The sequence below is a fragment of the Serratia oryzae genome, assembly GCF_001976145.1.
Lineage (GTDB): Bacteria > Pseudomonadota > Gammaproteobacteria > Enterobacterales > Enterobacteriaceae > Chania > Chania oryzae.
This window is the reverse complement of the sequence record NZ_MOXD01000003.1, coordinates 460,493-517,804: the sequence shown is the minus strand read 5'-3', so window position 1 is coordinate 517,804 and position 57,312 is coordinate 460,493. Positions and strand designations below refer to the sequence as shown.

The window sequence follows — 57,312 nt, the reverse complement described above, 5'->3', positions numbered from 1 at the left end:
CGTATGGGAGCTCATATGGTGTTGACCAAGGGGCAAAAACTGATCCGGCCGATGATCGTGGTGGTTTCGCTGCTCATGAGCTGCAAGCTGCTGTACGATAATCATGGTGCAGAAATCCAGCAGTGGCTGGCGTTGCATTTTTAACAGGGCAAAAGGGCGGCGCGCAGCAAGATATCAGGTATAATTGCCGCCTTAATTTTGTGGTTATTTGAGTTTTTTTATGCCAGACACCCATCAATATTCACAACTGATTGAAATTTTTAACCAGTGCTTCAGTGATGATTACAATACGCGCCTGGTCAAAGGCGATGATGAACCGATCTATCTGCCAGCCGACGAAGAACTGCCGTACAACCGCATCGTCTTTGCCCACGGTTACTATGCCAGCGGTATGCATGAAATTTCTCACTGGTGCATTGCCGGGGCTGAGCGCCGCAAGCGGGTGGATTTTGGCTACTGGTATTGCCCGGACGGGCGCGATGCCCAGACGCAGAGCGAATTCGAACAGGTAGAAATCAAGCCGCAAGCGCTGGAGTGGATGTTCTGCGTTGCCGCAGGCTTCCCGTTCAACGTCAGTTGCGACAATCTCAATGGGGATTGCGAACCAGATCGCATCACGTTCCAACGCAAAGTCCGCACTCGGGTACTGGAACTGCTGGAGCAGGGAATACCCACACGCCCTGCGCGGTTTATTCAGGCGCTACAATCGTTCTACAATACGCCTCCGCTGGCGGCTGAGCATTTCCCTTACCCGGAAGATCTTAACTGACCCTATTTAACTGTATACCCTAAATAATTCGAGCTGCGGGAAGGCGGCGACGCAGTGAATCTTCAGGAGCTTACTCAAGTAAGTGACTGGGGTGAGCGAGGAAAGCCAACGTACCGGCAGCTTGAAGTATGACAGGTATAATGAGGACGTTTGATGATCGAAGAATTCGAAGCGCGCATTCTGGCGCTGATTGATGACATGGTAGAACACGCCAGCGATGATGAACTGTTTGCCGGTGGCTACCTACGCGGTCACCTCACGCTGGCGGTGGCAGAGGCCGAAGCGCACCACGAGCAGAGCGCCGAGCAGCTTAACGTTTGGGTACAAAGCAGCCTGGATAAAGCCATCGCTGCCGGTGAGCTTTCCCCTCCCGACCAGATACTGGTGCTGGGCATGTGGGAAAGGCTGTATCAGGCGGCACTCGCCACGGCATAATTACCAGGGTTCAGCTCGGCAGGCTGAACCCGTTTTCCCTGTCGTTAAACCGCACGCCCCTTCAGCAGTTTTCTCACCCACAGACGATTCGGATTCAACGCTGCCAGCATCTCGGCATCGCCCGGTAAGGGTTCGCCAAACAGTTGCGCTGCCAGGATTTCTGCCGCCAGCGGCGCTGAACACAGGCCGCGTGAGCCCAGTGCGCCAAGCACAAACAGCCCCGGATAGACAGGCGCGTCGGCAATGGCCGCCCCGCGCAGGCGTTGTTGTTGTAAATCCGCGTATTGCGTCAGCGTGGCTGCATAATCCGGCAGCGCTCCCACCATTGGCATATGGTCACGAGCGGCGCTGCGCACGCCACAGCGCGCCTGCTGGCCACTGACGTCCACCTGCTGTGGCCAGGCTTGTTCTGGCAGGCAGCGCAGCAGACGTGCGCGGTTTGCCTGCTGTTCGGCTTCACGATATTCCGTATCAATCTCCCCGCGCTGATAGCTGGCACCAATGCAGTGCTGCTGGTTGGTTGGGTTGACCGGGGTCAGATAGCCGTCGTAGCACAGCACCTGTTGCAACTTGCTCAGCGTTGGCGTGGTAGGAATATGTGACACCTGGCCGCGCACCGCCGTCACCGGCAGCGCGCTGCTTTGGGCCAGAGCCGCTAGCTGATGGCCGTTGGCCAAGATCACCGTGGCGTGTTCGCTGATGTGCCCGGTGGCAAATTGCAGTTGCCAGCCTTCACCCATACGCTGCAGGCCAGTGAGCCGATGTTGATAATGGCACATCAACCCTTGCTGCTGAGCAAGGGTTAACGCGGCGCGAGTCAGTTCGGCAGGGCACAACCAACCGCCCATCGGGTAACAGATGCCGTCAAAACCGGTGTCGATAGCGCATAACTCACTGAGGGTGGTGCGATCGGCCGCTTGCGCCAGCGCCGCTGGCCAACTGACGGCCAGGATCTTGGCAATCTTAGCGGTGCTTTTTTCGTCATAAGCCAGTTGGCTGACGCCACACCACTGATGATCGAACTCAACCCCTTGTTGCAGCAGGGCATCGTACTGGCGACGGGCAAAAGGGAAGGCGGCGCTGAAGAAATTTTCCAGCGCATCACCCCGGCCATTCAGCAGAGGATAAAGCGCCCCTTGGCGGTTGCCGGAGGCCCCTTCTGCCGGTTGTGCATCGGCGCAATACAGCGTGACCTTGGCCCCGCGCCGCAATAGGGCCAGCGCAGTGAGCGCGCTGGCAATGCCGCCGCCGATAATGGCCACGTCATCGGTATGTTGGGCCGCCGGGCGCAGAAACCACGGCTGTGGATTAGCGGCGAGCGGCGTATCGGCAGGCAATGTTCCGCTCAGCATTTCGCGTTTCTGGCCAAAGCCCTTGCATTTGGCAACGCTAAAACCGGCCTGCTGCAGGCCACGGCGCACAAATCCTGCGGCGGTGAAGGTGGCAAAACTGCCTTCCGGGCGGGCAAAGCGTGCCATCGCAGCAAACAGCGACTCGCTCCACATATCAGGGTTTTTCGACGGCGCAAAGCCATCAAGGAACCAGGCGTCGACCTGGTTGTTGATGCTAGCATCGAAGTGCGGCAACAACGCGTTGACGTCACCGAACCACAGGTCGAGCGTGACGCGCCCTGCGGCCAGCAGCAGGCGGTGGCAGCCCGGTAAGGGCAGCGGCCACTGGGCGCGCAGTTCGCTGGCATAGTCTGCCAACTCCGGCCACTGCGCGTGCGCCGCCGTCAGATCCGCTAACTGTAACGGGAATTTTTCGAAGCTGATAAAGTGCAGGCGCTGTAACGCCGCATCGGGGGACTGTGTGCGAAAACGGGCGAAAGCCTGCCACAGGGTGAGAAAATTCAGCCCGGTGCCAAAGCCGGTTTCCGCCACAATAAACAGTGGGCGCGGATGCTGATTAAAACGCTGCGGCAGCCGGTTACCGTTCAGAAATACATAACGGGTTTCCTCCAGCCCATCCTGATTAGAAAAATAGACGTCATCAAACTGTTTCGAAACAGGTGTACCCTGTTCATTCCAGCTTAACGCTGCGGTTTGGATGGGGGCATGGCTCACGGTGTATGGCTCGTAATTCAAGAGGTAGCACGATTTTAACGGCGCGGCTCTTGCGGTGCAAACCGGATAGATATAATACGGAATCATTCTGATCGGACTTGTTCGGCGTACATCTGTACGCTAAAGTGCGATGCAAAATCCCGAATGTAAAATTGTGGAAGAGGTATTGAATGAAACGTGCAGTGATTACTGGCCTGGGAATCGTCTCCAGCATTGGTAACAACCAGCAGGAGGTCCTGGCAAGCCTGCAGGAAGGACGCTCAGGGATCACCTTCTCTCAGGAGCTGAAAGATTCCGGCATGCGTAGTCACGTATGGGGCGATGTTAAGCTGGACACCACCGGTCTGATCGACCGCAAAGTGATGCGCTTTATGAGCGATGCGTCTGTTTATGCCTTCCTTTCCATGGAGCAGGCGATCAAAGACTCCGGTCTGGCCGCTGATCAGGTTTCCAACGATCGCACCGGCCTGGTGGTCGGTTCCGGCGGTGGTTCTCCGCGTAACCAGGTCGCGGGCTCCGACGGTATGCGTGCCAAAGGCCTGCGCGGCGTTGGCCCTTATATGGTGACCAAGGCAATGGCTTCCGGCGTTTCTGCCTGCTTGGCCACGCCATTCAAAATCCGCGGTGTGAACTATTCCATCAGCTCCGCCTGCGCCACTTCCGCACACTGTATCGGCCACGCGGTTGAACTGATCCAACTGGGCAAGCAGGACGTAGTATTTGCCGGTGGCGGTGAAGAACTGTGCTGGGAAATGGCCTGTGAGTTCGACGCCATGGGCGCGCTGTCTACCAGCTACAACGACACGCCAGAAAAAGCTTCCCGTACTTACGACGCAGCGCGTGACGGCTTCGTTATCGCCGGCGGCGGCGGTATGGTAGTCGTTGAAGAACTGGAGCATGCGCTGGCGCGCGGTGCCCATATCTATGCGGAAATCATCGGTTACGGCGCAACGTCCGACGGTGCCGACATGGTGGCACCATCAGGCGAAGGCGCAGTGCGCTGCATGAAAATGGCGCTGCAGGGTGTTGATACCCCTATCGATTACATGAACGTGCACGGTACTTCTACGCCGGTTGGCGATGTGAAGGAACTGTGGGCTATCCGCGAAGTGTTTGGCGACAACACCCCGGCGATCTCCTCTACCAAAGCCATGACTGGCCACTCACTGGGGGCGGCGGGTGTGCAGGAAGCGATCTACAGCCTGCTGATGGTTGAGCACGGTTTTATTGCGCCAAGCATCAACATCGAAAACCTCGATGAGAAGGCGGCGGGCATGAATATCGTGACCGAGCCGACCAAACGCGAATTGACCACCGTGATGTCCAACAGCTTCGGCTTTGGTGGCACTAACGCGACGCTGGTGATGCGTAAACTGCAGAAATAAGTTTTTCTGCCAAGAAGTTTCAACGGTCGGGCACGCTAAAAACGTGCCCGATTTTTTTATCTCTATCATGCTGCCAGTTGACTGAAATCAAAGTATTTTCAGTTTGCAGGAATGTTGTTAGTCGGCTTTGTCAGCGGGTGTAAATTTTATTCCTGAGGTGATTTTCTGCCGATATACTCGGCGAAGCTTATCCATTTGGAATCACAGCATGTCGGCTTTGGCGTCCATCTCTTTATCCATGCATCGGCTGCGCTTCGCGAAGAAGCGCGCAGGCGTATGGCTATTGGCCGTCTGCTGGCTGCTGCTAAACAGCCAATTGGCGATCGCCAACCATGGCTGCCATCTGCAATTCACCGCGCAAGCCCCCGCAGAGCAGCATATGATGCACATGCAGGTGGCCGAACCGGCGATGGACAGCATGCAGGCTGCCGGGCCGCTGTGTGAAAAGCACTGCATTCCCGATCCGATGCAGCAGGATCACAGTAGTTTAGCCTTGGCAGCGATCTTGCCTGCCAGCGGTGAACTGTTGGTGGCAGCACCCGCCCAGCAGGTGCAATTCTCCCATGCTGATTGGCAAACGCCCCCGATAGCAGGCCCTCCGGCAGAGATTGCGTTCTGCCGATTCCGTGAATAGCCAAAACATCCGCTTTGCCGTCCAGGAGGGCGATTTCTGTTGTTTATTGACTATATTACGGAGCTATCCTTATGCGTTTAATCACTGCAATTCTCATCTCTCTGTTTTTCTCTTCCGCCGCCCAGACAGCGGAAATGCAACACCACCAACATGCCGCACCAGCGGAAGATGCCGTCTATCACTCTACCGGGACTGTTAAAGCCTGGAGTGACAAAAAGGTATTGCTCGCTCATCCGGCGATCCCAGCCCTGAACTGGCCGCCCATGACCATGAACTTTCTTCAGCCCCAACCGCCATTGCCAGCGTTGGTTGCCGGAGCCCAGGTTGATTTCAGCTTCCGTCAGGTTGACGGTGGTTATCAACTGACGGCCATCAGCGCCAGCCAACAATAGCGGGGGCACCATGTCCACATTACTTTCTCACCCGTTGCGGGTGGGCTGGTTGCTGCTTGCCTGTTATACGGCGAGTACGCAGGCTGCCGTACTGACGCTGGAGCAATCGCTGGCCGCGGCCGAGCGTTACTCTGCTGAGCTTTCTGCCAATCAGCATCAGGTAAATGCCTTGCAGAATATGGCCGATTCGGCGATGCAACTGCCCGATCCCAAGTTAAAAGTCGGTATTGAAAACGTGCCGGTGCAAGGCAACAACGCCCGGCGTTTGACCCGGGAGGGCATGACCATGGAACGGGTTGGCATCATGCAGGATTACGTCAGCAGCAGTAAACGCCAGCGCAAGGCGGATACGCTGCGCGCCGAGGCGAGTAAAACCGCAGCGGGCAGCGCCACCATCCGCGCTCGCCTGCAGCAGCAAACTGCCCAGGCGTGGCTGGAGCTGGCGTTGAGCCAGCAAACGCTGAAGGACGCCCAGGCGTTGCTCAACGAGAGTGAACGCCAGATCGCCGCACAGCATACCGGCGTTGCCAGCGGCAGCTCACCGGCCACTAACGTGATCGACGCGCGCTTAACCTTGCTGGCGATGCAGGATAGGCTTAGTGAGGCACAGCGTGATGCCGCCATCGCCCAGGCACGGTTGACGCAGTTAACCGGCCAGCCTGAAGCCAGCACAGGTGGCACGTTGCCGCCTTTTGAACGCTTACCTGCGGAAAGTCACCTGTTGCAACAGGCGATCAAACAGCACCCGGAAGTGGTGCAGGCCAGCCGCGAAGCCGACGTGGCGAAAGCCCGTTCGGCCCAGTCGGAAATTGCCGCGATCCCAGACGTGGGGGTTGAGGTGTATTACGGCAAACGGGCCGATGGTTACGAAGATCTGGCTGGCGTGATGTTCACCGTCGATCTGCCGGTGTTCCGCTCACAGCGGCAAGACAAAGACCATGCCGCCGATCTCTCCCGCTCCATGGAAGCCAACGACCAGCTGACGCTACTGATTCGCGATCATCAGGCGCAGCTCGATACGCTGTTGGCCCAATATCAGGCGGCGCAAACCCAATGGCAGCGCCAGCAGCAACAGGCCATCCCGTTGCAACAACAGCGGGTGGCGCTGCAACTGGCGCAATATCGCAGTGGCAAAAGCGATCTTTCTTCGCTGCTGGAAGCACGCCGGGCATTGCTAGACAGCCGTCTTGCCGCCGGTAAAGCGGCGCGCGAACTGGCGCAACTGTGGGCCGCGATCCGCTACCTTACCCCGCAGGAGATAGCACAATGAAAATGCGTTTTAGCTTGGCGCTGCTGGCAGCGTTGGTGGCAGGCGGAGTGGCCGGTTATTGGTTTGCCACCCAGCAGACTGCGGTCGCGAAGCCTACCGACGGCGCAGCCGAACGGCAGGTCCTGTATTGGTACGATCCGATGGTGCCCGGTCAGCGGTTTGATAAACCGGGCAAATCTCCCTTTATGGACATGGAACTGGTGCCGCGCTATGCCGATGAGCAGGAACAGGACGGCGGCGTCACCATCAGCGCGCGCCAGCAGCAAAATCTGGGGGTACGCACCGCAGCGGCACAGTTACGCGAACTGAATGTGCAGATTAGCGCCTATGGCAGCGTGGCGATCGACGAGCGCAGCGTGCAGGTAATCGCCGCACGCGCCAGCGGCCTGGTTGAAAAGCTTTACGTGCGCGCCAGCCAGCAGCAGGTGAAAAAGGGCGAAGCGCTGGCGCAACTGTGGATCCCGGATTGGAGTGCGGCGCAGCAGGAGTATCTGGCGATCCGCACGTTGGGGGACGGTGCGCTGACCGCCGCCGCTCGCCAGCGTTTAGCGCTGCAATTTATGCCGGAAGCAATTATCCGCCAGGTGGAACGCAGCGGCAAACCGCAGACGCGTATTACCGTCAGCGCGCCGGAAAGCGGGTTTATCAACAAACTGGACGTGCGTGAAGGTGCGCAGGTCGTGGCGACGCAAGGGTTGTTTGAACTGGCGAGCCTCGATCCGGTGTGGGTAGTGATCGATTATCCGCAGGCGCAGGCTGGCTTGCTACGGGTCGGGGACGCAGTACAGGCCAGTTCCGCCAGTTGGCCGGGGGAACGCTTTAGCGGCGAGGTGAGCGAATTGCTGCCGAACGTTGATCCGCTGACGCGCACCTTCAAGGCGCGCATCGTGCTGCAAAACCCGCAGCAGCGGCTCAAGCCGGGCATGTATCTGCACGTGTCGCTGGCGGCAAACGCCGCAGCCAAGCCGGTGCTGGCGATCCCGCAGGAAGCGCTGATCGGCAACGGCGATCGTAACCGAGTGCTGGTGGCGGCGGGTAATGGCCATTTCACCCCGGTTGAGGTGGTGGCCGGATTAGCGCAAAGCGGCTGGGTAGAAATCAAACAGGGGCTGCAAGCCGGGCAGCAGGTGGTGACTTCTGGCCAGTTCCTGATCGATTCAGAAGCCAGCATGCGCAGCGCCCTGCCGCAGTTGGCCGGGGAGCAAACGGTGAAACAGTACCAGACGCAGGCGGTGGTTGAGGCGCTGGACGGCAATGAGATTACGCTGTCGCACGCACCGGTACCGGAATTGCAGTGGCCAGCGATGACCATGGATTTCACCCTGCCGAAAGGCGGGTTACCTGCCGGGATCGGCATCGGCAGTAACGTGACGATCCACTTCAGCGTGGATGAAAACGGCTCGCACATCAGCCAAATCCTGCCGCAAGCCGCAGCGCACGGAGGCCACCCATGATTGCCTCGGTGATCCGTTGGTCGATACGCAATCGTCTGCTGGTGCTGCTGGCGTCAATACTGCTGGCCGCGTGGGGGATTTGGGCGTTGCAGAAGGCACCGCTGGATGCACTGCCCGATCTTTCCGATGTACAGGTGATCGTGCGCGTTACTTATCCGGGGAAAGCACCGCAGGTGATTGAGGATCAGGTGACTTACCCGTTGACCACCACCATGCTGACGGTGCCGGGAGCTACCACGGTACGCGGTTTTTCGATGTTTGGTGATGCTTACATTTATATTCTGTTTGAAGATGGCACCGATCCTTACTGGGCGCGCTCGCGGGTGCTGGAGTCGTTGAGCCAGGTGCAGTCTTCGTTGCCTGCGCAGGCAAAAGTGGCGCTGGGGCCGGATGCCACCGGCGTGGGTTGGATCTATGAATATGCGCTGGTGGACAAAAGCGGCAAGCATAGTCTGGCGGACCTGCGCGCCTTGCAGGATTGGACGCTGAAGTTCGAACTGAAAACTGTCCCTAATGTGGCCGAAGTGGCCAGCGTCGGCGGTATGGTGCGTCAGTATCAGGTGGTGCTGAATCCAGAGAGTATGCGCGCGTTGAACGTTACGCATCAGCAGGTGGTCAGTGCGATTCAGGATGCCAACCAGGAGGGCGGTGGGGCGCTGCTGGAGATGGGGGAAGCGGAATATATGGTGCGCACCTCCGGTTACCTGAAACGGCTCGATGACTTCAATAACGTGGTGATCAGCGCGCGCGACGGCGTGCCGATCCTGCTCGCACAGGTTGCAACGGTGCGTGAAGGGCCGGAAATGCGCCGTGGCATCACGGAACTGAACGGTGAAGGCGAAGTGGCTGGTGGCATCGTGGTGATGCGCTACGGCAAGAACGCGCTGGAAACCATCAAGGCGCTGAAGGTGAAGTTGCAGCAGATCCAGCAGACGTTGCCGCCGGGCGTGGAGATTGTGCCGGTTTATGACCGTTCCCAACTGATCGAGAATGCTATCGATACGCTGTCGTTCAAACTGCTGGAAGAGTTCCTGGTGGTGGCGGTGGTCTGCACGCTGTTCCTGTCGCACTTCCGTTCGGCGCTGGTGGCGATGGTCACCTTGCCGCTGGGGATCCTCGGGGCGTTTGTGGTGATGCACTATCAGGGCGTCAACGCCAACATCATGTCGCTGGGAGGGATTGCCATCGCCATCGGCGCGATGGTGGATGCGGCGATTGTGATGATCGAGAACATGCACAAAGTGCTGGAGCAGTGGCGACAGCGCCACCCTGGGCAGCAGCCAACCCCACAGGATTACTGGCGTATCTCCGAGCAGGCGGCAGTGGAGGTTGGCCCAGCGCTATTTTGCAGTTTGCTGATCATTACGCTGTCATTTATCCCGGTGTTCTCGCTGCAGGCGCAGGAAGGGCGGATGTTTGCGCCGTTAGCCTTCACCAAAACCTATGCCATGGCGGTCTCCGCCGGGTTGGGGATCACCCTGGTGCCGGTACTGATGGGGTATTTTATCCGTGGCCGCATTCCAGACGAACATGCCAACCCGCTTAATCGCTGGCTGATCCGTATCTACCAACCACTGTTGGCGGCGGTGCTGGCGCGGCCCAAAACCACGCTGGGGGTTTCCGCCGCGCTGCTGGTGCTGACGCTGTACCCGCTCAGCCGCTTGGGCAGTGAATTCATGCCGCCGTTGGACGAAGGCGATCTGTTGTATATGCCCTCCACGTTGCCGGGTATTTCTGCCCGCGAAGCGGCGCGCTTGCTGCAGTTGACCGATCGCTTGATCAAAACCGTACCGGAAGTGGATACGGTGTTCGGCAAAGCTGGCCGGGCGGAAACCGCCACCGATCCGGCACCGTTGACCATGCTGGAAACCACCATTCGTTTTAAGCCGCGCGAGCAGTGGCGGCCCGGCATGACCATGGACAAGCTGGTGGCTGAACTGGACAGCGTGGTGAAGGTGCCGGGCATTGCCAACGTCTGGGTGCCGCCGATCCGCAACCGGCTGGATATGCTGGCGACCGGGATCAAAAGCCCGGTGGGGATCAAGGTTAACGGCAGCAATATTGCCGATATCGAACGCGCCTCCAACCAGATCGAACAGGTGGTGAAACAGGTTCCGGGGGTGACGTCGGCGCTGGCGGAGCGCATTGTCGGTGGGCGCTATGTGGATATTGATATCGATCGCCAGCGCGCGGCGCGTTACGGCGTTTCGGTTAAAGAGTTGCAATCGATCGTGGCAACGCTGGTGGGCGGTGAGAACATCGGTGAAACCATTGAAGGGCGTGCGCGTTATCCGATCAACGTGCGTTATCCGCGTGAGATCCGCGATTCGTTGCAGGCCTTGCGTGAGCTGCCGGTGGTGACAGCGGCGGGCAGCCAGGTGCCGCTGGCCGAATTGGCGGATATCCGGCTGAGCGAAGGCCCGCCGATGCTGAAAAGTGAGAACGCTCGGCTTTCTGACTGGATCTATGTCGATCTGCGCGGGCGTGACCTGAAATCGGCGGTGGAAGAGATGCAGCGTGCGGTAGCACAGCAGGTAACGCTGCCTGCCGGGGTTTCTGTCAGTTGGTCTGGGCAGTTCGAGTATTTGGAACGTGCCAGCGCCCAGTTGAAGATCGTGCTGCCGGTAACGCTCGGGATTATCTTCGTGCTGCTGTTTGTCACCTTCAACAGCGTGCGTGATGCGTTGTTGATCATGGCAACGCTGCCGTTTGCGCTGATCGGTGGGGTATGGCTGCTGTTCCTGCTCAATTACAACCTGTCGGTGGCGGGGGCGGTGGGGTTTATCGCTCTGGCGGGCGTCGCGGCGGAGTTTGGCGTGATTATGGTGCTGTATCTTAACCAAGCACTGGCAAAGCATCGTCAGCCCGGCGAGCCGTTAAGCCAGCAGCAACTGATGGCGGCTATCAGCGAAGGGGCAGTGTTACGCGTCCGGCCAAAGGTGATGACGGTAGCCACCATTATGGCCGGTTTGCTGCCGATCATGTGGGGCGGCGGCGCGGGTTCGGAGGTGATGCAGCGGATCGCCGCACCGATGATCGGCGGGATGGTGAGCGCGCCGCTGTTGTCGATGCTGGTGATCCCGGCGGTGTATTTGCTGTTGCACAGGAAGCGGTAGGGGGACTCATACTCTATGTTTTCGTCTATTTAAGCTAGGTGTAATGGGAATTGCCGTAACTAATGGAGTGATATGCTCAAACGTCAACACCAGAACCTGTTATCACGAGGCAACCTTTCCATTCGCATTGTTAGTTGAAATTGCCATTGGCGAGGTGAGCTCCGGTGTTGACGCCATTGAAGGCGCCGAATGGAGACGCGGCGCATAGGCGAACGCGCCATGGACGGCGCGTTCAGGCGAGACAGGCAGGGACTCCTGTCGTAGCCGGCCGTGATGCGCCGTGGCGCAGTGAGGGTAGCCGCGCAGCGGCCGCCTGATATGGCAAGGGGCCGGGGTGCAGGGGGCTGGCTCTTGAGCCCCCTGCTCGGTCGCGTTCACTTTGAGTTAGGGTGAATATAAAGCGTCTAGCGACCGAAAATGATAACTATCCCAGTATGTAAACGAAAAACAGTTCGTAATAACCTTCACTATTTATGCCTAATGAGATTACTGCACCAAAAACGCCTTAAACTGCGGTGTCATTACCGCGCTGAAACCGTCGTCGGTCTTGCTGATCAGATACACCGCCAGCCCTTGCTCTTCCGCTAGCTTCAGCGCTTTTTCCGTGCCCAAGACCATCAGCCCGGTATCCCAGCCGTCGGCTTCCAGCGCCGTGGGGGCGATCACCGTGGCGGAAACCAGCCGGTGGTTAATCGGGCGGCCGGTGGCGGGATCGATCACATGGGAATAACGCTGCCCGTCCTGTTCGAAATAGTTACGGTAACTGCCCGAGGTGCTGATGCTATAACCCTGTAGATCGACCATGGCCTGTACCGCGTTTTCACGGTCGGTAGGTTTCTGAATCGCCACACGCCAAGGCTTGCCCTGGCCGTTGACGCCGCGTGAGGAGACGGCACCGCCCACCGACACCAGATAGTTGGTAATGCCCTTACGCGCCATCAGGCGCACCAACTGATCCACGCCATAACCTTCGCCCAGCGTGGAGAGATCGACATACATCTGCGGCAAATCTTTCTGCAGCCATTCGCCGCGGTTATCGCTGAGCAGTTTCAGGTGCTGCAGGCCGGTATTGCGCTTGGCTGCGTCGATTTGTGGTTGCTGTGGGGCCTTCACCACCCGCTTATCCGGCCCGAAGCCCCACAGGTTCACCAACGGGCCGACGGTGATATCCATCGCACCATGGGTATCGCGGCCAATGCGCTGGGCCATCAGGATAATATCGGCCATGCCGCGCGGAATGGGCTGCGGTTCGCTGCTGTGCGTCTGATTGAAGCGGGATAACACCGAATTCGGGCGATAGGTGGAAATATCGTCGTTGGCCTGTTCCAGCAGGGCATCGATCTCCTGCTGCAACTGCTGTTTATTCTGCTCAATCTCACCGCTGATCTTCACGCTGTAGAAGGTGCCCATGGTTTTGCCTTCAATGTCGATTTGCGGGCGGGTTGTGGTGTCGTTACAGGCGACAAGCAGGGTGAGTGCTGCGGCCAGCAGTAACCTCTTGGCAAAGGTGTGAACCATGGGAGGATCCTTAAAAGTAAACGAAAGATGATGGATATAGAGCAAAGTGCGGCAAATGAAAAGCTTTTTCAGTGGCGTAATCTGCGCGCTTCGGCTAACGTCTTTGGCCTGCATTCTGGCTGTTTTGCGAAGCGAAAAATATGAGTTCACATGCTGTAACCCGCCTGTTGAGGCCGTTTCTTCACGACCGTTTTTTGCACGCGCTGCTGCTGATCGGCGTGCTGCTGTTTGCGCTTGAGCCGCAGCCGCTGGCCCAGTTTATCGACTGGCGTACCATTATTACCCTGCTGGGGCTGATGCTGCTGACCAAGGGTGTTGAGGTCAGCGGCTATTTCGATTTTATTGGCCGCCAGATCGTCAACAGGCTGCGCAGCGAGCGCTGGCTGGCGCTGTTTCTGGTGTTTTCCGCCGCGCTGCTGTCGTCATTCCTGACCAACGATGTGGCGCTGTTTATCGTCATTCCCCTGACCATTACGCTGAAAAAGCTTTCTGCGTTGCCGGTTAATCGGCTGATTATCTTCCAGGCGCTGGCGGTGAACGCCGGTTCGCTGCTGACGCCGATCGGTAACCCGCAAAATATTTTGCTGTGGAGCAAGTCGTCGCTGTCATTCCTCGGGTTTATCGGCCAGATGGCCCCTTTCGGCGTGGTGATGATGCTCAGCCTGTTGGCGGTGACCTGGTTCAGCTTTCCGGCGCGCGATATTGTGAAAAAGGCTCAAGCTCAGAGTTACCCTTATCAGAAACCCTTGCTGATCGGCTGTTTGGTGCTGTACGGGGTGTTCCTGATCTGCCTGGATTTTGCGCTGCCGCTTTACGGGCTATTGGCGGTGTTCGTCGGTTTTCTGCTGTTGGCGCGGCGGGTATTGCTGCAAATCGACTGGAGCCTGATTTTTGTGTTTATCGCCATGTTTATCGATGTCGGACTGTTCACCCGCTTGCCAGCGATGCAGCCATGGTTTAGCCATATCGCTGCGCTGCCAGAGGGAGCGGTGTATGCCTTGGGCATCGGCCTGTCGCAGATTATCAGTAATGTGCCCGCCACCATTTTGCTGCTCAACTATGTCCCTTCCAGCGCCTTGGTGGCCTACGCGGTGAACGCCGGGGGCTTTGGCTTGGCGATCGGCTCCTTGGCTAACCTGATTGCGCTGCGGATGGCGGGGGATCGGCGGATATGGCTGCGCTTCCATTACTATTCGCTGCCGTTTTTAGCATGGGCGGCGTTGGTTGGCTGGTGGCTGTTATAACGCCGCGGGGTGCCCCGCGGCGTGAAGGTTAACCGCGTGCGGCCAGCAGGCAGATGCTGCGGGTAACCTGATAGGACTTCACGAAGGAACTGATCGGCAGAAACTCGAAGCGTGAATGGAAGTTGTGCGCGCCGGTGAAGTAGTTTGGGGTGATCAGGCCACGGCTGGAAAGCGCTGCGCCGTCGGTACCGCCGCGCATCGGGATCACTTTCGGCGTAATGCCGTGTGCGGCCAGTGCACCGAAAATCAGCTCGATGGCGCGTTTATCCTCGCCGATGGAGTTGCTGATATTGCTGTAAATATCCTGCACCGTACAGCTGACCTTGGCGCGTGGATAGTTGGCAGCAACCTGCTGTACGACTTCCTGCAAACGCGCCTTACGGCGGTTGAAAGCTGCCAGATCAAAATCGCGGATCGACACTTTCAGCATGGCGTTATTAGAGTTGGCCACCATATCGTTGAACCAGAAATACCCCTCGCGCCCTTCGGTGTGCTCCGGCGTATCCTGAATATCGAACTGATTGATGATATCGGTAGCGATGCGGATTGGGTTAATCAGTACGTTTTTTGCCGACATCGGGTGCGCTGTCACGCCTTCAATACGGATTTCCGCTCCGGCAGCGTTAAAGTTTTCATACACCACCTCGCCCAGTTCGCAGCAGTCGATGGTATAGGCGAAATCAACGTCAAAACGCGCCAGATCCAGCGCTTTGGCTCCGCGCAGGCCAACCTCTTCGTCCGGTACAAAGGCCACCACGATATCGCCGTGGCGATCGGTCGCGCTCAGGTTTGCCAGCAGCGTCATCACCACGGTTACCGCCGCTTTATTGTCGGCACCCAGCACGCTGGTGCCATCGCTGAAAATAATTTCTTCGTTGGGATAAGCCAGAATTTCCGGGTGCTCGGCAGTGCGCAGCCAGATATCCTGCTCGGCGTTCAGGCACAGGTCTTCGCCGGTAAAGCGCAGGCGCTGCGGGTGGATCTCGGCGGCCAGGCCCACGTCGACGGTATCGATATGGGTGATAAAACCGATGCGCGGCGCGCCGGGCTGATTGCCGGGCTTGCGTGCGGTAACGGTGGCGTGTTCATCAACCAACACGTCCTCCAGCCCAAGCTGACGCAGCTCAGCGGCTAACAGCTGCGCCATATCATGTTGACCCGCGGTGGTGGGCAGCGTGCTGGCCGCAGCATCACTCTGGCTGGTGACCGCCAGGTAGCGGAAAAAACGTTCGGTAAGTTGTTCGGCAATAGCGTTACTCATCAAGGTTCCTTGTAATCAAGATCGCAGGCAAGATAATGGTTTTAAAGCCAAATCAGTCCTTTGTCCAATGCAATAACGGGTTAACCAGATGTAATTTTACTCAGTTGCTCAACGGCTGCGCTGATTTCCCCCGGCGTCAGGGCCGAGAAGCCCAGCAGCCAGCCGTCGCGCCTTGCCTGCGGCGTCATATACTGTGCCGCCAGGCCGGGGGTGATCACCCCCAATTGCTGTGCTTGCCGGGTTAAGCGGGCTTCCTGGCCGGGGGGCAACCAAACGGCCAGTTGCAAGCCACCGCTTGCCGGTTGCGCTGTGGCAAAGGCCTTCAGCCGCTGTTCCACCTGCAGCAGCAGCCCGTCGCGGCGGCTGCGATACAGCTGGCGCATGTAACGGATATGCGCGGCAAAATGCCCTTGCTGGATAAACTCTGCCGTCACCGCCTGCATCAGTTGCGCGCTGTGGCCGTCGTACAGCGTGCGGGCGGTGGTGAACGCGGCGGCCCGTTCCGCGGGCACAATCAGATAGGCCAACCGCAGCGAAGGGAACAGCGTTTTGGAAAAGGTGCCGAGATACAGCACATTGCCATGGCGATCCTGGCTCTGCATGGCGGGCATCGGCTGGCCGTCGTAGTGAAACTCGCTGTCGTAATCATCTTCAATGATCCAACTCTGCTCACGCCGTGCTATCTCCAGCAACGTTACACGTCGTTCCAGGCTGAGGGCTACCCCGGTGGGGTAATGATGAGCAGGGGTCAGATACATCAGGCGCGGTGCGGGCAAGGTACTGCTGGGCTGCAGACCCGCCTCATCGACATTAACGGGGATCAGGTTAGCCCCGGCGCTGATAAAAGCGTTTCTGGCCCCGAGGTAGCCGGGTTCCTCCATCCACACATTGTCCCCTTGATCGAGCAACAGGGTGGCGATCAACTGCAATGCCTGCTGTGAACTGGTCAGCACGATGACCTGTTGGGCCGTACACTGCACTCCGCGAGTCTGGCCAACGTAACCGGCTATGGCTTCACGCAGTGGCAGATAACCCTGCGGATCGCCATAGCGCAACAGTGCTTCGCCGCGCAAGCGCAGCTGCTGAGCGGTGAGCTGTTGCCACAGTTTCAACGGGAACGCCCGCAGGTCTGGGGAGCCTGCGGCAAAGGGCAAGGGTTGCAGCGGATCGCGGCAGCCACCGGTGTGCAGAATCGCCTCACCGCGCTGCGACAGCCGCAACTGACCGGCCATTTTTCGCACCGGGAGCGGTTTATTGATGCGGATGGCGACAAAGGTGCCTTGGCCTACTCGGCGTTGCAGATAACCTTCGGCTTCCAGTTGCCGATACGCCGCTTCGGCGGTAACGCGCGAGACTTGCAGATCTGCGGCTAACAGGCGCGAAGAGGGCAGCCGCTGGCCTAGGGGCAGGGCCCCGCTGTGAATCGCGCGGCGCAAGGTATTGCAAACCCGTTCGCGTAGAGTGGTGGCGGCGTGTTCTGGCTGTTGAAACAGGGTCAGCAACACTTGCTGCATAATCGGTCTTATCATGGTGGGGAAATGGGTATCAACCATAAGACCAAAACCGGGCATGATTGTCACTCGTCTTTATGTAGAGGAACCGACACTATGAGCACAGCATCACTCGTTCTGGCATTTCCGCCCGCCAGCGCCGCACAAAGCCTGGACTATCTGGCGGCAAAGCTTAGCTACTACGCTGATTCATATGATGTGGCAGAGGATTTACGCAACGGCGTTGGCGGCATAGTGGTGATCGATACCCGCGCCGAAACGCAGTATGCCGCCGGGCATATTCCGGGGGCGATCAGCTTGCCGCACCGCCTGATGAATGAACAGAGCACCGCCGCATTGGATCGGCATAAGGTCTATGTCACTTATTGCGATGGCATCGGTTGCAACGGCTCCACCAAAGGCGCGTATCAACTGGCCAAGCTCGGGTTTCGGGTGAAAGAGCTGATCGGCGGGCTGGATTTTTGGCTGCGGGACGGGCATCCGCTGGCTACCGGTGATGAAACCGGAACCCTGCAGGGCCAGAGCGCGGCAGCGCAGTGTGGTTGTTAAAACAGCCAGATCAGCAACAGGGCCAGCACCGCAAGGAGCGTCACCAGCACCAAGGGTTTGCTGAGAGGGGATTGCAGCGACGGTGGCAGCACGGCAATCAACGCGTGGAGCAACGGCTGCGGCTGCATGGGTTCACTATGCGCAGGGTGATTATGGCCGGTTTTCTCCAGACGGCGCGTGAACAACTGCTGGATGACGTCATTGATCTGCGTATGAGTCAGCGGTGTATGCGGGCCGCTGTTGAAACGCGTGTGGCAATAGTCGCTGAGCTGTTGCTGTTCCTGCCGATCTGCGGGCTGTTTCAGGACGGCTAACAGATGGTGCAAGGTGGGGGCGCTTTGCGGGCTGAGCGCCACTTTCACCTGCAGAAATTGGCTGAGCAGTTGGAAATGGCGCGCGGGCAGGGGATCGTTAGTCTTTACCCCTACCAGATCGAACAGCGTCTGCCATATTTTGAGCGGTACTTCGCCAGTGGCAGCACTGAGCTTGGTCACCTGCTGTTGCAGATGCTGGTGTTCCGCAGGCAGCAGTGGACGATCGCTGGTGGTGGTTTGCTGCGGATGAGGAATCGTCAGGCCGCCGGTTTGCAGCAGGTTGAGCACCTGTTGTAACTGCGAAGGGCTTAACTGGCTCAATACCGTATGGCCAAACTGCTGGCGGATAAAATCGCTGACGGCCAAGCGGTTATTGCCCTGCGGCAGCAGATCGGTCAGCTGTTGCAGCAATTGGCGGCTGGCATGGCTTTGCTGCGCTAGGGTAAGACGGTTTTGCAACAGCTGTTCTGCCGGTTGGAAATGGCGCGCCAGCAGTTCGTTGCTGTTGTCTGCCCCCAGTTCATGACGCAGGGTGGCCCAGATCTCTGCCGATTTGGCCGGGCTGAGCGCCATGATTTTCACGATCAGCTTTTCAAGCTGGGTACGCTGTGCCGGAGAGAGCGGCCGATCGTCGGCGTGTGGCACATTGCCCAGGTTCGGCGGGTGATCGAGAGAATTGGGGGCACCTGGCCCGCTCAAAGGTTGCATGTCACCCGTCCTTTGCGGCAAAGAGAATCGGCATACCCGGCGAAAGCACAGGTTTAATCAATTATGATACCTGTAATTCGCCGCTACCAATACCGCCGCAAGACATTTCTTTACAGGCCAATCGTTGCGTATCTGATTTACGCCGCTAAGATAGGCGCAGATACCGGATTGGGGAAGTGATGATTAATCGGCCGCGGATTGCAAAATGGTTTTTATGCCTGGCTTGCCTGGTGATGCTGACCTGCATCACCCAGCGCACGGCGGGTTTGCATGCGTTGCAGCTGGCGATCGCTCCTGCTGCGAGTGCCAGTTTATCGCCGATCGCCGGGGATGAGGCCGAAGCGGTGACGCCTTGTGAACTGAGCGCCAAGTCGCTGCTGGCGGCAGCGCCGGTGATGTTTGAAACCGCGCTGTTCGCCCTTGGCATGCTGCTGGTCTTGTTAGCCCCGATTCTTGCCCCGCGTTTGCGCCTCCCACCTCCCCGGGTGATCTCCCCGACTACCCTCAGGGTTCATCTTCGATTATGCGTGTTTCATGAATGAGTTAATTCCCCGTTCTACTTGGTGACTAACTTATTTATGGAGAAAAAACATGTTGAATATCATCAGGCTGGCTTTTGCTTGCCTGCTATTGCTGTGGTTGCCTGCGTCGCAAGCGGCGGACAGCGGCTGGTTGCAAAGCGCGCAAAACCAGCACGCTAAAGTCAGGCTGCGTGCCGATACCAGCAACGGCGCTGAAACCCGCGTATTGCTGTCGGTTGAACTAGAGAAGGGCTGGAAAACCTACTGGCGATCGCCGGGGGAAGGCGGCATTGCGCCTGCGATCGTCTGGCAGGGCAATCCCCCCGCTGTCACCTGGTTCTGGCCGCTTCCCCAGCGTTTTGACGTGGCGGGGATTTCCACTCAGGGCTATCACGATCGGGTGACCTTACCGCTGGTGCTAAAAGGGCCGATACCACGCCAGCTTGCGGGCACGCTGACGCTCTCGACCTGTAACAACGTCTGTATTCTGACCGATTACCCGTTCAACCTGGATCTCAGTGCGCCGAATGATGCGCAGTTCAATCACGACTTTGCGCAGGCAATGGGGCAGGTGCCGATCGCCAGCGGCCTGTTGGAGAGCATCCGCGCTGGTTATCAGCAGGGGGAACTGCAAATCAGCGCCGAACGAGCGGCAGGCTGGCAACAGCCGGAGCTGTTCTTCGACACGCTAAAGGATGCCTCTCTGGGCCAGCCCAAGGTGAGCCACGGTGGCACGCAGCTACAGGCGCGCATCCCGGTGAGCGACGGCTGGGGTGAAGCAGCCCCCGATCTGCGCGGTAAAACGCTGCGGCTGGTGGTCAGCGATGGCGGCATGGCGCAGGAAGCCACGGTAACTATCGGCGAAGCGCTCGGTTTTTCTCCCGTGAGCGATGTTGCCTTATGGCAGGCGGTGCTGATGGCGCTGGCCGGTGGTTTTATCCTGAACCTGATGCCCTGCGTGCTGCCGGTGCTTGGGATGAAACTGGGTTCGATTCTGCAGGTAGAACGGCGCGATCGGCGCAGCGTGCGCTTACAGTTCCTGGCATCATCGGGCGGTATTGTGGCGTCGTTTATGGCGCTGGCGTTGCTGATGACGCTGTTACGGCTGAGCAATCACGTGCTCGGCTGGGGCATTCAGTTCCAGAATCCATGGTTTATCGGTTTTATAGTGCTGGTGACCTTGCTGTTCAGTGCCAACCTGTTTGGCCTGTTCCACCTGCAGCTCTCTTCTGCGCTCAATACCCGGCTGGCGACTCATAACGGCGATGGCCTGAGCGGGCACTTCTGGCAGGGGGCCTTTGCCACACTGCTGGCAACGCCGTGTTCGGCTCCTTTTCTGGGCACCGCGGTGGCGTTTGCCTTGGCAGCACCGCTGCCGGTGCTGTGGGGCATGTTTATCGCGCTGGGGATCGGTATGAGTTTGCCCTGGCTGTTTATCGCCGCCTGGCCCGCGCTGGCGCTACGCTTACCGCGCCCTGGCCGCTGGATGAACGGCATGCGCCTGGTGCTTGGCCTGCTGATGCTGCTGTCTTCGCTATGGCTGCTCAGCCTGCTGAGTAATCATATCGGTTGGCAACCCACTCTGATTACGGGGGCGGTGCTGATGCTGGGCCTGCTGTTGGCGGTTTGGCAACGGCTGGGATGGCGGAGCGCTGCCAGCGTGGCGGCAGTGGGGGGAGTGGCGTTGCTGAGCGCTGCGTTCAGCGCAGGCCTGTGGCGGCAACCGCTGCATGACAATATTGCCTGGCAGCCGTTGTCTGAGCAGGCCATCACCCAGGCGCTGGCGCAGCATAAACGGGTGTTTGTCGATGTGACCGCCGACTGGTGCGTGACCTGTAAAGTCAACAAGCTCAACGTGTTGATGCGTGATGACGTGCAAAAAGCCCTCAGCGCCGAGGATGTGGTAGCACTGCGTGGCGATTGGAGCCGCCCATCGGCGGCGATCTCTGCCTTTCTGCAACAACGCGGCAGCGCCGGGATCCCGTTTAACCAAATCTATGGCCCCGGTAGCCAACACGGTGAGGTGCTGTCACCGCTGTTAAGTCGTGACGCCGTGTTACAAGCCCTCGCCACCGCCAAAGGAAGCGCACAATGAAAACATTACTGATTTTACTGATGCTGACGATCTCCCCTGTCTGGGCCGCAGCCCCGTTTACTGCTGAACAGGAGGCACGGATTAAGACGCTGATTCGCGAAACGCTGGTAGCCAACCCAGAGATTCTGGCCGAAGCGGCGAATGCCTGGCAGCAGCAGGCCAGCAATCAGGTGCTCAAGCAGCAGGAAAGAAACCTGTTTAACGATCCCGCCAGCCCGCGCCTGGGTGCCAAAAATGCCAAGCTGACGCTGGTGGTGTTTACCGATTACAACTGCCCGTACTGCAAACAGTTTGATCCGTTACTGGAGAAGATCGTCAAGCAATATCCCGAGGTGGCGCTGGTGCTGAAGCTGGTGCCGTTCAAGGGAGAAAGCTCGATCGGTTCGGCGCGCGTTGCGCTAACCACCTGGCAACAGCACCCGGAACAGTTTTGGCCGCTGCATGAACGTTTGATGGCGAAAAAGGGCTTTCACGACAACGCCAGTATTGCGGCTGCTCAGCAGAAAACGGGCGTTACGCCCGTGGCACCCAGCGAGCAGAGCATGAAGACGCTGCGCAGCAACATGCAACTGGCAGAACAGTTGGGCGTGCAGGGCACGCCTGCCACCGTGATTGGCGATCAGATCTTGCCGGGTGCGGTATCCTATGGGGATCTGGAGGAACTCGTGAAGCAGCAATTGGCAAAGGTGAAAAATGGCTAGATTAACGCGTTGGGCGCGTGAACTGCTGGTTCTGGCGCTGATCGTGCTGGTGGCCAGCTTTGCCATGGATTGGCTGCGCGCGCCACAGGCTCCTCCGGCTTTCAATAACCAGATGCTGGAAACGCTCGACGGTGAGCCGGTATCGCTGGCCCAGCTCAGCGCGAGTGAACCGCTGTTGGTTTACTTCTGGGCAAGCTGGTGCGGCGTTTGCCGCTTTACGACGCCAAGCGTCGCCAGACTGGCGGCCAACGGTGGCAATGTGCTGACCGTGGCGCTGCGTTCCGGTGATGATCGGCAGGTTGAGCAGTTTTTGGCTCACAAACAGCTACAGCTGCCGGTGGTTAACGATCGGCGCGGCGAGCTGTCGGCACAGTGGCAGGTGGGTGTGACGCCGACTTTTGTGGTGATTTCTCAGGGCAGGGTGGTGCAGAGCACCACCGGCTGGACCAGCTATTGGGGCATGAAACTGCGGCTGTGGTGGGCCGCGGTTTAATTGCTCTGTACCTTGAGGATCGCCCGGCTTAAGCGGGCGATCCCTTCCTCGATCAGTTCTGGCGTATTGGCGGCAAAATTCAGCCGCAACCCCTGGGCCCCGCGCGCTTCGTCGGCATGGAAACATTCACCGCGCGCAAAGGTGACGCCCTGCTGCCAGGCGGCGGGCATCAGCGCCGTGGTGGTGACAGCATCAGGCAACTGTAGCCAGATAAATAACCCCCCTTCCGGAACCTCAAAACGGCAACCCGTGGGCAAGTGCCGCTGCAACGCCGCCACCATGGCATCGCGATGCAGACGATAGACCCTTCCCGCCCGGCGTAGCTGTTTGTCGTAGCGGCCAACGGTGACAAAGGCATCCAGAGCCCGCTGAATCAGGTTCGAGCTGGTGAAGCTGTCAACGTGTTTCAACCTGGACAAGCGCAGATAATGCTCGCTGTCGGCCACCAGGTAACCGATACGCATACTCGGCAACAGCATTTTGGAGAAGGTGCTGACGTAAATCACCGAGCCCGGCGCTGCCAACGCGCGCAGCGAGGGCAGGCTTTTGCCGTTGTAACGCAGATCGCCGACAAAATCGTCCTCCAGAATCACGATGCCCGCCTGCTGTGCCAGAGCCAGCAAACGGCGGCGGCGCGCTTCACTCATGCAGCGGCCCGTCGGATTGTTGAAGTTGGGAATGGTGTAGATCATCTTCGGCCGATGCTGCTTGATCAGCGCTGGCAGCAGCTCAACGCACATGCCGTGCCGATCGCTGGCAACGGAAACAATGTTGATCTGGTGCATGCGCAGCAGGCCCAGCGCTTCGGCATAGGTGGGCTCTTCGACGATCACCGTATCGCCCGGCTGCAACAGCGTCTGGAAAATCAGGCTGATGGCATGCTGCGAACCGTTGGTGATCAGCACCTGCTCGGCGCGGGTGGGGATACCCTGTGCGGTCAGGATGCGCCCCAGCGTGTCGCGCAGCGGGTAGTAACCGCAGTAATCCCCGTAGCTGAAGGCTTCCTCCGCGTGGCGGCTGAGGATCGACAGCAGTATTTTGCGAAACTCCTCCAGCGGGAACACTTTGGAACTGCCAACGCCGGCAGCAAAGTTGATGATATGTTCCGGCAAGGGGATATCCGGGTAGCCGTCCAGCCGCGAGGTCACGGTCGTGAAGCGATCGAGCGGGAATGGCGCCAGAGAAAGTGGCTGTTGGGGCTCTGGGAGTGGTTGCAGGTGGTGGACATAGGCACCGCTACCGCGCCGTTGTTGCAGCAATCCTTTGGCCGTCAGTTCGGCATAGGCGTTTTCCACCGTTAAGCGGCTGACGGATAGCTTGCCCGCCAGGCTGCGCGTTGACGGCAGTTTGTCGCCAGCGGCGAAGGTGCCGCTCAGAATGGCGCGGCGTAACGCCTCTTCGATTTGCAGATACAGCGGAATGTCCTGCTGGCGATCTAACGGAATATGCATGCAAACTGGCTCGGTAGCTGGAGGTGATTTTTAATATATCCCATTATTACCGGGCCTCAAGCAAAGAAAAGTGGCCTGCATAACATCGGGGTAAAGTGGCTATGGTGGCAAAATATGGCCGCGTTAGAATCCCAGCCAGAAGAGTTAGCTGACGAAGATGTGAGGGTGTTATGTCATCACCAACGGGGATTTCCGCCGCGCCGCCGCTTGCCAGTGGGCGTATTTTAGCTGGCCGCAGCCAAGGCTATGTGATTGCCATTATCAGCGCCATGTTGTTGGCGTTTACCGCGATCATTATCCGTGCGCTGACGCAGTATTTTCACCTGCCGACCTTTGTGCTGGCCTTTTGGCGCGCCGCGCTGGTGGCTTTGGTACTGTTGCCGCTGCTGTTGCTGTTCAGGCCGGAATGGGCGCGCCTGCGCCGCGAACAGGTGCTGTTCTACGCCGGTTACGGCCTGCTGCTGGCGCTGTTCAACGGCCTATGGACGCTGTCGGTGGCCCTGAACGGCGCTTCGGTAGCCACTATCCTGACGTATTGCTCGGTGGGTTTTACCCTGTTTCTTGGTTGGATGATATACCGCGAGCGTCTTAGCCCGCGTGAGTTGCTGGTGATCGTGATCAGCCTGGGCGGGTGTTTTCTGGTAAGTAACGGCGACAGCATGGGCAACACGCGCTTCGATCTGCTTGGGCTGGTGGTCGGGATGTTATCCGGCATTGGTTATACCCTGTATACCCTCGGCGGGCGCATCGCTAGCGAACGGCGTTACCCGGTGTGGAACACCATTTTGTATGTGTTTGGTTTTTCTGCGGTTTATCAGTGGCTGTTTAATACCCTGCTGACGTTTTTCCCGCTGGCGGCGTTTCAGGGCATGACTGGCGATCTGTGGTTTTTGTCGCAGGGGGCGCAAGGTATTCAGTGGAGCGGTTGGCTGTTGTTGCTCACCTTGGCCGCCGGGCCGACGCTGTTGGGGTTCGGTCTGTACAATATCAGCCTGAAAACGCTGCCATTGGCGGTGGCGAACCTGATCCTGTCGCTGGAGCTGGTGTTCACCGCGGTGATCGCCTATTTCCTGCTGGGCGAAAATATGAACCAGCTACAGCTGCTCGGCAGTGCGCTGGTGATGGGTGGGGTATTGATGCTGAGAAAGCGGGAAGGATAAAAAAGGGGCCGATTGTGGCCCCTTGGGTGATTACTCTACCTTGGCGGCCTCGACGGTAATGCTGCGGCGCTTGCGCAATTTGCGCAGCACCGGTGGCAGGACCAGCACGGCAACCGCCAGCACCAGCAGGCATTGTGCGATCGTGCTGCTCCACAGGATGCCAAACTCACCGTTGCTGATCGACAGCGCGCGGCGCAGGTTCTGTTCCAGCATTTCCCCCAGTACAAAACCGAGGATCAGCGGCGACATCGGGAAGTGCATTTTCCGCAGCAGATAGCCAAATACCCCGAGCCCGACCATCAACAGCAGATCGAAAGTGGTGCTGTGTACGGCATAAACCCCCACCGCCGAGATAGCGGCGATGGCTGGCACCAGGAACCATAACGGCACGGTCAGCATGCGCGTGAACAGGCCGATCAGCGGGATGTTCATGATCAGCAACATCACGTTGGCAATCAGCAGTGCGGCGATCAGCCCCCAAACGATATCCGGTTGCTCGGTGAACATGGCCGGGCCTGGGGTGATGTTATACAGCGTCAATGCCCCCATCATCACCGCCGTGGTGCCGGAGCCCGGCACCCCCAGCGTCAGCATCGGGATAAACGAACCACAGGCTGACGCGTTGTTAGCGGCTTCTGGCGCGGCTACGCCGCGAATGTCCCCTTTACCAAAGGACTCGCTGTTGCCGCTGATTCGCTTCTCGGTCATATAGGTCAGCGCGCTGGCGATGGTTGCCCCTGCGCCTGGCAGGATGCCGACGAAAAAGCCGATAAATGAAGAGCGCAGAGTGGGGCTAACGCACTCGGCGGCCTCTTTGCGGTTGAACAGCAAGCGACCGGTTTTGCGGATCAGTTTCTGGCCGGTGCTGGTGCTTTCCAGCATCAGCAGGATCTCACTGACGGAGAACAGGCCAATCACTACCACGATAAATTGAATGCCATCGGAGAGGTGTACGCTGTCGAAAGTGAAGCGGTAAACGCCGGTATTGGCATCCACTCCCACTGTCGCCAGCCCCAGGCCGATCAGCGCTGCCAGCAGCGACTTCAACGGGTTTTCGCTCATCATGCTGCCAAGGCAGGCGATAGCAAACACCATCAGCGCGAAGTATTCCGCCGGGCCAAAGGCCAGCGACCAGCGCGCCAGCATCGGGGCGAACAGGATGATCCCCATAATGGCAATCAGTGAACCGACAAAAGAGCTGACCGCCGAGATCGACAGCGCTACACCTGCACGCCCTTGCTGCGCCATCGGGTAGCCGTCCAAGGCGGTCATGATCGCCGCGGCATCCCCCGGCACGTTGAGCAGAATCGACGAGATACGCCCGCCGTACTCACAGCCTATGTATACCGTAGCCAGCAGGATCAACGCCGATTCTGCGGGCAATTTCAGCGCGAACGCCAGCGGCAGCAGGATCGCCACGCCGTTGATCGGCCCCAGGCCGGGCAGCAAACCAACGATGGTGCCGACAAAACAGCCGATCAGAGCGATAACCAGGTTCTGTGGCAGCAGCGCCACTTCGAACCCTTGTGATAAATACATCCAGGTTTCCATTATCGTCTCCGTTAGCTCAGCCAGGCGCCGAGTGGCAGCGTGACATCGAGTAAGTAATCAAAGGCAAAAAACAGCGACACGCCCATGACCGCGCCAGAGATCAACGCGGCCCTGACCGTGGCCTGAAACAGCAGGCCAATACTGAAGGTCAGCAGCGCGGTGGCCAGCGGGAAGCCGAGCCATTCAAACCCCCAGGCGTACAGCACCAGGGTAATGACTAGCACCAGCAGGCGTTGCAGCACTTGCTTATGCGGCCATTCGATGACCTGCGGCCGGCGCAACAGCAACAGCGCAGCACACAGCGCCATCAGCCCCAGAATCGCCAGTGGGAAAGGGCGCGGCCCCAAGGGTTCATAGCTGTATTCGCTTTGAATGCCCCAGCCGATGAACAGGCCGCCGAAGCACAGCAGCAGCCAGATGCAGGCAAAAATACGATCGCTCATAGGGTGCCCCGAGGTTATTTAGCCAGACCGAACGCTTTTGCCTGTTCACGGTACTGGTTCACCTGATTTTTCACGTAGGCATCCAGTTCCTGACCGGTCATGTTGAACTCAAACAGACCGCGCAGATCGCGTTGTTTCTTGAATTCGTCGGTTGCCATGGTTTTCTTGAAGGTGTCGATCCACCACTGGTACTCTTCTTCGCTGACTTTCGGGCCAACGTAGAAACCACGGATGATCGGCCAGACCAGATTAAAGCCTTGCTCTTTAGCGGTAGGCACGCTGGCCAGTTCACCCGGCAGGCGTTCTTCGGCGTACACTGCCAGCACGCGGATTTTGTCGCCCTGCAGGTGAGGCACCATCTCGCTCAGATCGCCAGATACCGCCTGAATGTGATTGCCTAACAGCGCAGTGACCGGTTCGCCGCCGCCTTCAAACGCTACGTAACGCATCTTGTGCGGATCGATGCCCACTTCGCGCGCCAGCAGCGCGGTTTTCATCCAGTCCTGGCTGCCGATGGAAGCCCCGGCACCAAATACCACGCTGTTCGGGTCTTTCTTGAAGGCATCCATCAGGTCTTTCAGCGTTTTGTAAGGTGAGTCGGCGCGCACCGCGATCATGCCGTAATCGGTGCCCACGGCTGCCAGCCACTTCACGTCATCTACGCCGTAACGGCCAAATTTGCCTTGCGACAGGTTCAGCAGCGAACCGCCAGAGAAGGCCACCACGGTGCCGAACTCTGCCGGGCGCTGGGCGACGATGGCGTTATAGGCAACGGCACCAACGCCGCCAGGCATGTAGGTGACGCGCATTGGTTTATCGATCGCTTTGGTTTCTTGCAACGAAACCTGAATCAGTTTACAGGTAAGATCGAAACCGCCGCCGGGCTTGGCCGGGGCGATACACTCTGTGCGGCTGGGGGCGTCAATGGCGAAGGCCTGGTTAGCAGCAAACAGCAGCGCAGTGGCGGTAAGCGTACGGGTAATTATTGTTTTCATGGTTTTCCCCATTGGTTTTGTTTCAGATTGTGAGAATCCCCGCTGACACGGGGTTGCTGAATTGTTAAAACAACAACCTTTCATTTACCTTTCATCGAGCAGCAAAGTTTACAGGATGTGATATGCGTCTCTTGTTAGTAGAAGATCACCCCGAGTTATCTCATTGGCTACAAAAGGCCCTGACCGGGCTCGGGTTTGCGGTGGATGTCGCCGCAGATGGGGTGATTGCCGACCACTTGTTATTGAACGAGAGCTACGCACTGGTGGTGTTGGATGTAGCGTTACCGCGGCTGAATGGCCTGGATCTGCTGGCACGGTTGCGTAAACGCGGGCAGGAGTTACCGGTGCTGTTACTCACGGCGCGGGCAGACGTGGCCGATCGGGTGAAAGGGTTGAACTTGGGGGCTGACGATTACCTCACCAAACCCTTTGAACTGAATGAGCTGGAGGCGCGCATCCGGGCGCTGTTGCGCCGCAGCGTGGGTGGCATGCAGCGGGCGCTGAAATACGGTGCGCTGACCTACCACGATGAAGGCTATTTTCTGCTGGAGGAAAAGCCATTAGCCCTGACGCCGCGCGAACTGGCGGTGCTGACCGCCTTGATGCATCGCCGTGGCCGCCCGGTGGCCAAGCAGCAACTGTTTGAGCAGATATTTACCCTGACGGATGAAGCCAACCCGGAAAGCATCGAGCTGTACGTGCACCGGGTACGCAAAAAACTGCAGGGCAGTAACGTAATGATTGTGACGCTGCGCGGCTTGGGTTACAGCCTGGAGCTGTGCGATGAAATGGCTTAAAGCGCCGCGTTCGCTGTTCAATCAGTTGCTGTTGTTCTTTGGTTTGCCGCTGCTGATGCTAGGGGGGATCTCGATCTACACCCACTATTTCAGCGCGATGAGCGCCGCCACGCTGGCTTACGATCGCACGCTGCTGGCCTCGGCGCGTACGGTGGCGGAACGGCTGGTGGTGCGCAATCAGCGGTTGGAAGTGGACGTGCCTTACGTGGTGCTCGACAGCTTTGAGCGCAACATGAACGATCAGCTTTACTATCAGGTGATCTCACCGGAAGGGCAGAGTATCTCGGGGTACCACGACTTACCCAAAATGCCTGAGTATATTCCACGCTCCAACCTGTATCCGGCGTTGGTGCATTTCTACGATGCGCAATACCGTGGCCGCCCGATTCGGGTTGCCGCGCTGTTCCAGCCGGTGAATGAATCCGGTGTGATGGGCATGGCGACCATCGTGGTGGCAGAAACGCTGGAGTCCCGGCGCTATCTGGCGCGGCAGATGCTGCTGGCGGCGTTGCTGAGCCAGGGCACGGTGGTGGTTCTGACGCTGATCCTGGCCTATGTGCTGCTGAAAAAGGTGCTGAAGCCGATGCGCAAGCTTTCCGGCATGATGCTGCGGCGCGACCCAGGTGAACTGACCCCTCTGCCGATGGTGTTGCCGTGGTCTGAAATGCAGCCGTTGCTGCTGGCGTTCAACCGTTACATCGAACGGTTGCGGGTGATGGTGGCGCGCCAGGAGCGCTTCAGTGCCGATGCTTCTCATCAGCTCAGAACGCCATTGACGGTGCTGAAAACCCAAGTGAGCGTCGCCCTGGCAAGCGATCGGCCCGAACAGTGGCGGGAAAGCCTGGAGGGGATGAGTCACACCCTCGACAGCACCATAGCGCTGACCGATCGCTTACTTCATCTCTCGCGCCTGAAAGCGCATGAGCGCGATGCCGATCGCCAACTGCAGCCGGTCGATCTGGCCCAGCTACTGCGTGATGCCTGTTTCTCTCGCTTACCCCAGGCGCGCAGCAAGCAGATCGATCTCGGCTATGAAGGCGTTGAGCAGTGCCGGATAGCCGGGGAGGCCCTGCTGCTCACCGAGCTGTGCGCCAACCTGCTCGACAACGCGCTGAAATACACGCCCCCTCAGGGGATTGTCACCGCGCGTCTGCTGATTGAAGAGCAGCAAGGGATCCTGGAGATTGAAGACAGCGGGCCGGGGATTGCCGCGGAACAGACGCAAGTGGCGCTGCAGCCGTTCCATCGGCTGGACAACGTGGGTGCCCAACCAGGAGCAGGATTAGGGCTGGCGTTGGTCAAAGATATCACCCATTACCATCGTACCCGCCCGGAGCTGTTGGCCTCTCCCCAGCTAGGCGGCCTGTTGGTGCGGGTGCGTTTTACATTGCTGCCTTAATGTTGGCTGAGCATCACTCTTTACAGGTAACAGGCGTGATTTCAGCCGCTTTCTTTCGCCCCAGCGGGATGCGCAAGCGCTGCGACAGGAGCACGCCCAGTAGGGTGACGCCGCCGCCAATCAGGTGATAGCTCTGTAAATGTTCATGCAGGAACAGCACGGCGATAATGGCGGTAAATACCGGGGCCAGATTCATAAAGATCGAAGCGGTATTAGCCCCCAGGCGCATGACCCCTTGGATCCACAGGAACGGCGCAAAAATTGAAGCGGGAATACCGGCGAACAACACCAGTGGGATGTTCTGGCTGTTGAGCTGAACGTCCGGCGTCAGCAGGAAGTTAGGCAGCAGCAACAGCACGCCAAACAGGATCTGCATGTACAAAGACTGCCAGTTTGGCAAGGCGATCGCCCAACGCTTGGTCAGCACGCTGTAGAGCGCATAAGATGCCGCAGCGGCAAGCATCATCAGTTCACCTTTGCCAATGCCATGCTCCAGTAATTGCCCCGGCTGACCGGCGCTCACCAGCCACACCAGGCCGCCAAGCGACAGAATAGCGCCCAGCGCGATGCCGACGGTAGGGGCGACACGCAGCACAACAATGCTGATTAATACGGTCAACAGCGGGATCAGCGAGTTAAGAATACCCATAAACAGTGCGCTAACGCTGTGCGCGGCGTAATACGCCAGGCTTTGGTACAGCACCATCCCCAGCAGGCCAAGAATCAGCAGTTTCCAGAGATTGGCGCGCACGGTTGGCCAATTGCGGATCACGCCCGGTAGTGCGAATGGGGTTAACACTATCAGGGCCAACAGCCAGCGGTAGAAAGAGATCGCTGCCGGATCGATGGCGGTGGCGGAAACTTTGCTGACGATGGCGTTGATCGACCAAATCAGCACGGCCAGGAAGGGGAAAAGCATATTCATGATAATTATTCTCAACAACTGATAAGCTACTGGCTAGTCTACCTGTGTCCGGTTTATTATATATAGTGATAACCAGACACTCTTTCGCGAAATCAAGACAACTTCACTATGGCTGAAACCCGTCATTCTCCCTCCGCCGAGGTGGCCGCACCACGCACCTTGTTTTTTCACTGCGAAGAAACCAATGCTGATACCGAATATCTGCCACATAGCCACGACTGGGGACAGGTGGTATGCGTTAAGACCGGCGTGATAGCGTTGAATATTGCCGGGCAGCGCTTTCTGGCACCGCCGGAGTTTGCGGTCTGGCTGCCAATCGGCATGGAGCATTCCAGCTACAACCGCAAGCCTGCGCTGTTTCGCACCATCAATATTGCCAAATCGCTGTGCGTGGGTTTGCCGGAGCAGGCGTGCTTGCTCAATGTGTCGCCGGTGTTCAGCGCCATCGTTGAAGACTGCCTGGCGCGCCGGATGTTGGAGCCGCAAACTGAAGAAGACCTGCGCCTGTGCCAGGTGCTGATCGATCAACTGCGTATTTCGCCGGTCCAGCAAACCTATCTGCCGACTTCGCAGGATAAATTCCTGGCTCCGGTACTGCAGGCGCTGGAGCGCAGCCCGGCAGACAATACCTCGCTGGCGGTGTGGGCCGGGCGGGTATATACCACGGAAAGAACCCTTTCGCGCCGTTGTCAGCAGGAATTGGGGATGTCGTTCAGCGAATGGCGCCAGCGCCTGCGTTTTTTGCACGCACTTTCGCTGCTCGAACAGGGCAAAACCGTGCAGGAGGTGGCGCTGGATGTTGGCTACAGCTCGGCTTCCGCGTTTATCGTCATGTTCCAGCAGGTGGCTGGCACCACCCCGGAACGTTTCCGTCGCGTATAACAACGTTTGGGGTTCTGTACCATTCGGTGGCACACTATTTTGCCGCTTGAGCGCCAATCCCGTCGGAGAATAACGTGAAGATTTTAGTTGATGAAAATATGCCCTATGCGGTGGAGCTGTTCGGCCGCTTGGGTGAAACGCTGGCGGTGCCTGGCCGCCCGATCCCACGCGAGGCGCTGGCCGATGCCGACGCGCTGATGGTGCGCTCGGTGACGAAAGTGAACCAGGATCTGCTGGCAGGCACCGGTATTGGCTTTGTCGGCACCGCCACTGCGGGTACCGATCACGTTGATGAAGCTTGGCTGCAACAGGCCGGTATCGGCTTTTCGGCTGCGCCCGGCTGCAACGCCATTGCGGTGGTGGAATATGTGTTTTCTGCCCTGATGCTGCTGGCCGAGCGTGATGGTTTCCACCTGCGCGATAAAACCGTCGGTATCGTCGGTGTGGGCAATGTGGGTTCCCGCTTGGATGCGCGCCTGAAAGCGTTGGGGGTGCGTACCTTGTTGTGCGATCCGCCGCGTGCCGATCGCGGTGATGCCGGTGAGTTCTGGCCATTGGAAAAGCTGGTGGCTGAAGCGGATGTGCTGACTTTCCACACCCCGCTGAACAAGTCCGGCCCGTATAAATCCCTGCACTTGGCTAACGCCGATCTGCTCGACGCGTTACCGGATGACCGTATCCTGATCAACGCCTGCCGTGGTGCGGTGGTGCACAACGCCGCCTTGCTCAAGGTGCTTGAGCAAGGTAAACGGCTCAGCACGGTGCTGGACGTGTGGGAACCGGAGCCGGAGCTTTCCTTGCCGCTGCTGGATTGGGTGGACATTGGCACCGCCCATATTGCCGGTTATACGCTGGAGGGCAAAGCGCGCGGCACCACTCAGGTATTTGAAGCCTTCGCCCAGCATCTGGGGCAGCCGCAGCAGATCGCACTGGCTTCACTGCTGCCAGTGCCGGAATTCAGCGAGGTTCGCCTCAACGGGCCGCTGGATGAAGGCAAGTTAAAACGATTGATGCACTTGGTGTATGATGTGCGCCGCGATGATGCGCCGCTGCGTAACGTGGCCGGGTTGCCGGGCGAGTTTGATCGCTTGCGTAAGCATTATCAGGAGCGCCGCGAATGGTCTTCGCTGCGGGTGCTGTGTGATGATAGCGCCAGCGCGGAACTGCTGCATAAGCTGGGCTTTGGCGTGCAATAATGCATAGTTATGCAGTAAAGGTGTAAGGGATCGCCCCCTATCCCTGTGGAAGAGGGCCGGGGTGAGGGGCTGTCGTCTAGTGAGTGCCCCCTAATCCTTTCCCCAAAAGAGAGGGGGAAAGGATGAGCTTTAAACCAACTTTTTATACTCGGGCGGTGGTTTTACCGCCCGCTTGCAAATGAATACTCTGGAGATAACCCAATGTCTGACGGCTGGAATATCGCTCTGCTCGGCGCGACGGGCGCAGTAGGTGAAGCGTTGCTGGAATTGTTGCAGGAACGTCAGTTCCCGGTGGGTGAACTCTATCCTTTAGCCAGTGAACGCAGCGCCGGTGCCACAGTGCGTTTCAACGGCAAGTCCCTGCTGGTGCAAAATGCCGAAGAATTTGACTGGTCGCAGGCGCAGTTGGCATTTTTTGTCGCCGGGACGCAAGCGGCCGCCCGCTATGCGGATGAGGCCGGCAACATGGGCTGCCTGGTGATTGACACCAGCGGCCTGTTTGCTCTGGAGCCGGATGTGCCGCTGGTGGTGCCAGGCGTTAACCCGCAGGTGCTGGCAGATTACCGTAACCGCAATATCGTGGCGGTGGCCGATAGCATGGTGAGCCAACTGCTGACGGCGATTAAACCTCTCACCGAGCAGGCGGGGCTTTCGCGTTTGCACGTCACTACGCTGATGTCGGTTTCGGCACGTGGCAAAGTGGCGGTGGACGATCTGGCGGGCCAGAGTGCGCGTCTGCTGAATGGCATTCCTGCCGAACCGGGCGTGTTTGCCAAGCAATTGGCCTTCAACATTCTGCCGTTGATGGCGGATGAGCAGGGCAGCGTGCGTGAAGAGCGCCTGATCGTCGATCAGGTGCGTAAAGTATTACAGGACGAAGGGCTGCCTATCTCGGTAAGCTGCGTCCAGTCACCGGTATTTTACGGCCATGCGCAGGTGGTGCATCTGGAAGCGTTACGCCCGATCGCCGCAGAAGAAGCACGCAGCGAGTTGGAGCAGGCCGAAGATATTCAACTGAGTGAAGAAGACGATTATCCGACCCAGGTGACGGAAGCTTCCGGCAGCGATGTGCTGTGCATCGGCTGCCTGCGTAATGATTACGGTATTCCTGAAATGCTGCAGTTCTGGTCGGTGGCCGACAACGTGCGCTTTGGCGGCGCGCTGATGGCGATCGAAACCGCTGAGCGCCTGTTGCAGGAGCAGATGTACTGATGTCTGAAGTGGAGTTGCCAACCCCGCCGTTGCTGAAGATTGCGCTGGGGATTGAGTATGATGGCAGCCGATATTACGGCTGGCAGCGTCAGCAGGAAGTGGCAAGCGTGCAGGCCTGCCTGGAAAAGGCGCTGAGCAAGGTTGCGGATGCGCCGATCGGCGTATTCTGCGCCGGGCGAACCGACGCTGGGGTGCATGCCACCGGCCAGGTGGTGCATTTTGAGACCGCGGCGCTCCGCAAGGAGGCGGCCTGGACGATGGGCGTCAATAGCCATCTGCCGCCGGATATCGCCGTGCGCTGGGTCAAGGAGGTCAGCAGTGATTTCCATGCCCGTTTCAGCGCCACCGCCCGCCGCTATCGTTACATCATCTTTAATCATCGTTATCGCCCGGCGGTGCTGCAGCAAGGGGTCACCCATTTTTACCATCCGCTGGATGCCGATCGCATGCATCGTGCGGCGCAGGCGCTGCTAGGAGAGAACGATTTTACCTCGTTTCGCGCCGTGCAGTGCCAGTCGCGTACCCCGTGGCGTAACGTCAAGCAGGTTAAAGTGACGCGTTACGGCGAATATATTGTGGTGGATATCAAGGCCAATGCCTTTGTACACCATATGGTGCGTAACATTGTGGGTAGCCTGATGGAGATTGGCTGCGGGAATCAGAGTGAGAACTGGATGGCCGAACTGTTGGCGCTGAAAGATCGCAACCTGGCGGCCGCTACGGCGCGGGCAGAGGGGCTGTATCTGGTCGCCGTCGATTATCCCGAGCAGTTTGCTTTACCGCGGCCACCGATGGGGCCGCTGTTTTTAGCTGACGATTAAGCAGCCTGACGGCAGGTTAATGCGTTGTTCACTGGTGTAAATACCGGGTGGGAGAGACACTCGGTTAGACGAGAGAGTTTATGGATATCATTAAGTTTATCATTGATTTCATTCTGCATATTGACGTGCATCTGGCCGAACTGGTGGCGCAATATGGTATGTGGGTGTACGCCATTCTGTTCCTGATCCTGTTCTGTGAAACCGGACTGGTGGTGACGCCGTTCCTGCCGGGAGATTCTCTGCTGTTTGTTGCCGGTGCGCTGGCTGCGCTGCCGTCTAACGATCTCAACGTACACACCATGGTGGCATTGATGGTGATCGCCGCGGTGATCGGCGATGCCGTCAACTATACGATTGGCCGGTTGTTTGGCGAGAAGCTGTTCAGCAACCCGGATTCAAAAATTTTCCGCCGCAGCTATCTGGATAAAACGCATCAATTTTATGAAAGGCACGGTGGAAAAACCATTATCCTGGCACGATTTGTGCCGATCGTGCGGACATTCGCCCCGTTTGTTGCCGGGATGGGGCACATGTCCTATCGTCATTTTGCTGCGTATAACGTGATTGGTGCGCTACTTTGGGTGCTGCTGTTCACTTATGCTGGTTACCTTTTTGGCGACCTGCCGATCGTGCAGGAAAATTTGAAATTGTTGATCGTTGGGATCATCTTTGTTTCAATTCTGCCGGGCATTATTGAAATCTGGCGCCACAAACGCGCGGCTGCCCGCCAGCAAAAACAGTAAAAACAGCGCTTAACCTATCGGTTCGACCAGTTTTTTATCCACAGGACCGGGCCGATATGGTTTAATGAGCGACATTTATGGTCTGTTCCTGCGAACAACCTTGAAACCAGTGCCTCGGCAGCACGCCTATCGTGCTGATTTCTGGCGCTTTTTCACTGGGTCTGTTTTCGGGGGGATTGTTACAGCATGAACAGCGGACTGGCGTCTGCCAGGTTCAAACAGAAAGGTCATCGATGAGCTGGATTGAACGAATTCTTAACAAGAGCAATATTACACAAACCCGCAAGGTGAGCATTCCCGAAGGGGTTTGGACCAAGTGCGATAGCTGCGGCCAGGTTCTCTATCGTGCCGAGCTGGAGCGCAATCTTGAAGTGTGCCCGAAGTGCGATCACCACATGCGTATGTCAGCGCGTATGCGTTTGCACACCCTGCTGGATGAAGGCAGCGAGGTGGAGTTGGGCAGCGAACTGGAGCCGAAAGACGTTCTGAAGTTCAAGGATTCCAAAAAGTATAAAGACCGCCTGGTGGCTGCACAGAAAGCGACAGGTGAGAAAGACGCGTTGGTGGTGATGAAAGGCACGCTATACGGTATGCCGGTGGTAGCCGCTTCCTTCGAATTTGCCTTTATTGGTGGTTCCATGTCTTCCGTCGTCGGCGCGCGCTTTGTGCGTGCGGTAGAACAGGCGCTGGAAGATAACTGCCCGCTGGTCTGCTTCTCTGCCAGCGGCGGCGCGCGCATGCAGGAAGCGCTGATGTCGCTGATGCAGATGGCGAAAACCAGTGCTGCACTCGCCAAACTGCAGGAGCGCGGTCTGCCGTATATCTCTGTGCTGACCGATCCGACCATGGGCGGTGTTTCCGCCAGCCTGGCGATGCTGGGTGATATCAATATTGCCGAGCCAAAAGCGCTGATTGGCTTTGCCGGCCCACGGGTTATCGAACAGACCGTACGCGAAAAACTGCCGCCGGGCTTCCAGCGCAGCGAGTTTCTGATCGAAAAGGGCGCGATTGACATGATCGTGCGCCGCCCGGTGATGCGTCAGACTTTGGCGAGCATTCTTTCCAAACTGACCAACCAACCGCAGCCGCAGTTTGACGACGCGGCACCGGTTGCTGCACAAGAAAATCAGGCTGATGCCTGATCCGCAGAAGAGCGGCCGCACCGGTCATTGACCGGTGCGGTATTTCAATCGCCATTTTGTGGCTAGCGTGATTGAAAACGCAAAGCGTCGCCTTACGGGTATATGAAGCGATGGAACCCATGCAAAACCACCCAATTCCCCAAGCCACGTCGCCATTGAGCTCGTGGCTTTATTATCTGGAACGCTTGCACAGCCAGGCGATCGAACTTGGCCTGGAGCGCGTGCAGCGCGTTGCGGCACACCTTAACTTGCTCACACCTGCTCCCACGGTATTTACCGTTGCCGGTACCAACGGCAAAGGCACCACCTGCCGTACGCTGGAGGCTATCCTGCTGGCCGCCGGGTTACGTGTTGGTGTCTACAGTTCACCGCACCTGGTGCGTTATACCGAGCGGGTACGCGTTCAGGGGGAGGAACTGAGCGAAGCGGAACATAGCCGCTCGTTTGCGGCCATTGAAGCCGGGCGTGGTGCAACCTCTCTGACCTATTTCGAATTCGGTACGCTGTCGGCGTTGCAACTGTTCAAACAGGCTAAGCTTGACGTGGTGATCCTGGAAGTCGGGCTGGGCGGGCGCTTGGACGCGACCAATATCGTCGACCCGAGCGTGGCGGTGGTAACCAGTATCGCCCTGGATCACACCGATTGGCTGGGTAACGATCGCGAGAGCATTGGCCGTGAGAAAGCGGGAATTTTCCGCAGCGGCAAACCGGCGATCGTCGGCGAGCCGGATATGCCGCTCAGCATTCAGCAAGTGGCAGAGAATCTGGCCGCTCCGCTGTACCGCCGTGGCGATGCCTGGAACTTCAGCGAGCAGGGTGAACGCTGGCAATGGGAGGGGGATGGCACCAGGCTGACCAATCTGCCGCTGCCAAACGTGCCGCTGGCCAATGCGGCAACCGCGCTGGCAGCACTGCACTATTCTGCGCTTGAGATCGATGAGAAAGCGATTTTTGCCGGATTACAGCAGGCAACTCTGCCAGGGCGCTTCCAGATTGTGCAGCGGGAACCGTTGCTGATCCTGGACGTGGCGCATAACCCGCATGCGGCGGCCTATCTGGCCGGGCAACTGGCGAAGTTGCCGCGCAATGGCGGCAAGGTGCGTGCCGTGGTGGGCATGCTGTCGGATAAAGACATTGCCGGTACGTTGGCTTACCTTAATGGGCAGGTGGATATCTGGTACTGCGCCCCCTTGGAGGGCCCGCGCGGTGCCAGCGTTGCGCTGCTGGCGCAGCATTTAACGGAACCGCGGCAGTTTAGCGATGTCCAAACTGCCTGGCGTCAGGCAATGCAGGATGCAGATCTTCAGGACATTGTGATCGTCTGCGGTTCGTTCCACACCGTTGCACACGTGATGGCGGCGTTAGACGAGAGGCGGGGAGCGTGAGTGGCAAGTAAATTTCAGAACCGACTGGTTGGCACCGTGATTCTGGTTGCTCTGGGGGTCATTATCCTGCCGGGGTTGCTGGACGGAAAGAAGAGACATTATGAGGACGAGTTCGCAGCCATTCCTCTGGTGCCGAAACCGGGTGATGTGCATGAAAGCGACGTGATACCACCGGTGAATCAGCCGTTGCCTGCACAGCCGCCGGAAGGGGCGGGTGCCCTGGTTGAACAGCAGGCGGCATCCGAAGCGGCAGCCCAGCAGGCGGCAAATAATCAACGTGGGCAGCAGCAGGAACAACAGCAGCCAGCCTTGGTAACGCCACTGCAAATCGAAACCAAGCCGGAGACACAACCCAAGCCGAAACCGGTGGAGGTGAAGCCAAAACCGATTGTGCCGCCGAAGGTGGAACCTAAGCCAGAAGTGAAGCCGGAGCCTAAACCCGAACCGAAGCCAGAACCAAAACCTGCGGCTGAAGAAAAAGCGCCGGTAGGGCAGGCTTATGTGGTGCAACTGGGGGCGCTGAAAAATGCCGCCAAGGTTAACGAGATCGTCGCCTCGCTGCGTTTGTCTGGCTACCGTGCCTATACCGTGCCTTCAACGCCGGTGCAGGGCGAGATTACGCGGATCTTCGTCGGGCCGGATGCGTCGAAGCAGAAGCTGCAAGCGTCACTGCCTGCATTGAATAGCATCAGTGGCCTGAGCGGGCAGGTGAAAGCCTATAGTGCACGCTGACAGGCTCCCGTACCCTCCTCTCCGGGGGAGGGGCGGTAGAAACATCAATGAAAGTGCGCCTTTCACGGGCGAAACCACCTATGTGGGCGCGGCGATTAAGAAATTTTTTATCGCCGTTTTTTATTTGTTACGTGGTGGGAAATCCCCTACGCAAACGTTTTCTTTTTCTGTTAGAATTCGCCGCGAATTGGTCATACCCGATAAGATTCGAGTGGTATCAAGGCAGTCAACGCTGATACAGCTTGAGAATAGAGGGAGTGCAAGGGGCGATTCATTATTGGAATGGTCATGGTCTGGATTGATTACGTCATTTTAGCGTTGATTGGATTTTCGGCTCTGGTGAGCCTGATCCGAGGTTTTGTACGTGAAGCCTTGTCACTGGTGACATGGGGGTGTGCGTTCTTTGTTGCCAGCCATTTCTACCCCTACCTTGCAGCCTATTTCACTCGTTTTGAAGATGAACTGGTAAGGAACGGCATTGCGATTGCCATTTTGTTTATCGCGACGCTGATTGTAGGCGCTATCGTTAACTATGTGATTGGTTCACTGGTAGAGAAAACGGGGTTATCGGGCACCGATCGGGTGTTGGGCGTGTGTTTCGGCGCATTGCGCGGCGTGTTGATTGTGGCAGCGATACTGTTTTTCCTGGATACCTTTACCACCCTGTCACAAAGTGCGGATTGGAAACAGTCACAGCTTATTCCCCAGTTCAGCTATATCATCAGGTGGTTTTTTGACTACCTGCAGAGCACGTCGAGTTTCTTACCGTCCCATTTACCGGGGCAGTAGCGGCTTAGAGGAAAAAACAACATGTGCGGTATTGTCGGTATCGCCGGTTTTATGCCGGTAAACCAGTCGATTTATGATGCGTTGACGGTGCTTCAGCACCGTGGACAAGATGCCGCAGGCATCGTCACCATTGATGCCCATAACGGGTTCCGTCTGCGTAAAGCAAACGGTCTGGTGAAGGATGTGTTTGAAGCACGGCATATGCAACGTTTGCAGGGCAATATGGGGATCGGCCACGTGCGTTACCCCACTGCAGGCAGCTCCAGTGCTTCAGAGGCGCAGCCTTTCTATGTCAATTCGCCGTTCGGCATTACGCTGGCTCACAACGGTAACCTGACCAACGCCCATGAACTGCGCCAGAAGTTGTTTGAAAGTGGCCGCCGTCATGTCAACACCACGTCCGATTCCGAGATCCTGCTGAACGTGCTGGCCACCGAGCTTGACCGTTTCCAGCACTATCCTCTGGAGTCCGATAATATTTTCACCGCGGTAGCGGCAATGCATCAGCAACTGCGCGGTGCCTATGCCTGTGTGGCGATGATTATCGGTCATGGACTGGTCGCGTTCCGCGATCCTAACGGCATTCGCCCCTTGGTGATCGGCAAGCGCGCGCTGGAAGATGGCCGTTGTGAGTACATGGTGGCATCCGAGAGCGTCGCGCTGGATACGCTGGGCTTTGAATTCTTGCGGGACGTGGCACCGGGTGAAGCGGTCTACATCACTGAAAAAGGCCAACTGTTCACTCGCCAGTGTGCAGAGAACCCCAAAACCAACCCATGCCTGTTCGAATATGTCTATTTTGCCCGCCCAGATTCCTTTATGGACAAGATTTCTGTCTACAGCGCCCGTGTGCGTATGGGGCAGAAACTGGGCGAAAAGATTGCTCGCGAGTGGGAAGATCTGGATATCGATGTGGTGATCCCGATCCCGGAAACCTCTTGTGATATCGCGCTGGAAATCGCGCGTATCCTGGATAAACCCTATCGTCAGGGCTTTGTGAAAAACCGCTATGTCGGCCGCACTTTTATCATGCCCGGCCAGCAGGCTCGCCGCCAGTCGGTGCGCCGTAAGCTGAATGCCAATCGTGCCGAGTTCCGCGACAAGAACGTGCTGTTGGTGGATGACTCGATCGTTCGTGGCACCACTTCTGAGCAGATTGTGGAAATGGCACGTGATGCCGGGGCTAAACGCGTTTATCTGGCTTCTGCCGCGCCGGAAATCCGTTTCCCGAACGTTTACGGTATTGATATGCCGAGTGCCACCGAACTGATCGCCCACGGGCGTGAGGTGGATGAAATCCGCCAACTCATCGGTGCCGATGGTTTGATCTTCCAGAATCTGGACGACCTGATCGAAGCGGTACGCGAAGAGAATCCAGACATTACCCAGTTTGAATGCTCGGTGTTTAACGGCATTTACGTGACCAAAGATGTTGACCAGAGCTATCTGGAATATCTGGAAGCGCTGCGTAATGACGATGCCAAAGCGTTGCGCGGGCAAACGGAAGCGGAAAACCTGGAAATGCACAACGAAGGCTAGGCATACAGCCTGGTTTCGCGCCAAAACGATGCACCGTGCTGCCCACGGCGGTGCATCTTCTCTCTCCTCTGATAGGGTAAGCAACGAAGGTTGCTGCAAAGTCTGCCAAGATTCGACTATCCTAACCAGATATTCTAGGCTGAGGCCCCATTCATGAAAAAACTCATTATCGGTATTTCCGGCGCCAGCGGCGCAATCTACGGCGTACGTCTGTTGCAGGTATTACGTGGCGTTGAAGGTGTGGAAACCCATCTGGTAATGAGCCATGCCGCGCGGCAGACATTGGCACTGGAAACCTCGCTGAACCTGCGCGATGTCCAGGCATTGGCCACTGTGGTGCATGACGTGCGCGATATTGCTGCCACTATCTCGTCCGGCTCATTCAAAACGCTGGGAATGGTCATTTTACCTTGCTCAATCAAAACCCTATCCGGTATTGTCAATAGCTACAGCGATGGTTTGCTGACGCGTGCTGCGGATGTGGTGCTGAAAGAACGTCGGCCTTTGGTGCTGTGCGTGCGCGAAACGCCGCTGCATCTTGGGCATTTGCGCCTGATGACGCAGGCGGCGGAAATGGGCGCGGTGATCATGCCACCCGTACCGGCTTTCTACCATCGCCCAGAGAGCGTTGAAGATATTATCGATCAGACGGTTAACCGGGTGATCGATCAGTTTGACATCGAGCTGCCGCAGGATTTATTCACGCGTTGGCAGGGCGCAAATTAACAAAGTTATCCCTGATTTAATACATTTGTGCAACACAGCACTGATTTAGTGCGCACTATGCACCATAATGATCCTGCTTCACCACGCTTACTGTTTCAGGGTTAGGTTGTATGCGGGTTACCCACCTCGGCGGCCAACGCTGCCGATCACTATTTGCGGTTATCGTCCCAGGAAACAGTTTTGTACCGGCCGGAGCCGTTCCCTCCGCCAGGTAACAACAAATGTGGCACGATTACTGCAAATTGGTTTGGGTGGAAATAAAGCCTGTAGCGGCATCAAAAAATCAATTTGAGGGTAATTTATGAAAAAGCGGGTTTTGGTTCTCCCTTTAGTTTTGGCTTTAAGCGCAATCGGCAGTGCAGTTGCTGCGATACCATCAACGCTGAAAGTGGGTACAGATCCAACCTATGCGCCCTTTGAGTCCAAAAATGCTCAAGGGGAACTGGTAGGGTTTGATATCGATCTGGCTAAAGAGTTATGCAAACGTATAAATACCCAATGTACCTTTGTGGAAAGCGATTTTGATGCGCTGATCCCCTCTCTGAAAGCGAAGAAAATTGACGCTATCATCTCTTCACTGTCAATTACCGAAAAACGTCAGCAGGAAATTGCGTTTACCGACAAACTGTTTGCTGCCAACTCCCGCCTGATTGCGCCGAAAGGCTCAACGCTGTTGCCAAATGTTGAATCGCTGAAAGGCAAGAGCGTCGGCGTGCTGCAGGGAACGACGCAGGAAGCCTATGCCAATGCCATGTGGCAGCCGAAAGGGGTCACGGTGGTGCCTTACCAGAACCAGGATCTGGTGTATGCCGATCTGGCATCTGGGCGTATTGATGCGGCATTCCAGGATGAAGTGGCGGGCAGTGATGGGTTCCTGAAACAGCCTCCAGGCAAGAATTACGCTTTCGCCGGCGAATCGGTGAAGGATGATAAATTCTTCGGCGTGGGTACCGGTATGGGGTTACGCAAGGATGAAACCGAGCTGAAAGCCGCGCTGGATAAAGCGTTTGCTGAGATGCGCAAAGACGGTACTTACGATAAGTTCGCGAAAAAATACTTCGATTTTGACGTTTACGGCGGTTGATTCCCGTCCCGTACCCCATTGTGGTTCCGAGCCCGGCGTTGCTGCCGGGTCCGTTTGGATCACATGCGGTGGGGCGGGATCCAATAACGACAGGATGAAGTAAATGCTGCAAGGCTATTCCCAATTGATTTTTGAGGGTGCTCTGGTCACGCTGGAGTTGGCTCTCAGTTCTGTTCTGCTGGCGGTGATGATTGGTTTGATCGGCGCTGGCGGCAAGCTTTCCCAAAATCGCATTGTCTCAACCCTATTCGGCGCCTATACCACCCTGATCCGCGGAGTGCCGGATCTGGTGCTGATGCTGCTGATCTTCTATGGCCTGCAGATTGCTCTGAACAGCGTTACCGAATTACTCGGTTTCTCGCAGATTGATATCGATCCGCTCAGCGCGGGGATTATCACCCTGGGTTTTATCTACGGCGCCTATTTCACCGAAACCTTCCGTGGTGCCTATCTGGCCGTTCCACGCGGCCAGATCGAGGCGGCAACGGCGTTTGGCTTATCGGGGGGGCAGATTTTCCGCCGCATCTTGTTCCCCGCAATGATGCGTTTTGCCTTACCCGGCATCGGCAACAACTGGCAGGTGATCCTGAAGGCCACGGCGCTGGTGTCGATTCTTGGCCTGAACGATCTGGTAAAGGCAACGCAGTTAGCGGGTAAAGGCACCTATCAGCCTTTCTTCTACGCACTGGTGGCCGGGATGGTGTATCTGTTTTTTACTACCGTTTCCAATGGCGTATTGCTGTGGCTTGAACGGCGTTATTCACTTGGCGTCAAAAGGGCCGAGCTATGATCGATATTCTGCATCAATATTGGCAATCACTGTTGTGGAGTGATGGCTATCGCTTTACCGGGGTGGCAGTGACGCTGTGGCTGCTGATTTCATCGGTGGTGATGGGCGGGCTGATGGCGATCCCGATGGCGGTGGCGCGGGTTTCTTCTATTCCCTGGCTGCGTCTGCCGGTGTGGTTTTACACCTATATCTTCCGTGGTACCCCGCTGTATGTGCAGTTGCTGGTGTTTTATTCCGGCGTGTACAGCCTGGAAATTGTACGGGGGACCGAGTTCCTCAATGCATTTTTCCGCAGCGGGCTGAATTGCACCATTCTGGCGTTGACGCTCAACACCTGCGCGTATACCACCGAGATCTTCGCCGGAGCCATTCGCGCAGTGCCGCACGGGGAAATTGAAGCTGCCAATGCCTATGGTTTTTCGCGCTTTAAAATGTATCGCTGCATTATCTTGCCTTCGGCGCTGCGCAGCGCATTACCTGCGTACAGCAACGAAGTCATTCTGATGCTGCATTCGACGGCGTTGGCCTTTACCGCCACGGTGCCGGATCTGCTGAAGATTGCCCGGGATATCAACGCGGCAACCTATCAACCGTTCTATGCCTTCGGCATTGCCGCGGTGTTGTATCTGATTATCTCCTATACGTTGATCAGCCTGTTCCGTAAGGCAGAGAAACGTTGGATGGCACACGTAACTCATCGATGAGTGAGCAAGAACTGAAAGGTTGAATGCAACTTAACACTCAACCTTTACTTTCAATGTGTTATCTAAAGTCTGACATCTTCATAGCGAATAATGGATTCTCTATGATCATGTATTTTTCATGTAATAATCGTGGTTACTACATATGGCAAAAGTCACATCAAAGTAAACTCATCCGCTTTGACCTCAAAACTCGAGATTTTCAAACTGCTTCGATTCGTTCTAAGGTACTGCTTAGTGTCTACCTCCGCCTTAAACGGCAACTTATTGATTATAATGATATAAGAGAACAACTCTTACTTGAAAGGGACCGTTGTATTGAGCATGAGCTACATATGTATGCTTCGAATCTATACTGGGGCGGTCCTGTATCAGTTCAACTTGCCGAAGCTCGCTTGTTGGAGAAGTCACAGAGCCGAAAAATCAGCTTAGTGGCTGAAGAATGGTATGGTGACATGTCTACAGAATGGCGTCCTTTAACGTTGCAAAGTAACAAAGCTGTCCTTAAGTATTTTATAGACTGGAACGGTGACACAGACATTGAATCTGTAACTAAATCCACAGTTGCTCGGTTTAAAAAGGAATTAGAGAAAAAATATGCGTCAGAGATGTCGAGGCAGTCAGTGTTCAAAAAAGTAACGGCATTTTTTAGTTTTGCTGTGGATAAACGTGATTATCTCTCTAAAAACCCTTTTACTGGCATGGGTTACAAAAATGCCAAAAACTTACGCACTAAGCAGTCTGTGCCATTAGAACTTCACACTCAGGCATTAGCATTAGCCGGATACAAGTCACCGCTGTGGTGGCTGTTACAGCTTTTGTATTACACGGGTATGAGAGTGACTGAGACTACACAGCTTACAAAGGCGGATTATGTTGTCGTTACTGATAGAGGACAAAAGATAAACTGTATCAGTGTAAACGATTCGAATAATAAGAGGGTTAAAAACAGTAGTAGCATTCGTATGATCCCAATTCATAAGAAGTTAATAGAATTGGGGATTTTGGAAGAGAAGCCCACTTCCCCTTGGAAGGTGTATAACACCGTATCAAGAGCTGTTTCAAAAATTTATAACTCGCTGAATGAAAAACACACGCCACATGATTATCGCTACGGAATGAGTGATAGGCTGAGAGATTTACCAAACTTACCGGATCATGTGCGTTTTAGCATCTTAGGTCATAGCAATAGCACTATTACAGATACTGTATATAGAGGAAAACAACCGATTATATTAATGAAGAATGCCATTGACCTTACATGATAATGCAGCTCAAGGACTGCATTATCATGATTATTCGCTATGAAGATGTCAGACTTTAGATAACACATTGAAAGTAAAGGTTGAGTGTTAAGTTGCATTCAACCTTTCAGTTCTTGCTCACTCATCGATGAGAACTGAAACTACTGAAAAGCACTACATTAGTACTGAACAGTGTTCGAAAAATGAGTAGTATTATCAATGCATTATAGAAATCATCGATCTTGCAGAGCAGGGTAGTTATACACGATTTCTACATGATTTTAGCATGACTTATGAAGAGGTAAAGTGGTTAAATTTATTCGTTTAACGTTTACTATGAGGTTTTTTATCTTTTACCTAACTCCTTCCCTATCAAGTATCCGTAAATGTGCTGTAAAGAAGCTTACAGGCGTTTAAATGGGGGGTTACTGACATGAACATAAGTTGAACTCTAATTTAACCAATTTTGATTCACTGAATTGGTTGTAATTAAAAAAATTAGAATATTTTTGTTACGATTATAAAAAATCGGGTATAATATAAGTATAATGATATTTCCCAGTAGAACATGCACTATGAGGTTTTTATCTTATACCTAACCCCTTCCACGCTGTATAGGGCTTACAGAGCGTTTAAGAGAGGGTTACTGCATGAGCATAAGTTTCCCCTAAAATTTAAATTACTGAATTACTTGTAAACTTTAAAAAAAATCAAGATATTTTGTTACGATTTTAAAAAATGTGGTATAATATAAGTATAAGCAGTAACAGATAGAGCGTTTGATAAATGTAGTAAAATACTTTGTCATAATAGCATAATAGTAAAGTTCAAGAAACTATTTCTAACCTTCCAGACAGTAACTTTAATTTAGAATACTCACCCATTTAAAATTTATCTTTTAAATAATATATTGGAGATTGAAAAGACATCTTAAAGATTGTTTTTATATCTGTGGGTGTGTCTAACTGGAATTATAAATTCATATGAAAATAATAAAGGAGAAGTATATGAATAAAATTAAGCTAATTATAGCTGATTGTGGTTCAGGTAAAATCAATTCAATTTCATCTAATTTTGTAATAAGTAAAAATAATAGTAGGACATTAAATGTTATTATAGAGGACTTTAAGGAAAGTAAAAAACTCGAAAAAAAATAATTATTAATAAGTATCACATTAAATGAATTAATTAATATTGCACGAAACTTCATTCTTCCATTAATTCACTTATCTGATTAATTTTCATATTCAGTAGTGCGTAATTATTTGTAGCTATTTATAACTCAGTATTCCTCTCTACATTTTGATAAATATATTAGTTAAGTAGATTGCCGTCTATTCAATTAAAACCATATTAGTAATTGTGGTTTTTTTATGTTTTATTTTATTGAGGAAATGATAACAAGTATGAAAGAAAGGAAAACATATCAACTAGGTGTCAGATTATCTGATTCACAGATAAAATTTATTGATTCAGTGATGTCTAATGCTGGTTTAAAAAATCGTAGTGAAGGAGTGCAATATCTTATTAATAAGATGAGATTTTTAGATGTAAAGTAAAATGCCAGTAGTTACTTACTGGCAATAAACCGAAGCAGGATGCTTCAATTAATAAAGGAGTTCAAGGATGAACAATAAAAATCAAAAATATAATTCAAATGCTAAAAGTATTTATCATGACTTAGAAATAAAAATCACCTATTTTGAAAATAGATATGCGTCAGATAAAAAAGAGGTAAAAGAAAAAGCAGCTAAACAAAATCGGAAGATTGCAGCAACAGTGCATTTAAATGAGACATGGGGAGATCTTGTAGCATATTTATTAAATAAGGATAAATGGGATGTTTTCAGTGCTTGTAATAAAGATGAATATGAGAAAGCAAAAGAAAAGTTTGATGCCGTAGTTTTTGCAGAAATGGTTAAAGGGGCAAGTCGCAGCCATATCAATGTCATTAACCATTACGCAATAGCTCTTGATATTGATGATGGTGCTACAATGGAATTCGTTCGCACTGATTTAAAAGACTATGAGTATCTTATCTATTCCTCTGGTGGACAAGGAATTAAGAAAGGGGAACGATTTAGAGTTATACTACCATTAAAAAGACCTATTAGTGCAGATGCGTATAACGATTTTTCAGAGTCATTACGCAAGAGATTTTGGTATTCAGATAGTTCATTTAGTAAAAGTTTACAAATTCAATACTTGCCGACTTATAATGAAAAATTTAAAAATAATTTCGTGGCGTTTCATAATGAAGGTGAGCTGTTTGATTTGGAGAATATCGAATATGTTCCAGTGAAGAGTCAGAATGTTCAATCTAATGTCGAGAATATAAAATATGTTCCAATAAAGAGTCAGGATAGTCTATTTAATGTTGGTTTTATAAAAACCGAACCCGATGATGGTAATATTAGACGTATTTTGGATGCTATCATTGAACATAACCGTGGATCTATGGAGTATGAAGATCGTCGCATTCTTGCTAATAGATTGTTCGATTTTGGTGTAGACTATGTTGAGATGGTTAAAGTATTAAATGCAGTAGGTAGACCGGGTGCACGTCATACAGGCTCAGATATGGCTAATATGGCAAATGCTTCGTATGGTCATGCGATTGGTTTACGAAAGAACTTACCTTATGGGTTTGAATTTAATTTATTAGTGCAACCAAGTGTAACTTATACACAAGAAAATGTGTATTTACAAAAGTATGATACAGATATTACGTTGAAACCTAATCAATATCTTTCTGATGTTATTAATCAAATTAACTTCAAAGATGGCTTGAATTTGCTTATTGCAGATGTTGGAACTGGGAAAAATCACTATTTTGGTAAACTTAAAAGAACTAAATTAGTAGTGCCGCTAAATTCAATAGTCGTGCAGTCAGGCAGCAGTAATAATATTCAGGATGACAATATTACTACTTGGAATCAAATTAAAAAAATGATGAAAAATCCAGAAGAGTGTAAAAATTGGGATTTAGTAATTGATGAGGCACATGGAATGATTGCGGATTATGGATACAAGCCTTCAACTATTCGTTTGTTAGTTGATGCATGTTCTATGTTTCGTCGCGTTATTCTTATGTCTGGAACTATACGCCCTGAGTATTTTAGTGGTTTTAGTTTTGAAACAATTCATCGTATACGTAAACCAAGTAAAGCAAAGAAACAAATTCAAACATATATCTGTAAATCAAAGGACGTTTCTTTACTCAATGATCTACGTAAAACAAAAAACAAAGTTATTGTTTTAATCAATAACAAGGAATTGGGTGAAGTAATCGGTAAGCTTTCAGGGGAAAATTATATTGTAGTGAATGCAGATCGTAAAAATGAACCTGAAGTTATTAATCTGTATAGCTCAGGTATAATGGGAAAGTATGATTGCATTATCGGGACAAACAGCATTATTGAGGGGTTAAGTCTATATGATAACCATGATGAAATTGATGTCTTTATCTGGGGTGATACAGATCCTGATCGCATTGAGCAAGTTAGTAATCGATTTAGAAATATTGAATCTATTAAAAATGTAAAATACTACATTGATTCTAAAATGTGTTGCGATAAAGTAGAAGATAATGTGAAAGTTAGAGTTGAAAAGGCTGAAAAACTTGCCGAAGCCCTTACCGAATATGTAAATGTATTACCCACTGATATAGAACGTAAGAGTTATATTAATCAGTATAGTGATGAGAGTCAACAAGCCGCCGTATACTATAAAGATGGTAAGTTTAAAGTGAACTACTGCACTATTGACTACGGTAGTCAATTAGTTCGTCAACACAATGCATTTAATGATTTTGGTATATTCAGTGCTCGAATGATTGAATATGGTTACGATGTTTTCTATCCTGTTTGGAGAAATGAACTAACGGCTGAAAAAGAACAGATTGAAAAAGATGTGAAAGAAGCAAAACAAAAAAATAAAAAACAACGCTATGCTGATTTAATGCAGTTATCGTATGACTTTAAAGATAACACTTTAAGAACTGATTATAGTCCTGAATATGACAATATTAAAGATGTAGTTCAAAGCATGATTGATTCAGGTTTAAAAGAACAAGATGTAGGGCGTGTTATCGGAGAGATCATTAATAAAGAGGATTACATTAAAAAGGTATGGGAAGATATTAAACACATAGATACAGGGAAATCATCTCGTGAGTTTGTTTGCAAGGAAATACAAAATTCTCTGTTACATGTGAAGGACAAAGATTATCTATTCAGCCAAGATGCAATGCGTATCGCAAAACTCGTATCAGCGAAAGTGCTCGAAGAGTTCTACCAAGGAGATTTGGATGCAATGCTTGAAAATGATAATTGGAGTTCTGATCTCCAAAAAGTGCCCAATGGGTCTACTAATTCCTTTAATATAATAGATGACCCATTGGGCACTTTTGTAGTTAAGGAAAAAAGATCAAGTGCAATAATCAATCGCTATGTATGTCTTGGCCGGTCAGATAAGATACAGTCCAACGGGGAACGCAAAAGAGCGTTTGAAGTAGTTCATTACTCACTTACTGGATTGGAATTTGATAGACGTAGTGAGGAACAGAGGTTAGCAGATGCAGTTGATGCTAAGAAGAAGGGCAAAGCTAAATAATTTGATTAATATCGGTTTAATTAACGAGATTAACTGGGTTTGAGTTATAATCTTGCAATATTGTAGTAGCTAATCTTCCTTACTAGATAGTTGGTTAGCTCTGCGTTGCTCATTGTGACACAGTAGTTGTTTGTACCTATAGTTGTCTGTAATATAGGGGCTGTCTGACGGGGTTTTTGGGATACTACTGATTGCATGGGGTTTCCGTAAATGGCTAAAGATTTCATGGCTGATGCTAAAACTTGTCTTTTGAAAGCAAGTGAACACGTTGATAGTAAGGACGACTTAAGACTAAAGTATGCCGCTCTAGAATTAAGAATGTGTATAGAGTCCATAGTTTACCATCGACTATCTAAGTTAGTAGCTAAGGGCAAAATTGATAACTCTGCATATTTTTCTTGGCAACCACCACAAGTAATAAAATACTTTTTATCTTTAGACCCTTACTCATTGACTGATGTCGAAATTAGTATTGCTAAAAATAATGCTGACAATAAACCAGGTAAGTGGGTTAAGTTTGGAACCGAAACTAGGTTAAATGAAAAATTCATAAAAAAGAATTATCACAAGTTAGGAGGGTACCTTCATCAAATAACTTTGAGCGAATTGCAGAAAGGTGATAAAGTAATTTCTAAAATGAAATTAGACATTGAGAAAATCATATCTCAAATTAAAACAGTTATGAGTTCAAGCTTAAGAAATGTTAATATTATTCGTACTGGAGTTTTTAACTGTTCAGAGTGTAAAAAAGATATTGTTGTTCTAACTCCTATAAATGAAATAATTAATATAAAAGGAGGTGAGGTTGCACATGAAATAGAGTGTCCTCATAAAAACAGTGATACGTCCTGTAAAGCTAGCTACAAAATCATAACAAAGAAAAATGAAAAAACAACATATAACCCGCTAGAATATCGCTATACTTGTCAGTCTACGGACTGTGGTGGTAAAATTAATTTCTGGAAAAGTGAGGTTAAGCCAAACGCTGAAAAAGCGTGTTCTATATGTGGAAAGATATATATGCTTAATCTATATTTAACTTCTTGTGACTGATCTTGTATCTTTAGACTGATATATAAAATACTAAAAAGGAAGGGATTATGATAGATACATTTATATCAAGACCAACATGGACGCCTCCAGTTATTGAAAATAAACTTCTCCAATTCTATACGTTAATTGAAGATGTAGGTTTTAAACCTCATACGATAGGAAAAGAACACATACCATTACGTTCACCGTTTGACGATATTCAAAGGCTAATGAAGAAGTGTGAGTGCACAATTGTATTAGGGCTTCCACAAATATTTATGAGCACAGGTAGTATAAAGCATATACCATTTGAAGGTTCTTTAAGATTACCAACCGAATGGAATCAGATAGAGGCAACTATGTCGTTGATGCTTGAATTACCAACGTTGGTTTTATTACATAAAACTGTTGCTAGCAGAGGACTATTTGATCGTGGGGCTGCCAACATATTTATTCATGAGTTTGATACTATGGAAATGGGATGGATTGATAAATTAAGGGCACCACTCAATTCCTTAAAACAAGAGTGTAGGACTTAAATGCATTCTATGCGTTTTATTTTTTCAGCAATAAATATTAATATTACCCGAGAATAAAGTTGCTGCTAACGTAACCTGCCTTTAGGTTGTAAAAATTTTTCAAGCCAGCCCTGATTAATTTAAAATAAAAATCTCAAGGGATTACCTATAGGAAAAAAAAGTTAAAGTGTTTTTTATATGCAAGATATTTAAAATGCACTTACTAAAACGTGCAAATGCTTACTCTACGCATTTTCTTTATGCCACAAGAAAAAATAATGTTCAATTTTTTATTTAAACAACTAAAAGACGTTGCATGAATAGTTTATGTAACGTCTTTTTCAACAAACTACTTTAAATGGGGTTTGATAGCTGGTCTTATCCCATTTCATCTTACATACTCCATGCAGTAGCTGGAATTTTATCATATAACTTACCCATAGTCAGTTCTGCCAGTCTGTGATCTGCTGCTGAATAGAAAGTTTCAAGTTGATCATTGGTTAAATCATACTTGTTCTTATCAATTACTTTTTCAAGAGTTTCAATACTTGTTCAACGACGTAGTTGCATAAGCCAGTCTATTTTTGTCATTTCGGATAGATAATGTGTATGATATCGTAGTTCGTTAAAATTGGGTAGAGGCGTTGTTATGAATTGCTTTTATTATTGAGTGTAGTGATCGCCTAAACTATCACCTTTAATATACAGACAGTTATTCATAATCATTTATAGGTTTCATTTCTCTACTGTAATTTTTTGTATTCACCAATGATTGCACTTTTATCATAAGAATCATGCTGTAAACCAGTTCTATCAGCTATTTTATTTAAGTGATTCTCAATGAATATTTGGCCTTGGCGTGAAAGCATACTTATGTCATTATTGAGGTTTACTATATCTCTATTCAACTCTATAAGGAAATTATTGGCAGTATTAATTATATTCGATAGTTTCGCGTCAACGGCACTTGTAAGTATCCTCTTTGCTACTTCATTGTCTTTAAATTTTAACTCAATTTCAATTAATTCATTGACTGCTTTTTCCATCGCCATGTCTTGCAGTTCTTTATACTGAATTGTTTTGCTATAGACTAACTCTTGAGCTTTGTTTTTTAAATCGAGTTGCATTTCGCCGATTGCTTTAATTGTATCAGTATTCAACTTTGTTAATTCAAAAAGATACTGCTTAATGGCTTCTGACGTTTTTATCATTCGTTGAAAATCGTTATCTTTTTTTAACTCTTCAAGATCAAAAAGGCTTTTGCTAACACCCATTTTTTCTTTTATTTTTAAGTCGACTTCCAGTTCTCTTAATTCTTTTTCTCTTTCAAAACTATTTTTTCTTGAGCTTTCTTCACGACTATGCTCCCAGCGTTTTGATGGTTCTCTGATTAGGTCAGATAGAGCCTCTATTGGTGCACTGACTAAATCAGAAATTACAGTGCCAAATTTAGAAAAGAATCCCATAAATCCTCACTTTGTATTATTCGTTAATTTACTAATTTCTCTTTCGAAAATCCGGCTATCTCTGGACATATGATATCGTAAGGTATTTAGGCCATTTTCCGATTTGTTCTCAATTTTTAGAAGTGAATCTAAAATAGAAAGCTTCTCACTCATTCGTTGAATAAATTGTTCACTTTCGATAGTAACACTTTCACCATTACTTAATGATGAGAATAATTTTTCTACGCCTGTCTTGAAAAAATAAAATGTGGTTTTGCTTTTACTTATTTCATCAATTTGATCGAAGTGATGATTAATAAAAATTGTTTTTTCTTTCTCAAATAGCAAAGAAAGAGCTGAGGAGTTTTCTTCATAGTCAAATAATCCCCGATAAAAATCAGGGGATTGCTCTATAGTTCGCGATATCAATAATTCTCTCGATTTTTTAAAAATCGAAAGAACAGAGATGACATCAGAGTTGGTCATTATACTTTCTCTTGGATAGAGTCTTTCTCGTCCTGCCCTAATTGCATTAATTTACTGAGGCTATCCATACTTCCTTCGTCCAGTAAACCTTCACTAACATTCAAGCTTTTCGTATAGCTATCAACAAGCTCTTTCAGCCAGAGTGCCGCTATAGAATCGTCAACTTGTGATTTTTTCAATGTAGCAGATACATCATCAAGAACCTCCGAGAAAAATTTAGCTCTTTCTTTTCGTAAATCTTCTTGCAAAGCTCCTGCAAATTTTATTTCTTCTTTAAACTCTTTAATTAAGGATAGATAGTTTTTTTCAAATGAGTATATAACATTTAATCTTTCTTTTAAAAAATCTAAGCTTATAGAGTTAACCAAGTTTCTTACAAGATGGTCTTTAAGTAGGTTGATTTGTGAGTCTTCAATTGTTCCTTTAGTAAAAATAGCTTTTATAGCTGCATCTACCTTAGTTTCAACTTCTTTTTTAATGAAATCACTCATCACACAGCTTCCTTCTGTTTTACAAGTTGCAACGATTTTATCTTAAAAACACTTAGCCAACAATATCATTTAGCTACTCCCTACTGATACCTGGATACTATGTCTCAGTTAGTATCATTTACTCATTGAACCAATCCATATGATACTGTATCATACAAGTATCTTAAATGAGACAAAAGGACAGGAAAATGATTTTTGGTTATGCTCGCGTGTCAACAAAAGATCAAAACCTTGAACGCCAGCTTTCAGTTCTAAATTCTGTCTGTGATAAAGTCATAACTGAAAAAGCGTCTGGAAAGAGCACCAGCGAACGGCCAGAACTTCAAGGATTGATTTCACATCTAAGAGAAGGTGATACTCTGATCGTAAAGTCCATAGATCGTTTAGCCCGTAATACTAAGGATTTGCTTGAACTGGTTGATAAGATGATTGAACGGGGCGTTACTGTTAAGTTCTTGGATAACTCAATGAGTTTTGATAACACCCCTTCATCACGGTTGATTCTAACGATGATGGGAGCTGTAGCTGAATTTGAGCGTGGAATTATTGCTTCTCGTCGTGATGAAGGGATCGCTATTGCTAAGGAAGCGGGTAAGTATAAAGGTAAGCAGAAAAATCATGCCCTTCACGCTAAGGTCATTAATATGCTTAGAACTGAAAAGTATTCTCCAGATGAAATCGCTAAGCTTTGTGATTGTGGCCGGGCAACTGTATTTAGAGTGAAGAAAGATATGTTAAGTAGCGAATAGATCTTGTAGCACGTAGATATTGTATTCTCGTTGAAAACATAGTAACCAATTGATTTTAAATAATAATATCACTGGTAACCCACCCGATATCAAAAAAATGCAGGGGTATACTCCCTGCATAAAGTTAGTTTCTTATTATTAACTACTTTTTCCCTGGTGTTGGCTACTCACTTGTGTTTTCAGCCGTTTAAAGTTTTTAATCAATTTTCTACTTTTAGTATCCTCATTTTTAGAGAGATATGGATATATTTTGGTAGGATTCAGCTTCAAAAACTTGCTTAGGTTCAGCAGAGTTATTTGCATATAGTTCAACCTTGAGTAAGGTATTTTTATCGCCATTCCTGATGTTAAGAGTAAAATGTTCTGGGGCATACAATATACTTTCACCATCGTAATTTATCCACGCAGGAGAGCTATTAGTTAATGCATAGTTCTCTTTTTTACCTTTTTCATTTTCCCATTCAAGCTGAACAAATTCAGGGCGAATACATTCTTTAATGTTAACTAATGTTTTTGACTTTGTATTAGCAAAACAAGATATTTTAAGGTAATAACCCTCATAATTATTGAGACGAAAAGTAGTTTTATTTATTAGTGTTTGATACTCATAGAACCAAGGGGTTCTATCCATTAATTTTAAGATGGTTTTTAGATCTTCTTTTGATGCATTTACGTTTTGGAATAGGTAGTCATTAGAAATTAAATATCTACCATAATGAACTCCATTACTTGCAGCATATGCGAGAAGTAGTCTTGCTTTATTTGTGTTTTTTTGAATGCCATACATGCCATAAAGATATGAAATACCTAATGAGACGTAACTTTTTGGATTAACCTTTGGACCTTCAGTGATACCAATAGCTAAAAAGTGTCTTATTGCTTCAGTATCACCACGACTGCGGTAAAAACTAATCAAACCGGAATAATTTGACTCTCCTGACTGGCTTTTATTTTTTGCACTTGGTTGAAGTTCATATTCTGTTCTTGGGATGTTGATAAAACTTTTCACGTCAAACTCTATGCCTTTTGCTGCTTTAAGGTTGGCCTCTTTGTCCATTCCTCCCGTAAAGAATTCCGCCTCCTTGGTTAAGGCAAATTCTTCTAAACTTTCATAAAATGATTTTTTTTCAATAATAGTATTTTTGTTCTGAAAAGAGGAGTTCACAGTTGTAGGTTTATATCCAGCCTTAATTCCTGTTGGTTCATTACTGGCATAACACAGTGTTGTTACCATCAGACTAAGGCTTAACGCTAAGTATTTTTTCATAATTTCCTCTCTGTTAAATTTTTCACTAACTAACTATTCTTTGTGTTTCTTAATTATGATTCTATATCACTTGCAGTTAACAGCGTTTTTACTCTTCTATGTTTAGCTTTAACTAATAACATAGATTAATGTTATCACTTGGGCTATTAATGGAGTGATAACAAATAATATTGGTGTTAACAAAATAAGTATTGGTAATATTGGAATCAGTAGATATGATGTGAAACTATTACTTTTTAAAAAAGTAATGGCACTATCAATGATAGAGCTTTGTAAGTCTTCTAACTGAAGAAAGTTTATCCAATCAGAAAGCATAATTTACCTTTTATTTAATTCAGTGGTTTGGTAGTAACTCAATTAGTCATTAAAAAATGAATTGAGTTACTGTTTGCTTATGTTTTAGTATGGCGTGAATTTATACGATTAATTATCACCATAGATTTCTCTTTTTATTCCCTCTTCATCTAATGTTCTAATATATGCACCATAACCCTCAAAGCATTCATCAACAATTTTGGGTCGTTTCTTATAATTGCTGCGGTTAATCCAGATCTTTAATCCTATAGA

Annotated in this window: 54 protein-coding genes (2 of these 54 only partly in view); 38 read left to right on the top strand and 16 right to left on the bottom strand. The window is 52.3% G+C overall.

Annotated features, from left to right (window positions below; genetic code table 11):
- The 3 genes from BMI79_RS08330 to BMI79_RS08315 form a co-directional block, all read left to right on the top strand.
- A protein-coding gene (locus BMI79_RS08330) for a sulfite exporter TauE/SafE family protein (protein ID WP_076941662.1) crosses the window boundary here: on the top strand, nucleotides 1–144 show its end. It extends 657 nt beyond the left edge of the window; 144 of the gene's 801 nt are visible here — the last part of the coding sequence; the start codon falls outside the window, past its left edge; the stop codon is at nucleotides 142–144.
- A 76-nt stretch (nucleotides 145–220) separates the two neighbouring features.
- A complete protein-coding gene (locus BMI79_RS08325; RefSeq protein ID WP_076941661.1) occupies nucleotides 221–769 on the top strand; it encodes an elongation factor P hydroxylase in 549 nt (182 codons plus the stop codon).
- 153 nt (nucleotides 770–922) lie between these two features.
- Entirely contained in the window at nucleotides 923–1,204 is a 282-nt protein-coding gene (locus tag BMI79_RS08315; RefSeq protein WP_076941660.1) for a YfcL family protein, read from the top strand.
- Nucleotides 1,205–1,248: 44 nt separating this feature from the next.
- Here BMI79_RS08315 and mnmC read toward each other — a convergent pair whose 3' ends face one another.
- Nucleotides 1,249–3,270, bottom strand: coding sequence for a bifunctional tRNA (5-methylaminomethyl-2-thiouridine)(34)-methyltransferase MnmC2/FAD-dependent 5-carboxymethylaminomethyl-2-thiouridine(34) oxidoreductase MnmC1 (gene mnmC, locus BMI79_RS08310; protein WP_076941702.1), 2,022 nt, complete (start codon nucleotides 3,268–3,270; stop codon nucleotides 1,249–1,251).
- A 170-nt stretch (nucleotides 3,271–3,440) separates the two neighbouring features.
- Between mnmC and fabB the strand changes: the two genes are divergently transcribed.
- The 6 genes from fabB (at nucleotide 3,441) to BMI79_RS08280 (ending at nucleotide 11,521) form a co-directional block, all read left to right on the top strand.
- A complete protein-coding gene (fabB, locus tag BMI79_RS08305) occupies nucleotides 3,441–4,655 on the top strand; it encodes a beta-ketoacyl-ACP synthase I (RefSeq protein ID WP_076941659.1) in 1,215 nt (404 codons plus the stop codon).
- A 208-nt stretch (nucleotides 4,656–4,863) separates the two neighbouring features.
- On the top strand, nucleotides 4,864–5,289 hold the full coding sequence (locus tag BMI79_RS08300; RefSeq protein ID WP_076941658.1) for a hypothetical protein: 426 nt from the start codon (nucleotides 4,864–4,866) through the stop codon (nucleotides 5,287–5,289).
- A 71-nt stretch (nucleotides 5,290–5,360) separates the two neighbouring features.
- Nucleotides 5,361–5,681, top strand: a complete 321-nt coding sequence (locus tag BMI79_RS08295) for a copper-binding protein (RefSeq protein WP_076941657.1) — start codon at nucleotides 5,361–5,363, stop codon at nucleotides 5,679–5,681.
- Nucleotides 5,682–5,691: 10 nt separating this feature from the next.
- Nucleotides 5,692–6,951 (top strand): TolC family protein, encoded by a 1,260-nt coding sequence (locus BMI79_RS08290; RefSeq protein WP_076941656.1) that lies wholly within the window; start codon nucleotides 5,692–5,694, stop codon nucleotides 6,949–6,951.
- Nucleotides 6,948–8,405 carry an efflux RND transporter periplasmic adaptor subunit gene (locus BMI79_RS08285; protein ID WP_076941655.1) on the top strand — a complete coding sequence of 486 codons (1,458 nt, stop codon included), beginning with the start codon at nucleotides 6,948–6,950 and terminating at the stop codon, nucleotides 8,403–8,405. The genes BMI79_RS08290 and BMI79_RS08285 overlap by 4 nt, the downstream gene beginning before the upstream one ends.
- Nucleotides 8,402–11,521, top strand: coding sequence for an efflux RND transporter permease subunit (locus tag BMI79_RS08280; protein WP_076941654.1), 3,120 nt, complete (start codon nucleotides 8,402–8,404; stop codon nucleotides 11,519–11,521). Before BMI79_RS08285 ends, BMI79_RS08280 begins: the two co-directional genes overlap by 4 nt.
- A 486-nt stretch (nucleotides 11,522–12,007) precedes the next feature.
- Here the strand turns inward: BMI79_RS08280 and apbE are convergent, their stop codons facing one another.
- Nucleotides 12,008–13,039 (bottom strand): FAD:protein FMN transferase ApbE, encoded by a 1,032-nt coding sequence (apbE, locus tag BMI79_RS08275; protein WP_076941653.1) that lies wholly within the window; start codon nucleotides 13,037–13,039, stop codon nucleotides 12,008–12,010.
- Nucleotides 13,040–13,179: 140 nt separating this feature from the next.
- Here apbE and BMI79_RS08270 point away from each other — a divergent pair, with 140 nt between their 5' ends.
- A complete protein-coding gene (locus BMI79_RS08270) occupies nucleotides 13,180–14,283 on the top strand; it encodes an SLC13 family permease (RefSeq protein WP_076941652.1) in 1,104 nt (367 codons plus the stop codon).
- A gap of 28 nt (nucleotides 14,284–14,311) precedes the next feature.
- Here the strand turns inward: BMI79_RS08270 and pepT are convergent, their stop codons facing one another.
- The gene (pepT, locus tag BMI79_RS08265) at nucleotides 14,312–15,544 is read right to left on the bottom strand and encodes a peptidase T (protein ID WP_076941651.1); all 1,233 of its coding nucleotides are present in this window, start codon (nucleotides 15,542–15,544) and stop codon (nucleotides 14,312–14,314) included.
- Between the two features lie 80 nt (nucleotides 15,545–15,624).
- Nucleotides 15,625–17,097 carry a MocR-like pyridoxine biosynthesis transcription factor PdxR gene (gene pdxR / locus BMI79_RS08260; protein ID WP_244157319.1) on the bottom strand — a complete coding sequence of 491 codons (1,473 nt, stop codon included), beginning with the start codon at nucleotides 17,095–17,097 and terminating at the stop codon, nucleotides 15,625–15,627.
- 54 nt (nucleotides 17,098–17,151) lie between these two features.
- Between pdxR (BMI79_RS08260) and BMI79_RS08255 the strand changes: the two genes are divergently transcribed.
- Nucleotides 17,152–17,604, top strand: a complete 453-nt coding sequence (locus BMI79_RS08255) for a rhodanese-like domain-containing protein (protein WP_076941649.1) — start codon at nucleotides 17,152–17,154, stop codon at nucleotides 17,602–17,604.
- On the opposite strand, the gene flk is transcribed toward BMI79_RS08255, so the two are convergent.
- Nucleotides 17,601–18,626 carry a flagella biosynthesis regulator Flk gene (gene flk, locus BMI79_RS08250; protein ID WP_076941648.1) on the bottom strand — a complete coding sequence of 342 codons (1,026 nt, stop codon included), beginning with the start codon at nucleotides 18,624–18,626 and terminating at the stop codon, nucleotides 17,601–17,603. The genes BMI79_RS08255 and flk overlap by 4 nt on opposite strands.
- A gap of 179 nt (nucleotides 18,627–18,805) precedes the next feature.
- Here flk and BMI79_RS08245 point away from each other — a divergent pair, with 179 nt between their 5' ends.
- Genes BMI79_RS08245 through BMI79_RS08230 form a run of 4 tightly spaced genes read left to right on the top strand, consistent with a single transcriptional unit; the run spans nucleotide 18,806 to nucleotide 22,436 of the window.
- Nucleotides 18,806–19,168, top strand: coding sequence for a copper resistance protein (locus tag BMI79_RS08245; protein ID WP_076941647.1), 363 nt, complete (start codon nucleotides 18,806–18,808; stop codon nucleotides 19,166–19,168).
- A 49-nt stretch (nucleotides 19,169–19,217) separates the two neighbouring features.
- Complete coding sequence (locus BMI79_RS08240; RefSeq protein ID WP_076941646.1) at nucleotides 19,218–21,242, top strand: protein-disulfide reductase DsbD family protein; 2,025 nt, start codon at nucleotides 19,218–19,220, stop codon at nucleotides 21,240–21,242.
- Nucleotides 21,239–21,943, top strand: coding sequence for a DsbA family protein (locus BMI79_RS08235; protein ID WP_076941645.1), 705 nt, complete (start codon nucleotides 21,239–21,241; stop codon nucleotides 21,941–21,943). Before BMI79_RS08240 ends, BMI79_RS08235 begins: the two co-directional genes overlap by 4 nt.
- Nucleotides 21,936–22,436 carry a protein disulfide oxidoreductase gene (locus BMI79_RS08230; RefSeq protein ID WP_076941644.1) on the top strand — a complete coding sequence of 167 codons (501 nt, stop codon included), beginning with the start codon at nucleotides 21,936–21,938 and terminating at the stop codon, nucleotides 22,434–22,436. The genes BMI79_RS08235 and BMI79_RS08230 overlap by 8 nt, the downstream gene beginning before the upstream one ends.
- Here BMI79_RS08230 and pdxR (BMI79_RS08225) read toward each other — a convergent pair.
- On the bottom strand, nucleotides 22,433–23,887 hold the full coding sequence (gene pdxR / locus BMI79_RS08225) for a MocR-like pyridoxine biosynthesis transcription factor PdxR (RefSeq protein WP_076941643.1): 1,455 nt from the start codon (nucleotides 23,885–23,887) through the stop codon (nucleotides 22,433–22,435). The genes BMI79_RS08230 and pdxR (BMI79_RS08225) overlap by 4 nt on opposite strands.
- Before the next feature lie 170 nt (nucleotides 23,888–24,057).
- Between pdxR (BMI79_RS08225) and BMI79_RS08220 the strand changes: the two genes are divergently transcribed.
- Nucleotides 24,058–25,047, top strand: a complete 990-nt coding sequence (locus BMI79_RS08220) for a DMT family transporter (protein ID WP_076941642.1) — start codon at nucleotides 24,058–24,060, stop codon at nucleotides 25,045–25,047.
- Nucleotides 25,048–25,077: 30 nt separating this feature from the next.
- On the opposite strand, the gene BMI79_RS08215 is transcribed toward BMI79_RS08220, so the two are convergent.
- Genes BMI79_RS08215 through BMI79_RS08205 form a run of 3 tightly spaced genes read right to left on the bottom strand, consistent with a single transcriptional unit; the run spans nucleotide 25,078 to nucleotide 28,036 of the window.
- Nucleotides 25,078–26,598 (bottom strand): tripartite tricarboxylate transporter permease, encoded by a 1,521-nt coding sequence (locus BMI79_RS08215; protein ID WP_076941641.1) that lies wholly within the window; start codon nucleotides 26,596–26,598, stop codon nucleotides 25,078–25,080.
- 11 nt (nucleotides 26,599–26,609) lie between these two features.
- Nucleotides 26,610–27,041, bottom strand: a complete 432-nt coding sequence (locus BMI79_RS08210; RefSeq protein ID WP_076941640.1) for a tripartite tricarboxylate transporter TctB family protein — start codon at nucleotides 27,039–27,041, stop codon at nucleotides 26,610–26,612.
- Between the two features lie 14 nt (nucleotides 27,042–27,055).
- Complete coding sequence (locus BMI79_RS08205; protein ID WP_076941639.1) at nucleotides 27,056–28,036, bottom strand: Bug family tripartite tricarboxylate transporter substrate binding protein; 981 nt, start codon at nucleotides 28,034–28,036, stop codon at nucleotides 27,056–27,058.
- A 122-nt stretch (nucleotides 28,037–28,158) separates the two neighbouring features.
- On the opposite strand from BMI79_RS08205, the gene tctD reads away from it, so the two are divergent.
- The gene (tctD, locus tag BMI79_RS08200; RefSeq protein ID WP_076941638.1) at nucleotides 28,159–28,833 is read left to right on the top strand and encodes a transcriptional regulator TctD; all 675 of its coding nucleotides are present in this window, start codon (nucleotides 28,159–28,161) and stop codon (nucleotides 28,831–28,833) included.
- Complete coding sequence (locus tag BMI79_RS08195; protein ID WP_076941637.1) at nucleotides 28,820–30,232, top strand: sensor histidine kinase; 1,413 nt, start codon at nucleotides 28,820–28,822, stop codon at nucleotides 30,230–30,232. The genes tctD and BMI79_RS08195 overlap by 14 nt, the downstream gene beginning before the upstream one ends.
- 13 nt (nucleotides 30,233–30,245) lie before the next feature.
- On the opposite strand, the gene BMI79_RS08190 is transcribed toward BMI79_RS08195, so the two are convergent.
- Nucleotides 30,246–31,157: a DMT family transporter gene (locus tag BMI79_RS08190; RefSeq protein WP_076941636.1), complete on the bottom strand. Its 912-nt coding sequence runs from the start codon at nucleotides 31,155–31,157 to the stop codon at nucleotides 30,246–30,248.
- 108 nt (nucleotides 31,158–31,265) lie between these two features.
- Here BMI79_RS08190 and BMI79_RS08185 point away from each other — a divergent pair, with 108 nt between their 5' ends.
- The 19 genes from BMI79_RS08185 to BMI79_RS08095 all read left to right on the top strand — a co-directional run bounded on the left by BMI79_RS08185 (nucleotide 31,266) and on the right by BMI79_RS08095 (nucleotide 52,328).
- Nucleotides 31,266–32,039 (top strand): AraC family transcriptional regulator, encoded by a 774-nt coding sequence (locus tag BMI79_RS08185; RefSeq protein ID WP_076941635.1) that lies wholly within the window; start codon nucleotides 31,266–31,268, stop codon nucleotides 32,037–32,039.
- Between the two features lie 74 nt (nucleotides 32,040–32,113).
- Nucleotides 32,114–33,235 (top strand): DUF3410 domain-containing protein, encoded by a 1,122-nt coding sequence (locus BMI79_RS08180; protein ID WP_076941634.1) that lies wholly within the window; start codon nucleotides 32,114–32,116, stop codon nucleotides 33,233–33,235.
- Between the two features lie 201 nt (nucleotides 33,236–33,436).
- Entirely contained in the window at nucleotides 33,437–34,447 is a 1,011-nt protein-coding gene (locus tag BMI79_RS08175; RefSeq protein ID WP_076941633.1) for an aspartate-semialdehyde dehydrogenase, read from the top strand.
- Nucleotides 34,447–35,268 carry a tRNA pseudouridine(38-40) synthase TruA gene (gene truA, locus BMI79_RS08170; protein ID WP_076941632.1) on the top strand — a complete coding sequence of 274 codons (822 nt, stop codon included), beginning with the start codon at nucleotides 34,447–34,449 and terminating at the stop codon, nucleotides 35,266–35,268. Before BMI79_RS08175 ends, truA begins: the two co-directional genes overlap by 1 nt.
- 80 nt (nucleotides 35,269–35,348) lie before the next feature.
- Nucleotides 35,349–36,011, top strand: a complete 663-nt coding sequence (locus tag BMI79_RS08165; RefSeq protein WP_076941631.1) for a DedA family protein — start codon at nucleotides 35,349–35,351, stop codon at nucleotides 36,009–36,011.
- Nucleotides 36,012–36,244: 233 nt separating this feature from the next.
- On the top strand, nucleotides 36,245–37,153 hold the full coding sequence (accD, locus tag BMI79_RS08155) for an acetyl-CoA carboxylase, carboxyltransferase subunit beta (RefSeq protein ID WP_076941630.1): 909 nt from the start codon (nucleotides 36,245–36,247) through the stop codon (nucleotides 37,151–37,153).
- 119 nt (nucleotides 37,154–37,272) lie between these two features.
- On the top strand, nucleotides 37,273–38,538 hold the full coding sequence (folC, locus tag BMI79_RS08150; protein ID WP_076941629.1) for a bifunctional tetrahydrofolate synthase/dihydrofolate synthase: 1,266 nt from the start codon (nucleotides 37,273–37,275) through the stop codon (nucleotides 38,536–38,538).
- Nucleotides 38,539–39,270, top strand: coding sequence for a cell division protein DedD (gene dedD / locus BMI79_RS08145; protein ID WP_076941628.1), 732 nt, complete (start codon nucleotides 38,539–38,541; stop codon nucleotides 39,268–39,270). It abuts the gene before it with no gap.
- 288 nt (nucleotides 39,271–39,558) lie between these two features.
- The gene (gene cvpA, locus BMI79_RS08140) at nucleotides 39,559–40,059 is read left to right on the top strand and encodes a colicin V production protein (protein ID WP_037402622.1); all 501 of its coding nucleotides are present in this window, start codon (nucleotides 39,559–39,561) and stop codon (nucleotides 40,057–40,059) included.
- Nucleotides 40,060–40,080: 21 nt separating this feature from the next.
- Nucleotides 40,081–41,598 (top strand): amidophosphoribosyltransferase, encoded by a 1,518-nt coding sequence (gene purF / locus BMI79_RS08135; protein WP_076941627.1) that lies wholly within the window; start codon nucleotides 40,081–40,083, stop codon nucleotides 41,596–41,598.
- Between the two features lie 153 nt (nucleotides 41,599–41,751).
- On the top strand, nucleotides 41,752–42,324 hold the full coding sequence (locus BMI79_RS08130; RefSeq protein ID WP_076941626.1) for a UbiX family flavin prenyltransferase: 573 nt from the start codon (nucleotides 41,752–41,754) through the stop codon (nucleotides 42,322–42,324).
- A 301-nt stretch (nucleotides 42,325–42,625) separates the two neighbouring features.
- Nucleotides 42,626–43,408, top strand: a complete 783-nt coding sequence (hisJ, locus tag BMI79_RS08125) for a histidine ABC transporter substrate-binding protein HisJ (protein ID WP_076941625.1) — start codon at nucleotides 42,626–42,628, stop codon at nucleotides 43,406–43,408.
- 103 nt (nucleotides 43,409–43,511) lie between these two features.
- A complete protein-coding gene (locus BMI79_RS08120; protein WP_076941624.1) occupies nucleotides 43,512–44,198 on the top strand; it encodes a histidine ABC transporter permease HisQ in 687 nt (228 codons plus the stop codon).
- Nucleotides 44,195–44,902 carry an ABC transporter permease gene (locus BMI79_RS08115; protein ID WP_076941623.1) on the top strand — a complete coding sequence of 236 codons (708 nt, stop codon included), beginning with the start codon at nucleotides 44,195–44,197 and terminating at the stop codon, nucleotides 44,900–44,902. Before BMI79_RS08120 ends, BMI79_RS08115 begins: the two co-directional genes overlap by 4 nt.
- Before the next feature lie 101 nt (nucleotides 44,903–45,003).
- Entirely contained in the window at nucleotides 45,004–46,164 is a 1,161-nt protein-coding gene (locus BMI79_RS08110) for a site-specific integrase (protein ID WP_076941622.1), read from the top strand.
- A 986-nt stretch (nucleotides 46,165–47,150) separates the two neighbouring features.
- Nucleotides 47,151–47,300: a hypothetical protein gene (locus BMI79_RS23775; RefSeq protein ID WP_158069109.1), complete on the top strand. Its 150-nt coding sequence runs from the start codon at nucleotides 47,151–47,153 to the stop codon at nucleotides 47,298–47,300.
- Between the two features lie 469 nt (nucleotides 47,301–47,769).
- Entirely contained in the window at nucleotides 47,770–50,757 is a 2,988-nt protein-coding gene (locus BMI79_RS08105; RefSeq protein WP_076941621.1) for a DEAD/DEAH box helicase family protein, read from the top strand.
- Nucleotides 50,758–50,967: 210 nt separating this feature from the next.
- Nucleotides 50,968–51,810, top strand: a complete 843-nt coding sequence (locus tag BMI79_RS08100) for a hypothetical protein (protein WP_076941620.1) — start codon at nucleotides 50,968–50,970, stop codon at nucleotides 51,808–51,810.
- A gap of 47 nt (nucleotides 51,811–51,857) precedes the next feature.
- Nucleotides 51,858–52,328, top strand: a complete 471-nt coding sequence (locus BMI79_RS08095) for a hypothetical protein (RefSeq protein WP_076941619.1) — start codon at nucleotides 51,858–51,860, stop codon at nucleotides 52,326–52,328.
- A 372-nt stretch (nucleotides 52,329–52,700) separates the two neighbouring features.
- On the opposite strand, the gene BMI79_RS08090 is transcribed toward BMI79_RS08095, so the two are convergent.
- The 4 genes from BMI79_RS08090 to BMI79_RS08075 all read right to left on the bottom strand — a co-directional run bounded on the left by BMI79_RS08090 (nucleotide 52,701) and on the right by BMI79_RS08075 (nucleotide 54,729).
- Nucleotides 52,701–52,853 (bottom strand): Hha/YmoA family nucleoid-associated regulatory protein, encoded by a 153-nt coding sequence (locus tag BMI79_RS08090; RefSeq protein ID WP_244157321.1) that lies wholly within the window; start codon nucleotides 52,851–52,853, stop codon nucleotides 52,701–52,703.
- Between the two features lie 197 nt (nucleotides 52,854–53,050).
- A complete protein-coding gene (locus BMI79_RS08085; RefSeq protein WP_076941618.1) occupies nucleotides 53,051–53,773 on the bottom strand; it encodes a hypothetical protein in 723 nt (240 codons plus the stop codon).
- A gap of 6 nt (nucleotides 53,774–53,779) precedes the next feature.
- On the bottom strand, nucleotides 53,780–54,238 hold the full coding sequence (locus BMI79_RS08080; protein WP_076941617.1) for a hypothetical protein: 459 nt from the start codon (nucleotides 54,236–54,238) through the stop codon (nucleotides 53,780–53,782).
- Complete coding sequence (locus BMI79_RS08075; protein ID WP_095996103.1) at nucleotides 54,238–54,729, bottom strand: nickel transporter; 492 nt, start codon at nucleotides 54,727–54,729, stop codon at nucleotides 54,238–54,240. Before BMI79_RS08075 ends, BMI79_RS08080 begins: the two co-directional genes overlap by 1 nt.
- Before the next feature lie 188 nt (nucleotides 54,730–54,917).
- Between BMI79_RS08075 and BMI79_RS08070 the strand changes: the two genes are divergently transcribed.
- Entirely contained in the window at nucleotides 54,918–55,478 is a 561-nt protein-coding gene (locus BMI79_RS08070) for a recombinase family protein (RefSeq protein ID WP_076941616.1), read from the top strand.
- Between the two features lie 229 nt (nucleotides 55,479–55,707).
- On the opposite strand, the gene BMI79_RS08065 is transcribed toward BMI79_RS08070, so the two are convergent.
- Nucleotides 55,708–56,745, bottom strand: a complete 1,038-nt coding sequence (locus tag BMI79_RS08065) for a hypothetical protein (protein WP_076941615.1) — start codon at nucleotides 56,743–56,745, stop codon at nucleotides 55,708–55,710.
- A gap of 423 nt (nucleotides 56,746–57,168) precedes the next feature.
- Nucleotides 57,169–57,312 carry the end of a hypothetical protein gene (locus BMI79_RS08060; RefSeq protein ID WP_125828755.1) on the bottom strand. It continues 294 nt past the right edge of the window, so only the last 144 of its 438 coding nucleotides appear in the window; its start codon lies off the right edge, out of view; the stop codon is at nucleotides 57,169–57,171.

Coding starts and splice junctions, on each gene's coding strand:
- BMI79_RS08325 (WP_076941661.1), top strand. CDS start 221: ATGCCAGACACCCATCAATATTCACAACTGATTGAAATTTTTAACCAG.
- BMI79_RS08315 (WP_076941660.1), top strand. CDS start 923: ATGATCGAAGAATTCGAAGCGCGCATTCTGGCGCTGATTGATGACATG.
- fabB (WP_076941659.1), top strand. CDS start 3,441: ATGAAACGTGCAGTGATTACTGGCCTGGGAATCGTCTCCAGCATTGGT.
- BMI79_RS08300 (WP_076941658.1), top strand. CDS start 4,864: ATGTCGGCTTTGGCGTCCATCTCTTTATCCATGCATCGGCTGCGCTTC.
- BMI79_RS08295 (WP_076941657.1), top strand. CDS start 5,361: ATGCGTTTAATCACTGCAATTCTCATCTCTCTGTTTTTCTCTTCCGCC.
- BMI79_RS08290 (WP_076941656.1), top strand. CDS start 5,692: ATGTCCACATTACTTTCTCACCCGTTGCGGGTGGGCTGGTTGCTGCTT.
- BMI79_RS08285 (WP_076941655.1), top strand. CDS start 6,948: ATGAAAATGCGTTTTAGCTTGGCGCTGCTGGCAGCGTTGGTGGCAGGC.
- BMI79_RS08280 (WP_076941654.1), top strand. CDS start 8,402: ATGATTGCCTCGGTGATCCGTTGGTCGATACGCAATCGTCTGCTGGTG.
- apbE (WP_076941653.1), bottom strand. CDS start 13,039: ATGGTTCACACCTTTGCCAAGAGGTTACTGCTGGCCGCAGCACTCACC.
- BMI79_RS08270 (WP_076941652.1), top strand. CDS start 13,180: ATGAGTTCACATGCTGTAACCCGCCTGTTGAGGCCGTTTCTTCACGAC.
- pepT (WP_076941651.1), bottom strand. CDS start 15,544: ATGAGTAACGCTATTGCCGAACAACTTACCGAACGTTTTTTCCGCTAC.
- pdxR (WP_244157319.1), bottom strand. CDS start 17,097: ATGGTTGATACCCATTTCCCCACCATGATAAGACCGATTATGCAGCAA.
- BMI79_RS08255 (WP_076941649.1), top strand. CDS start 17,152: ATGAGCACAGCATCACTCGTTCTGGCATTTCCGCCCGCCAGCGCCGCA.
- flk (WP_076941648.1), bottom strand. CDS start 18,626: ATGCAACCTTTGAGCGGGCCAGGTGCCCCCAATTCTCTCGATCACCCG.
- BMI79_RS08245 (WP_076941647.1), top strand. CDS start 18,806: ATGATTAATCGGCCGCGGATTGCAAAATGGTTTTTATGCCTGGCTTGC.
- BMI79_RS08240 (WP_076941646.1), top strand. CDS start 19,218: ATGTTGAATATCATCAGGCTGGCTTTTGCTTGCCTGCTATTGCTGTGG.
- BMI79_RS08235 (WP_076941645.1), top strand. CDS start 21,239: ATGAAAACATTACTGATTTTACTGATGCTGACGATCTCCCCTGTCTGG.
- BMI79_RS08230 (WP_076941644.1), top strand. CDS start 21,936: ATGGCTAGATTAACGCGTTGGGCGCGTGAACTGCTGGTTCTGGCGCTG.
- pdxR (WP_076941643.1), bottom strand. CDS start 23,887: ATGCATATTCCGTTAGATCGCCAGCAGGACATTCCGCTGTATCTGCAA.
- BMI79_RS08220 (WP_076941642.1), top strand. CDS start 24,058: ATGTCATCACCAACGGGGATTTCCGCCGCGCCGCCGCTTGCCAGTGGG.
- BMI79_RS08215 (WP_076941641.1), bottom strand. CDS start 26,598: ATGGAAACCTGGATGTATTTATCACAAGGGTTCGAAGTGGCGCTGCTG.
- BMI79_RS08210 (WP_076941640.1), bottom strand. CDS start 27,041: ATGAGCGATCGTATTTTTGCCTGCATCTGGCTGCTGCTGTGCTTCGGC.
- BMI79_RS08205 (WP_076941639.1), bottom strand. CDS start 28,036: ATGAAAACAATAATTACCCGTACGCTTACCGCCACTGCGCTGCTGTTT.
- tctD (WP_076941638.1), top strand. CDS start 28,159: ATGCGTCTCTTGTTAGTAGAAGATCACCCCGAGTTATCTCATTGGCTA.
- BMI79_RS08195 (WP_076941637.1), top strand. CDS start 28,820: ATGAAATGGCTTAAAGCGCCGCGTTCGCTGTTCAATCAGTTGCTGTTG.
- BMI79_RS08190 (WP_076941636.1), bottom strand. CDS start 31,157: ATGAATATGCTTTTCCCCTTCCTGGCCGTGCTGATTTGGTCGATCAAC.
- BMI79_RS08185 (WP_076941635.1), top strand. CDS start 31,266: ATGGCTGAAACCCGTCATTCTCCCTCCGCCGAGGTGGCCGCACCACGC.
- BMI79_RS08175 (WP_076941633.1), top strand. CDS start 33,437: ATGTCTGACGGCTGGAATATCGCTCTGCTCGGCGCGACGGGCGCAGTA.
- truA (WP_076941632.1), top strand. CDS start 34,447: ATGTCTGAAGTGGAGTTGCCAACCCCGCCGTTGCTGAAGATTGCGCTG.
- BMI79_RS08165 (WP_076941631.1), top strand. CDS start 35,349: ATGGATATCATTAAGTTTATCATTGATTTCATTCTGCATATTGACGTG.
- accD (WP_076941630.1), top strand. CDS start 36,245: ATGAGCTGGATTGAACGAATTCTTAACAAGAGCAATATTACACAAACC.
- folC (WP_076941629.1), top strand. CDS start 37,273: ATGCAAAACCACCCAATTCCCCAAGCCACGTCGCCATTGAGCTCGTGG.
- cvpA (WP_037402622.1), top strand. CDS start 39,559: ATGGTCTGGATTGATTACGTCATTTTAGCGTTGATTGGATTTTCGGCT.
- purF (WP_076941627.1), top strand. CDS start 40,081: ATGTGCGGTATTGTCGGTATCGCCGGTTTTATGCCGGTAAACCAGTCG.
- BMI79_RS08130 (WP_076941626.1), top strand. CDS start 41,752: ATGAAAAAACTCATTATCGGTATTTCCGGCGCCAGCGGCGCAATCTAC.
- hisJ (WP_076941625.1), top strand. CDS start 42,626: ATGAAAAAGCGGGTTTTGGTTCTCCCTTTAGTTTTGGCTTTAAGCGCA.
- BMI79_RS08120 (WP_076941624.1), top strand. CDS start 43,512: ATGCTGCAAGGCTATTCCCAATTGATTTTTGAGGGTGCTCTGGTCACG.
- BMI79_RS08115 (WP_076941623.1), top strand. CDS start 44,195: ATGATCGATATTCTGCATCAATATTGGCAATCACTGTTGTGGAGTGAT.
- BMI79_RS08110 (WP_076941622.1), top strand. CDS start 45,004: ATGATCATGTATTTTTCATGTAATAATCGTGGTTACTACATATGGCAA.
- BMI79_RS23775 (WP_158069109.1), top strand. CDS start 47,151: ATGAATAAAATTAAGCTAATTATAGCTGATTGTGGTTCAGGTAAAATC.
- BMI79_RS08105 (WP_076941621.1), top strand. CDS start 47,770: ATGAACAATAAAAATCAAAAATATAATTCAAATGCTAAAAGTATTTAT.
- BMI79_RS08100 (WP_076941620.1), top strand. CDS start 50,968: ATGGCTAAAGATTTCATGGCTGATGCTAAAACTTGTCTTTTGAAAGCA.
- BMI79_RS08095 (WP_076941619.1), top strand. CDS start 51,858: ATGATAGATACATTTATATCAAGACCAACATGGACGCCTCCAGTTATT.
- BMI79_RS08085 (WP_076941618.1), bottom strand. CDS start 53,773: ATGGGATTCTTTTCTAAATTTGGCACTGTAATTTCTGATTTAGTCAGT.
- BMI79_RS08080 (WP_076941617.1), bottom strand. CDS start 54,238: ATGACCAACTCTGATGTCATCTCTGTTCTTTCGATTTTTAAAAAATCG.
- BMI79_RS08075 (WP_095996103.1), bottom strand. CDS start 54,729: ATGAGTGATTTCATTAAAAAAGAAGTTGAAACTAAGGTAGATGCAGCT.
- BMI79_RS08070 (WP_076941616.1), top strand. CDS start 54,918: ATGATTTTTGGTTATGCTCGCGTGTCAACAAAAGATCAAAACCTTGAA.
- BMI79_RS08065 (WP_076941615.1), bottom strand. CDS start 56,745: ATGAAAAAATACTTAGCGTTAAGCCTTAGTCTGATGGTAACAACACTG.